Source organism: Pseudooceanicola marinus, assembly GCF_020177265.1.
GTDB classification, from domain to species: domain Bacteria; phylum Pseudomonadota; class Alphaproteobacteria; order Rhodobacterales; family Rhodobacteraceae; genus Pseudooceanicola; species Pseudooceanicola marinus_A.
Map to the genome: position 1 here is coordinate 110764 of NZ_JAIVMC010000007.1, position 56877 is coordinate 167640.

General features: G+C 67.0%; 52 protein-coding genes (2 of these 52 cut by a window edge). 26 read left to right on the plus strand and 26 right to left on the minus strand.

Translation table 11 applies throughout. The features are described from left to right. The 6 genes from LC066_RS13120 to LC066_RS13145 form a co-directional block, all read right to left on the minus strand. Positions 1-761: the 5' portion of an AAA family ATPase gene (locus tag LC066_RS13120; RefSeq protein WP_224899735.1), read on the minus strand. It extends 535 nt beyond the left edge of the window; only the first 761 of its 1296 coding nucleotides appear in the window; its start codon is at positions 759-761; the stop codon falls past the left edge of the window. 339 nt (positions 762-1100) lie between these two features. Further along, complete coding sequence (locus LC066_RS13125; RefSeq protein WP_224899737.1) at positions 1101-1754, minus strand: OmpA family protein; 654 nt, start codon at positions 1752-1754, stop codon at positions 1101-1103. A 37-nt stretch (positions 1755-1791) separates the two neighbouring features. Continuing rightward, positions 1792-3219 carry a type II and III secretion system protein family protein gene (locus LC066_RS13130; protein WP_224899739.1) on the minus strand — a complete coding sequence of 476 codons (1428 nt, stop codon included), beginning with the start codon at positions 3217-3219 and terminating at the stop codon, positions 1792-1794. 240 nt (positions 3220-3459) lie between these two features. Next, positions 3460-4320 carry a Flp pilus assembly protein CpaB gene (cpaB, locus tag LC066_RS13135; protein WP_224899742.1) on the minus strand — a complete coding sequence of 287 codons (861 nt, stop codon included), beginning with the start codon at positions 4318-4320 and terminating at the stop codon, positions 3460-3462. A 141-nt stretch (positions 4321-4461) separates the two neighbouring features. Further along, positions 4462-4659 (minus strand): hypothetical protein, encoded by a 198-nt coding sequence (locus LC066_RS13140; RefSeq protein ID WP_224899745.1) that lies wholly within the window; start codon positions 4657-4659, stop codon positions 4462-4464. A 100-nt stretch (positions 4660-4759) separates the two neighbouring features. Next, a complete protein-coding gene (locus LC066_RS13145; protein WP_224899746.1) occupies positions 4760-4954 on the minus strand; it encodes a hypothetical protein in 195 nt (64 codons plus the stop codon). A 396-nt stretch (positions 4955-5350) separates the two neighbouring features. On the opposite strand from LC066_RS13145, the gene LC066_RS13150 reads away from it, so the two are divergent. Next, positions 5351-6178, plus strand: a complete 828-nt coding sequence (locus tag LC066_RS13150) for a lytic transglycosylase domain-containing protein (RefSeq protein ID WP_224899749.1) — start codon at positions 5351-5353, stop codon at positions 6176-6178. Positions 6179-6264: 86 nt separating this feature from the next. Here LC066_RS13150 and LC066_RS13155 read toward each other — a convergent pair whose 3' ends face one another. The 6 genes from LC066_RS13155 to dprA form a co-directional block, all read right to left on the minus strand. Then, positions 6265-6888, minus strand: coding sequence for a 3-oxoacid CoA-transferase subunit B (locus LC066_RS13155; RefSeq protein WP_085887484.1), 624 nt, complete (start codon positions 6886-6888; stop codon positions 6265-6267). A 24-nt stretch (positions 6889-6912) separates the two neighbouring features. Then, entirely contained in the window at positions 6913-7953 is a 1041-nt protein-coding gene (locus LC066_RS13160) for a PAS domain-containing protein (protein WP_224899751.1), read from the minus strand. Between the two features lie 108 nt (positions 7954-8061). Beyond that, entirely contained in the window at positions 8062-8760 is a 699-nt protein-coding gene (locus LC066_RS13165; protein WP_224899754.1) for a CoA transferase subunit A, read from the minus strand. 157 nt (positions 8761-8917) lie between these two features. Next, positions 8918-9529 carry a L,D-transpeptidase gene (locus tag LC066_RS13170; protein WP_224899758.1) on the minus strand — a complete coding sequence of 204 codons (612 nt, stop codon included), beginning with the start codon at positions 9527-9529 and terminating at the stop codon, positions 8918-8920. A gap of 130 nt (positions 9530-9659) precedes the next feature. Next, positions 9660-12335: a type I DNA topoisomerase gene (topA, locus tag LC066_RS13175; RefSeq protein ID WP_224899761.1), complete on the minus strand. Its 2676-nt coding sequence runs from the start codon at positions 12333-12335 to the stop codon at positions 9660-9662. A gap of 136 nt (positions 12336-12471) precedes the next feature. Beyond that, positions 12472-13635, minus strand: coding sequence for a DNA-processing protein DprA (dprA, locus tag LC066_RS13180; protein WP_224900220.1), 1164 nt, complete (start codon positions 13633-13635; stop codon positions 12472-12474). A gap of 185 nt (positions 13636-13820) precedes the next feature. Here dprA and LC066_RS13185 point away from each other — a divergent pair, with 185 nt between their 5' ends. Next, complete coding sequence (locus LC066_RS13185) at positions 13821-14156, plus strand: cupin domain-containing protein (RefSeq protein ID WP_224899763.1); 336 nt, start codon at positions 13821-13823, stop codon at positions 14154-14156. 71 nt (positions 14157-14227) lie between these two features. Next, a complete protein-coding gene (locus tag LC066_RS13190; protein WP_412103243.1) occupies positions 14228-14521 on the plus strand; it encodes a Dabb family protein in 294 nt (97 codons plus the stop codon). A gap of 119 nt (positions 14522-14640) precedes the next feature. On the opposite strand, the gene tldD is transcribed toward LC066_RS13190, so the two are convergent. Next, positions 14641-16074, minus strand: coding sequence for a metalloprotease TldD (gene tldD, locus LC066_RS13195; RefSeq protein ID WP_224899766.1), 1434 nt, complete (start codon positions 16072-16074; stop codon positions 14641-14643). A 328-nt stretch (positions 16075-16402) separates the two neighbouring features. On the opposite strand from tldD, the gene coxB reads away from it, so the two are divergent. The 9 genes from coxB (at position 16403) to LC066_RS13240 (ending at position 23990) form a co-directional block, all read left to right on the plus strand. Beyond that, positions 16403-17239 (plus strand): cytochrome c oxidase subunit II, encoded by an 837-nt coding sequence (gene coxB, locus LC066_RS13200; RefSeq protein WP_222477889.1) that lies wholly within the window; start codon positions 16403-16405, stop codon positions 17237-17239. 187 nt (positions 17240-17426) lie between these two features. Beyond that, positions 17427-18365, plus strand: coding sequence for a heme o synthase (gene cyoE, locus LC066_RS13205; RefSeq protein ID WP_224899769.1), 939 nt, complete (start codon positions 17427-17429; stop codon positions 18363-18365). A gap of 3 nt (positions 18366-18368) precedes the next feature. After that, entirely contained in the window at positions 18369-18563 is a 195-nt protein-coding gene (locus LC066_RS13210; RefSeq protein ID WP_085887474.1) for a cytochrome C oxidase assembly protein, read from the plus strand. 2 nt (positions 18564-18565) lie between these two features. Next, positions 18566-19153, plus strand: a complete 588-nt coding sequence (locus LC066_RS13215) for a cytochrome c oxidase assembly protein (RefSeq protein WP_224899772.1) — start codon at positions 18566-18568, stop codon at positions 19151-19153. Between the two features lie 25 nt (positions 19154-19178). After that, entirely contained in the window at positions 19179-19979 is an 801-nt protein-coding gene (locus tag LC066_RS13220; RefSeq protein ID WP_222477894.1) for a cytochrome c oxidase subunit 3, read from the plus strand. A gap of 78 nt (positions 19980-20057) precedes the next feature. Then, entirely contained in the window at positions 20058-20762 is a 705-nt protein-coding gene (locus LC066_RS13225) for an SURF1 family protein (RefSeq protein ID WP_224899775.1), read from the plus strand. Then, positions 20759-22147 carry a threonine synthase gene (thrC, locus tag LC066_RS13230; protein WP_224899778.1) on the plus strand — a complete coding sequence of 463 codons (1389 nt, stop codon included), beginning with the start codon at positions 20759-20761 and terminating at the stop codon, positions 22145-22147. Before LC066_RS13225 ends, thrC begins: the two co-directional genes overlap by 4 nt. After that, the gene (locus tag LC066_RS13235) at positions 22144-23406 is read left to right on the plus strand and encodes a M16 family metallopeptidase (RefSeq protein WP_222477901.1); all 1263 of its coding nucleotides are present in this window, start codon (positions 22144-22146) and stop codon (positions 23404-23406) included. Before thrC ends, LC066_RS13235 begins: the two co-directional genes overlap by 4 nt. Then, on the plus strand, positions 23406-23990 hold the full coding sequence (locus tag LC066_RS13240) for a GNAT family N-acetyltransferase (protein WP_224899781.1): 585 nt from the start codon (positions 23406-23408) through the stop codon (positions 23988-23990). The genes LC066_RS13235 and LC066_RS13240 overlap by 1 nt, the downstream gene beginning before the upstream one ends. Before the next feature lie 91 nt (positions 23991-24081). On the opposite strand, the gene LC066_RS13245 is transcribed toward LC066_RS13240, so the two are convergent. After that, positions 24082-24687: a flavin reductase family protein gene (locus tag LC066_RS13245; RefSeq protein ID WP_224899783.1), complete on the minus strand. Its 606-nt coding sequence runs from the start codon at positions 24685-24687 to the stop codon at positions 24082-24084. An 85-nt stretch (positions 24688-24772) separates the two neighbouring features. Here LC066_RS13245 and LC066_RS13250 point away from each other — a divergent pair, with 85 nt between their 5' ends. Beyond that, positions 24773-25258: a GNAT family N-acetyltransferase gene (locus LC066_RS13250; protein WP_224900223.1), complete on the plus strand. Its 486-nt coding sequence runs from the start codon at positions 24773-24775 to the stop codon at positions 25256-25258. Positions 25259-25406: 148 nt separating this feature from the next. After that, positions 25407-26201, plus strand: a complete 795-nt coding sequence (locus LC066_RS13255; protein ID WP_224899786.1) for an EcsC family protein — start codon at positions 25407-25409, stop codon at positions 26199-26201. Here the strand turns inward: LC066_RS13255 and LC066_RS13260 are convergent. Both LC066_RS13260 and LC066_RS13265 read right to left on the minus strand, forming a co-directional pair. Beyond that, complete coding sequence (locus LC066_RS13260) at positions 26198-27037, minus strand: MBL fold metallo-hydrolase (RefSeq protein ID WP_224899789.1); 840 nt, start codon at positions 27035-27037, stop codon at positions 26198-26200. The genes LC066_RS13255 and LC066_RS13260 overlap by 4 nt on opposite strands. A gap of 245 nt (positions 27038-27282) precedes the next feature. Further along, the gene (locus tag LC066_RS13265) at positions 27283-28917 is read right to left on the minus strand and encodes a SulP family inorganic anion transporter (RefSeq protein WP_224899791.1); all 1635 of its coding nucleotides are present in this window, start codon (positions 28915-28917) and stop codon (positions 27283-27285) included. Between the two features lie 169 nt (positions 28918-29086). Between LC066_RS13265 and LC066_RS13270 the strand changes: the two genes are divergently transcribed. After that, on the plus strand, positions 29087-29971 hold the full coding sequence (locus tag LC066_RS13270; protein WP_224899793.1) for an S-methyl-5'-thioadenosine phosphorylase: 885 nt from the start codon (positions 29087-29089) through the stop codon (positions 29969-29971). A 104-nt stretch (positions 29972-30075) separates the two neighbouring features. After that, entirely contained in the window at positions 30076-30597 is a 522-nt protein-coding gene (locus LC066_RS13275; RefSeq protein ID WP_222477917.1) for an adenine phosphoribosyltransferase, read from the plus strand. A 228-nt stretch (positions 30598-30825) separates the two neighbouring features. Here the strand turns inward: LC066_RS13275 and LC066_RS13280 are convergent, their stop codons facing one another. Together LC066_RS13280 and ptsP are read right to left on the minus strand one after the other, a co-directional pair. After that, complete coding sequence (locus tag LC066_RS13280) at positions 30826-32250, minus strand: FAD-binding oxidoreductase (RefSeq protein ID WP_224899795.1); 1425 nt, start codon at positions 32248-32250, stop codon at positions 30826-30828. 12 nt (positions 32251-32262) lie between these two features. Continuing rightward, positions 32263-34506, minus strand: a complete 2244-nt coding sequence (gene ptsP, locus LC066_RS13285) for a phosphoenolpyruvate--protein phosphotransferase (RefSeq protein WP_222477921.1) — start codon at positions 34504-34506, stop codon at positions 32263-32265. A gap of 177 nt (positions 34507-34683) precedes the next feature. Here ptsP and LC066_RS13290 point away from each other — a divergent pair, with 177 nt between their 5' ends. Continuing rightward, complete coding sequence (locus tag LC066_RS13290) at positions 34684-35499, plus strand: DUF429 domain-containing protein (RefSeq protein WP_224899804.1); 816 nt, start codon at positions 34684-34686, stop codon at positions 35497-35499. A 201-nt stretch (positions 35500-35700) separates the two neighbouring features. Here the strand turns inward: LC066_RS13290 and LC066_RS13295 are convergent, their stop codons facing one another. The 8 genes from LC066_RS13295 to betI form a co-directional block, all read right to left on the minus strand. Then, positions 35701-36936 carry an aspartate kinase gene (locus LC066_RS13295; protein WP_222477925.1) on the minus strand — a complete coding sequence of 412 codons (1236 nt, stop codon included), beginning with the start codon at positions 36934-36936 and terminating at the stop codon, positions 35701-35703. Positions 36937-37035: 99 nt separating this feature from the next. Beyond that, positions 37036-37680: an SDR family NAD(P)-dependent oxidoreductase gene (locus LC066_RS13300; protein ID WP_224899806.1), complete on the minus strand. Its 645-nt coding sequence runs from the start codon at positions 37678-37680 to the stop codon at positions 37036-37038. A gap of 111 nt (positions 37681-37791) precedes the next feature. After that, the gene (locus LC066_RS13305) at positions 37792-38271 is read right to left on the minus strand and encodes a DUF1178 family protein (protein WP_224899807.1); all 480 of its coding nucleotides are present in this window, start codon (positions 38269-38271) and stop codon (positions 37792-37794) included. A 106-nt stretch (positions 38272-38377) separates the two neighbouring features. After that, positions 38378-38848, minus strand: coding sequence for an NUDIX hydrolase (locus LC066_RS13310; RefSeq protein WP_222477931.1), 471 nt, complete (start codon positions 38846-38848; stop codon positions 38378-38380). 233 nt (positions 38849-39081) lie between these two features. Beyond that, positions 39082-40743 carry a choline dehydrogenase gene (gene betA, locus LC066_RS13315; RefSeq protein WP_224899815.1) on the minus strand — a complete coding sequence of 554 codons (1662 nt, stop codon included), beginning with the start codon at positions 40741-40743 and terminating at the stop codon, positions 39082-39084. Positions 40744-40753: 10 nt separating this feature from the next. Further along, entirely contained in the window at positions 40754-42208 is a 1455-nt protein-coding gene (gene betB / locus LC066_RS13320) for a betaine-aldehyde dehydrogenase (RefSeq protein ID WP_224899818.1), read from the minus strand. A 2-nt stretch (positions 42209-42210) separates the two neighbouring features. Next, on the minus strand, positions 42211-43698 hold the full coding sequence (gene betC, locus LC066_RS13325) for a choline-sulfatase (RefSeq protein ID WP_412103244.1): 1488 nt from the start codon (positions 43696-43698) through the stop codon (positions 42211-42213). Positions 43699-43744: 46 nt separating this feature from the next. Next, positions 43745-44335 (minus strand): transcriptional regulator BetI, encoded by a 591-nt coding sequence (gene betI / locus LC066_RS13330; protein ID WP_224899824.1) that lies wholly within the window; start codon positions 44333-44335, stop codon positions 43745-43747. Between the two features lie 106 nt (positions 44336-44441). Between betI and choX the strand changes: the two genes are divergently transcribed. The 9 genes from choX to LC066_RS21530 form a co-directional block, all read left to right on the plus strand. Continuing rightward, positions 44442-45365 (plus strand): choline ABC transporter substrate-binding protein, encoded by a 924-nt coding sequence (gene choX, locus LC066_RS13335; protein ID WP_224899827.1) that lies wholly within the window; start codon positions 44442-44444, stop codon positions 45363-45365. Between the two features lie 77 nt (positions 45366-45442). Further along, a complete protein-coding gene (choW, locus tag LC066_RS13340) occupies positions 45443-46279 on the plus strand; it encodes a choline ABC transporter permease subunit (protein ID WP_222477944.1) in 837 nt (278 codons plus the stop codon). After that, the gene (gene choV, locus LC066_RS13345) at positions 46276-47343 is read left to right on the plus strand and encodes a choline ABC transporter ATP-binding protein (protein WP_222477946.1); all 1068 of its coding nucleotides are present in this window, start codon (positions 46276-46278) and stop codon (positions 47341-47343) included. Before choW ends, choV begins: the two co-directional genes overlap by 4 nt. 237 nt (positions 47344-47580) lie before the next feature. Beyond that, positions 47581-48696 (plus strand): sulfotransferase family protein, encoded by a 1116-nt coding sequence (locus LC066_RS13350; protein ID WP_224899830.1) that lies wholly within the window; start codon positions 47581-47583, stop codon positions 48694-48696. Beyond that, positions 48693-50975: an efflux RND transporter permease subunit gene (locus LC066_RS13355; protein WP_224899833.1), complete on the plus strand. Its 2283-nt coding sequence runs from the start codon at positions 48693-48695 to the stop codon at positions 50973-50975. The genes LC066_RS13350 and LC066_RS13355 overlap by 4 nt, the downstream gene beginning before the upstream one ends. Further along, positions 50975-51772, plus strand: a complete 798-nt coding sequence (locus LC066_RS13360; RefSeq protein WP_224899836.1) for an outer membrane lipoprotein-sorting protein — start codon at positions 50975-50977, stop codon at positions 51770-51772. The genes LC066_RS13355 and LC066_RS13360 overlap by 1 nt, the downstream gene beginning before the upstream one ends. A gap of 241 nt (positions 51773-52013) precedes the next feature. Next, a complete protein-coding gene (locus tag LC066_RS13365; RefSeq protein ID WP_224899839.1) occupies positions 52014-53399 on the plus strand; it encodes a hypothetical protein in 1386 nt (461 codons plus the stop codon). Positions 53400-53571: 172 nt separating this feature from the next. Next, positions 53572-54777, plus strand: a complete 1206-nt coding sequence (locus tag LC066_RS13370; protein WP_224899841.1) for an ABC transporter substrate-binding protein — start codon at positions 53572-53574, stop codon at positions 54775-54777. A gap of 96 nt (positions 54778-54873) precedes the next feature. Then, positions 54874-56877: the 5' portion of a methyl-accepting chemotaxis protein gene (locus tag LC066_RS21530; protein ID WP_224899845.1), read on the plus strand. The gene runs 609 nt beyond the window's last position; 2004 of the gene's 2613 nt are visible here — the first part of the coding sequence; it begins with the start codon at positions 54874-54876; its stop codon lies beyond the right edge, outside the window.

The following is a 56877-nucleotide window of genomic DNA, read 5'->3' on the forward strand; positions in this document are numbered from 1 at the left end:
AGCGCCTGGCGGAAGACGTCCGCGTCCATCGCCTCGGTGTCTGACAGAAGTTCATAGACCGCTTCTCGGCGGGGCAGGTCCAGGTAGGTGCCGACAGAGCCGTATTGCAGGTCCAGGTCCAGCAGGCAGACCTTGGGCGGCGGCGCGTCGGGGGCCTTCTTCTTGAGCCCGCGCTTCTTGCCCGACTTGGCGGGGCCTTCGGACAGCTCGTAGGCGATGTTGACGGCCAGCGTGGTGGCGCCGGAGCCGCCCGACAGCCCGTGACATACCAGCACCGCCCCGTTGCGGTCGCCCTTGCCGCCACCGGTGCGGGCCATGATGTGGCCGTCGTGTTCGGTCTCGGGCTCCGGGTCGGGCTGCTGGATGCGGCTGATCGCGGCGGCCAGCTCGTTCTCGGGCAGAGGGTAGGGGACGAACTCATCCGCGCCCTTGCGCAACAGCTGGTGCAGCGCAGCGGGGCTGACGTCCTCGGCGATCAGGATCACCTTGATGCCCTGGGCGCGGGCCTGGGTGATGACCTCCCCCAGCAGGACGAGGTTTTCCTCGTCCTCGGAATCGATCGCCATGGCGATGAATTCGAGCGTCTCGGCCTCGGGCTGGTTGAAGAACATCAGGGCCTCGGCAAAACCGAGATCGCCCCACTTGTCCCCCATGACCGTTTCCATGTCTTCGATCAGCAGTTCGAACCCGTCCGGCTCCCGCCGGATCGTGCATGCAACGATAGGGCTGGGTTCAGCCTGTAATGTCGCAGATGCGCTCATGGTCACTTACTACCTCTCATTACACTGCGGCCCGGTGGCCTGCCTGCCTTGGGGCAGACGTTTGGAACTTTTCAGCCCCGGGACGACTCATGTCCTCCGCAGCGATCCGGGGTCGAAACTGCGGGTCAACTAGGGCGACAATACGGCCAAAAAACCGAATTGTTGCGGATTTGGCGCCAGAGTGGCGATCTCTTTGGAAGCATAAAATAAGGGATCTTCAGGCGTTTTGCACGTCTGCTGCAAATCCGGCAGGTTTGCACCGCATTCGCGCCGCTTTGCCGCCCCGGCAGGGCCGGGGACGGGGCTTCCGGCCTCGGAGTTTCGGGTTGCAGGGCTGGCTTACTCTCCCGAGCCCGAGTCGGAGCCGTTTCCGAGCGACGTGCCTGACAGCGTCGACGGCACCTCCGCGCTCTGGGTAACGTAGCCACGGTAGACGACTGCGGCATACTTGCCGTCGAGGATGTTGGGATGGCGCTGAACGAAACCGGACACCTCGGTTACCGTGCGGCGGTTCTGGCGCTCGGGCGCCTGGGTGTATACCAGCGGCTGCGTCTCTCCGAAGGAGGCGACGGCCTCCAGCCGGTCGCGGCTGATGCCGTGGGACACCAGATAGGCAACGGCGGTCTGGGCGCGGCGCAGGCCAAGGCGACGGTTGTAGCTGTCGGAGCCCACGAGGTCGGTGTGGCCGTAGACGCGGAAGCGCACCTCCGGGAACTGCCGGATCCAGGCCGCCTGGCGGTTGAGAACGGCCATGGCGGCAGCATCGAGTCGGGCGGAGTTGAAGGCGAAGTTGATGGTCGAGGGGACCTCGGCCGCAAAGCGTTCGTTCAGGTTCAGGACGTAGGACCGCTGGCCGGTCTGGACCAGTTGGTTGTTCATCGTCGCATTGCCGAAATCGCCCCGATCGACGATGGCGCCGGCCTCGCGGGTGAAAGGCGAATAGCCGTCGCCGGCGCAGGCGCCCAGGAGGGCGGTCAGGCTGGCCGCGGCCATGAGCGGGGGGAGGCGTCGCGTTATCATGGGCGTCTCGTCATTCCATCACGTAGCCGTAGGAGCCGCTGAAATCCTGCCGCGCCACTTCGCCGGCGCCGCCCGAAAGCCGCGAGCCTTGTTCCCGGGCCACGTTGCCGAAGAGGAACAGATCCTTCTCCGACGGCGGGCGGACCCGGTCCGTGGGCAGGGCCAGGGCCTCGCCCCGGGTGGGGGAGACGAGGTGCGCGGTGATGATGATGACCAGCTCCGATTGCTGGCGCTGGTATTCGGCGCTGCGGAACAGCGCGCCCAGCACCGGCACGTCGCCCAGCCAGGGCAACTGGCTGTTGCTGTCGCTGAAGTCGTCCTGCAGCAGGCCTGCAATGGCAAAGCTTTCGCCGTCGCGCATCTCGACTGTGGTCGAGGCCTCGCGCCGCGAGAAGGCGTCGATGCGGAAGGAGTTGACCTCGTAGCCGTTGGCGCTGTCGATGGCAGAGACGGCCGCCGCCAGTTCCAGGTTGATCACGCCGTCATCGACCACGCGCGGGATGAAGTTCAGCTCGACCCCGAAGGGCTTGAATTCAACGGTGACAGCGTTGTTGTCCTGAGCGACGGGCACCGGGTACTCGCCACCGGCGAGGAACTTCGCCTCCTGGCCCGACAGGGCGGTCAGGTTGGGTTCGGCCAAGGTGCGCACGACGCCCTTGCTTTCCAGCGCCTCCAGCAGCATGCCGACCTCGACCGAGCCGACGTCGAAGCCCAGGAGAAGCGCGCCGTTGTTGGTGTTGGAGGAGGGCAGAGTGCCACCCAGCATTGTGGTCTGGCCACTTGTGCTCGCACCGCGCGCCGTGCCGCCTTCGACGCCCAAGCCGCCTCCGAAGGCGGAGCCGGACAGACCCAGTGACGCAGACAGGGATTTGGTCACCGAGCGTTGCATCTCGGCGAAGCGGACCTTCAGCATGACCTGCTGGGTGCCGCCCACCGACATCAGGTTCGAGACCCGTTCCGGGGCATAGCGTTCGGCCAGGTCAAGCGCCCGCTGCAACTTCTGCGCGGAGGAGACGACGCCCGACAGCACGATGCCATCATTCGCGGTGCGCACCTCGATCGGTTCGCCCGGCAGAATCTGCTTCAGCCGTGCCTTGAACTCAGTCACGTCGGCCGAGACGATCACGTCGACGTTGGTGATCAGCTGTCCGGCGGCATCCAGCAGGGTCAGCGTGGTGATGCCCGGGCTCTTGCCCAGCACGTAGATCGATCGTTCGGAGAGCGAGGAGATGTCGGCGATGGCGGGGTTGGCGATCGACAGTTCGGCAAAGGGCACGTCGCTTTCGACGACCACCGCGCGGTTCATGGCCACGCTGAGCTGCGAATCGGCGTTCTGATTGACCACGCGCAGGTTGTCGGCAAATGCCGATTGCGGCGCATGGGATGCCAGCACCGCGACGCCCAGCAGGGCGGCCTTCAGAAAGCGATCGAATGTCATGTGACCTGCCTCTCGGATCACTGCTCGGGTCCGGATCTTCTGTCCGGTCTTTCGCTTATCCTGCGCCAAAACGCCTTTTTATGCAATAATCAATGATTTCGGTGGCGGACCTGCTGTGGATAAGGGGCAACAACGCCTAGGGGTCATGCGCCGTGGCGACCCTTCACGGCGGGGCGGATACAGGACGGGGCGCCCCGGCGGGACGCCCCTATAACCTTGTTGCGGGTTGCCGTGCGACCGTCAGTCGGTGCAGGGGATCTGGATCTCGACGACCTCCGAGCCACGACGGTTGCGGATCGTGCAGACCTGTTCCTGCGGGGTCGGCGCCTGTTGCACCGGGGCGGCCTCTTCGGCGACGGGAATGCCCAGAAGACTGCGCTGATCCACCTCGATCGCCTCGGCCACAGTATCGTCGTAGAGGCCGACCAGTGACAGCGACAGACGGCCAGTGGACTGGGCTTGCGCCAGCGTGGCCACCTGTTGCGGGTTCACGGCCACGGTGACGGTGCGCGCGATGGTGTTCTCTTCGAAGTCCGTGTTGGCGCTCTGGTCGATGGCGATCAGTTCAACGCCACTTTCGATCAGCTTGGTGAAATCGCCCCGGATGCCGTCGGCGCGGCCGGTCCAGTAGACATCGACCCGGTCCCCGGGACGCAGGAAGCCCGAGACGCCGGTCGCCACGTCGACGGAAATCGCGAAGGCGCGCATCCCGCGACCCAGGCGCGAGGTCAGGCCAGCCTCGGTGCCAGGATCTGTCACCTTCACGGCCAGGATCGCCTCGTCCTTCTCCATGGCGCGGCGTACGTAGCGGGGGGCGTCGTTCTCATCAGGGAACAGTGCCTCTTCCTCGCTGAAAATCCCTTCAGGCAGCGCGCTGCGGGGCCATTCGACCTGGCGCACATCCTCGGGCATCAAGGCCTCACCATAGGCCAGGGCGCGGGTTGCGACATAGACGGGGGTGGTGGCGATGGCAGGGGCCTTCTTGGCCTGCTCCTGCTGCAGCGCCTGCTGCATGCTGTCCTGATAATCCTTGAACATGTAGACCGCAGCCCCCGCCAGGGCGAGGCCGACGATCAGAACCAAACCGAAGACGATCCGCATGTTATCTTCCTCATTACAGGTCCGCCCCGGCCCACGTTCCGCCACGAAGGGGGCAGGTCGGCGGCGGCAATCATGACAGTCCCTGATGTCATGACGACAGAATGTGACGAAATCAGGGTTCGACTTGGGAGTTGCGAAGGCCTATCGGGTGACAGGCTTTTCGCGCATGGTCGTAGCCGTCGATTCCGTTGCGAGGTCGGTGGCATCCGAGATGGCCGCAAACAGCAGCATGCACAGCGCAATGACCATCGCGCAAAGGGCCACCCAATCGACGGTGATGGCTCCGGCTTCCGCTTTCGCGAAACGCCGCGTGGCGGGGAGGATCTTTGTCCCGAACACTTTATCGCCCTCTCGTGAAGACTTGGCCGTTGTCGCGATTGGCTACGAAAAAGGCCGCGTCGCGGTGACGCGGCCTTCTGCCAAGAAACTGGCGCGATACTTACTGGCCGGTGTCCACGTTGATCGTGCCTTCGTCCATGGCCTCGGAGACGTTCTCGCCCATGTCGGTCACGCCGGTCGAGATGGCGGAGTAGGCTGCGCCACCCAGGGCAACGACGGCTGCGGTCAGCACGACCCAGTCAACGGTCACGGCGCCGGATTCGTTCTTGCGGAAGTTCTTGATGAAGTTGATCATGGTCTTGTCCCTCCAAAGGATCACTAGGTTTCATATGCTCCGCTTCGATGTTTGGCGTGGCCCGTTGCTCTCTCTCTTGGGTCACCATCTCTGCGGCACGGGTTATTTATAGCTCTTGGATTCGGGCAGGAATTGGGCACCTTTGTAGCGAAAAAGCAGTTTGTTTAAGTTCCCAAGTGACATGGGGTTATGTCTTTGAAACTGAACAATTTAAAAAGATGCTGGCAGGGCGTTTTTCCTCTTGGAGGCCTGTTTTTCGTAGGGGCAGTCGGTGCAAATGGGCCGCGAAATCTGGAAGATGGCTCCCGATTCCCGGCTTTCGCAGCCTTCAGCCGTCCCTTTGATCGGCCGCCCAGACGGGCGCTGCGCGGCCAATGCCTGGTTTGGGCGCTGACGATGGGCCTGCTTGGGGCTCCGGGGCAGGGCGTCGCACAGGCGCAGACCGAGGGCGCGAGCCGGACGCCGCCCCCCTTCAAGGATTTCACCCATCGGACGGTGCGCCCGCCGGAGCCGGGCGCGAAGAAGCGGATCACGGTGCAGATCACCCCCACGGCGCCGCCAGCGGCCGTCGCACGGCCACAGGCGGCGCCCACGGGAGGCGCCACCAGCGGGGCGGGGACTACCCCGGGCAAGGGGCGGTTCGGCTGGTTCTGGCAGGCCATGTCGCCGGCGATGGAAGCCAGCGGGCCGGGGCGGCTGGAACCGGCGCTGACCGCATTGGCCACCGCACCCGAGGCGCAGGCGGTGCCCGCGCCGCGCCTCGGCCCGTTGATGGAGATCGCCCGCGCTCATACGGCGCCGATCCTGCTGCATTCGGCCGGAACTCGGGTGTCGCCCGCGCTGGTGCTGGCGGTTATCGCGGTGGAATCGTCGGGCGATGCGGGGGCGCAAAGCCGCGCCGGTGCCCAGGGGCTGATGCAGCTGATGCCCGACACCGCGATGCGCTATGGCGTGTCCGATCCTTTCGATGCGGATCAGAACATCGCGGGGGGCATCGCCTTCCTGGATGACCTGATGGACCGCTTCGCGGGGGACCCGATCATGGTGCTGGCGGGCTACAACGCGGGCGAGACGCAGCTGGCCGACCATGGCGGCGTGCCCGATTTCGCCGAGACCCGGGACTATGTGCCCAAGGTGCTGGCCGCCTTCGCCGTCGCCCGGGGCCTGTGCCTGACCCCGCCGGAGCTGATCTCGGACGGCTGCGTCTTCCGCCTGCCGGACTAGTCCCGCTTCGGCGATCCTGCACGCAGCGCAACGAAAAAGGCCCGGGCGTATCGCCCGGGCCTTGGTGTTCCTGCGGGACGCTGCCCTCAGACGATGGTCGCCTCGGTGGCGTCGCGCATCTCCTGCTCGGTGACGCCATCGGCCAGTTCGACGATCTTCAGCCCGCCCTCGACCACGTCGAGGACCCCGAGGTTGGTGATGATGCGGTTGACCACGCCCGCGCCGGTCAGCGGCAGGGTGCAGGTCTTCAGCACCTTGCTTTCGCCGTGCTTGTTCTGATGGTCCATCACCACGATGACACGGCCGACGCCGGCCACCAGATCCATGGCGCCGCCCATGCCCTTCACCAGCTTGCCGGGGATCATCCAGTTGGCCAGGTCGCCCTTCTCGTCCACTTCCATGGCGCCCAGCACGGCCGCAGCGATCTTGCCGCCCCGGATCATCCCGAACGACATGGCGCTGTCGAAATAGGCCGTCTTGGGCAGCTCGGTGATGGTCTGCTTGCCGGCATTGATCAGGTCGGGGTCTTCCTCGCCCTCGTAGGGGAAGGGGCCCATGCCCAGCATCCCGTTCTCGGACTGAAGCGTGATGTCCTTGTCGCCCACGTAGTTCGCCACCAGCGTCGGGATCCCGATGCCGAGGTTCACGTACATGCCGTCTTCAAGTTCCTCCGCCGCACGGGCGGCCATCTGGTTACGGTCCCAGGGCATCACTGTCCTCCTCTTTGAACCTGTCTATGCGGTCAGGGTCACGCCGGACAGGTCCAGCGTCACCACGGTGCCTGTCGCACCTGTTTTTACATCCAGCGTCCCGTTCAGCTGGCGGATCAGCCCGGCGATGACCGAGCTGCCGACCGAGCTGGCCTCGGGCCAGCTCACACCCTCGGGCATGCCGACCCCGTCATCGGCGACGGTCACCCGCAGGCTCTGCCCCGGCAGGGCCTGCACCCGCAGGTCCACGCGCCCGGTCTCCCGCCCAATGAAGGCATGCTGCAGCGCGTTGGTCAGGATCTCGGAGACGATCATGCCCATGTGGATTGCGGCCTCGGATTCGGCCTCTGCGTCTTCCACGTCGACGTTCACCGTCAGGCCGGGGCGGCCATCCAGCGCCTGGGTCGCCGCCGCCAGGCGCGAGAAGTAGGCGCCGAGAGACACGGTATCCATGTTGCGCCGCCGTTCGGGGTTCGACAACTCCTGGTACAGCACCTGAAGGCTCTCGATGCGGCGCGACAACTGCTGGAACTGGTCTTGCGCGGCGCCAGCCCCACGCCCGTACATCCGGGTCAGCGAGACGATCATCGACAGGTGGTTCTTCACCCGGTGCTGCACCTCGCGCATGGCGTGGCGCACGGCATTGGGCGACAGCACGTCCTCGACCTCGGCCAGGGGTTTCTGGATGCCCAGGAAATAGCGCAAGGAGCCGTCCTCGAAGAAGATCGGGGCCAGCATCAACCGGTTGGTGAAAACTTCGCCATCGGCGCGGTAATTCACCAGGTCGACGGTACAGTCGGTCTGGGTCGCGATCGCGTCGCGCAGACGTTTCACGTCGTCCGGGTCGGTGCCCTCCCCCTGTAGGAAGCGGCAGTTGCGCCCGATGGCCATCTGGGCGTTGTAGCCGGTCACCCGTTCGAACGCGCGGTTCACGTAAACGATGGGGTTGTCGGGCAGGGAGGGGTCGGTCAGCACCATGGAGATCCTCGATCCGGCAAGCGTCTCGAAGGCTTCCATGTGGGTCAGGGGCTGAATCTCAACCCGGTTTTCGGCGTCCATCGTCATGTAGCGTCTGTGTCGTCTCTCTCGTGGGCCGGCGCGACTTTTGCCGCGCCCGGGCCCTATGTGGTGGCCGTGGGTGCTTCTGCAACCCGGGGGCCTGTGCGTGTCCGCTCAGGCAGCGGGTCGCGTCGTGACCTTCTCGATCCGCTTTTCGTGCTCGCCCTGGATCAGGCGGTGCACGTAGATGCCGGGCAGGTGGATGTGATCGGGGTCCAGCTCGCCAGGTTCGACGATCTCCTCGACCTCCATCACGCAGACCTTGCCGCACATCGCAGCCGGCGGATTGAAGTTGCGGGCGGTCTTGCGGAAGATGGCGTTGCCGGTGGTGTCCGCCTTCCAGGCCTTCACGATCGACAGATCGGCAAAGATGCCTTCCTCCATGATGTAGGTCTCGCCCTTGAACTCCTTGTGTTCCTTGCCCTCGGCGATCAGGGTGCCGACGCCGGTCTTGGTGTAGAAACCGGGGATGCCCGCGCCACCGGCGCGCATGCGCTCGGCCAGGGTGCCCTGGGGATTGAATTCCAGCTCCAGCTCGCCCGAAAGGTACTGGCGCATGAATTCCGCGTTCTCGCCCACGTAGGAGGAGATCATCTTCTTCACCTGCTTGGTCTGCAGCAGGATGCCGATGCCGAAGTCATCGACGCCGGCGTTGTTGGAGGCGAAGGTCAGATCCTTGGTGCCTGCCTCCTTGATCGCATCCAGCAGAAGTTCGGGAATACCGCACAGGCCGAAGCCGCCGGCGGCGATCTGCATGCCGTCAAAGAGCAGCCCGTCGAGCGCTTCCGCGGCGGAGCCGTACACTTTCTTCATGGAATTCCTCCTCAGAACTTGTTGCCTCTGTCTTGCCGACGAGGGGGCTCGAAGTCAAATGCTAGGCGCCATATACGGGTTTCCACGGTAAGACCCGCCGCCCTTCAGGGCGACGGGTCATCCGGGAGATGAGGCCTTGCGCGTCCGACGCGCGGGATCAGATGATCCGCACCTGCGTCCCGATCGGGGTGGCCGCGAACAGCTCCTCGATGGAGGGGTTGTAGAGGCCGATGCAGCCGTCCGAGCTTTGCCGGCCGATCTTGCGCGTGTCATGGGTGCCGTGGATCAGGTAGGCGGGCCAGCTGAGGTACATGGCATGGGTGCCCAGCGGGTTGTCGGGGCCGGGGGGCATGTACTGCAGTTCGGGGTTGCGCTCCTTCATGGAGGCCGTGGGGGTCCAGTCGGGGCCCACCTTCTTGCGCACCACCTCGGTGTAGCCACGCTTGGTCAGCTCTTCCGAGGCGGGGACGGAGGTGGGGTAGATGCGATAATCGCTTTCATCGCCGGACCAGTAGTGCAGCGCGCGCGAGGCGGTGTCGCAGACGATGGCGGCCACGCCCAGCGTGTCGAAGTGATCGCGCCAGTCCTGCCGCACGAAGCTGGAGGTGTTGCGCCGCACCGGCGCCTGTTCCGGCGCGGGGATCAGCGGCGGCGGGCCATCCGTGGCGGCCTGCGCGCGGGCGGTGGCAGGGACCAGGGTGGCGGCTGCGCCGGTCAGCAGGAGCTTGCGGCGGGACAGCCGGCTGGCGGACAGGGGGGAAGGGGACATGATCTCTCCGGTCTGGCTTGCAGGGTCTGCGACACAAGATCGGGATCAAGGGGCCGAGTGGCCAATCACAACTCCGGGACGGGGCGTGAGTGCGCCTCCCGGGCCACAGGGGACCGGGAAGCGGCGGGCGTCATTCCGCGCCGGAGGCCTTGGGCGCGGCCTTCTTCGCCGGAGCCTTCTTGGCTGCCGGTTTCTTGGCGGTGGTCGATTTCGCCGCCGGCTTCTTGGCCGCAGACTTCGCCGGTGCCTTCTTGGCGGTGGTTTTCTTCGCGGCAGCCTTCTTCGGCGCGACCTTCTTGCCGGTCTTGGCGGCGCGTTCGGCGATCAGCTCCACCGCCTTGTCCAGGGTCACCGTGTCCGGCTCGACCCCTTCGGGCAGGGTGGCGTTGATCTTTTCCCACTTCACGTAGGGGCCGTACTTGCCTTCCAGCAGCTGCACCGGCGCGCCCGCCTCGGGGTGCTCGCCCAGCTCCTTCAGCACCTTGGCCTGGCCGCGGCCCTTGCGGGAGGCGACCTTCTCCGCCAACAGCTGCACCGCGCGGTTCATGCCCACGGTCCAGACCTCGTCCAGCCCTTCGAGGTTGGCGTTGGTGCCGCCCCGGTCGGAGGTGCTCTCCGCGTGCTTGATGTAGGGGCCATAGCGGCCGATGTTGGCCCAGACGTTCACCCCGTCCTCCGGGTGCTGGCCGATCAGCCGCGGCAGGGCCAGCAGGCGCACGGCCTCTTCCAGGGTCAGATCCTCCGGCGCCCACTCCTTCGGCACCGACTGGCGCGGGGGCTTCTTGTTGTCTTCCGTCACCTCGCCGCGCTGGCAGTAGGGACCGAAGCGGCCCTTCATGACGTAGATCTTGTCGCCATTGTCCTCGCCCAGGAACTTGCCCTCGGGCGGGATCGCGCTGGCCTCGGCCTCGGGGTTCGGGGGGCCGAAGGGACGGGTGTAGCGGCATTCGGGGTATTGCGAGCAGCCGATGAAGGCGCCGCCCGAGCGCGCGGTGCGCATCGACAGCCGGCCCTTGCCGCAGTTCGGGCACAGGCGCGGATCGCTGCCATCCTCGGTCGGCGGGAAGAGATGCGGCTCCAGCACCTCGTTGATCTTGTCCAGCACCTCGGTGATGCGCAACTCGGACGTCTCGGCAATGGCGGCGGAGAAATCGCGCCAGAAGCGGTTCAGCACGTCCTTGTAGTCGCGGTCACCGGCCGACACGTCGTCCAGTTCTTCCTCAAGATCCGCGGTGAAGTCATATTCCACGTATTTCTTGAAGTAGTTGGACAGGAAGGCGATCACCAGCCGGCCCTTGTCCTCGGGGATCAGGCGGTTCTTGTCCTTGATGACATAGCCGCGATCCTGGATCGTGGTCACGATCGAGGCGTAGGTGGAGGGGCGCCCGATGCCCAGCTCTTCCATCCGCTTGACCAGCGTCGCCTCGGTGTAGCGCGGCGGCGGCTGCGTGAAATGCTGTTCCGGGTTGATCTCGGACTTGGCGGTCTTCTCGCCCTCGTGGATCTGCGGCAGGCGCTTGTCGTCGTCATCGACAACATCGTCGCGGCCTTCTTCGTAGACCCGCAGGAAGCCGTCGAACAACACGACCTGGCCGGTGGCGCGCAGGCCGACCTGGCGGTCCTGGCTGCCGATCTCGACCGTGGTGCGTTCCATCCGGGCGCCTTCCATCTGGCAGGCCAGGGTGCGTTTCCAGATCAGGTCGTAAAGCTTGCGCTGATCCTCCGACAGACCCAGGGCGGCGGCGTCCTTGGTCATGTCGGTGGGGCGGATGCACTCGTGCGCTTCCTGGGCGTTCTTCGCCTTGTTCTTGTAGACCCGCGGGCTGTCCGGCACGTATTCCTTGCCGAAGCGGTCGGCGATGGCGTCGCGGCAGGCGCTGATGGCCTCGGGCGCCATGTCGATGCCGTCGGTCCGCATGTAGGTGATGTGCCCGGCCTCGTAGAGGCGCTGCGCGGTGTTCATCGCGGCCCGGGCGCCCATGCCGAACTTGCGGCTCGCCTCCTGCTGCAGGGTGGAGGTCATGAAGGGCGGGCTGGGATTGCGCGAGGCGGGCTTGGCCTCGACCGAGGTCACGGTCAGGTCGCGGCTGTTGATCGCCTGCACGGCCATCTCGGCCTGGGTCTCGTTCTCGATGGAGAACTTGTCGAGCTTGTCACCGGCCAGCGTGGTCAGCCGGGCCTCGAACTCCTGACCGCGGGGCGTGGTCAGGATGGCTTTCACCGTCCAGTATTCACGGGGCTTGAAGGCCTCGATCTCCATCTCGCGTTCGACGATCAGGCGCAGACAGACAGATTGCACCCGGCCGGCGGATTTCGCGCCGGGCAGCTTGCGCCACAGCACGGGCGACAGGTTGAAGCCCACCAGGTAGTCCAGCGCGCGGCGGGCGAGATAGGCATGCACCAGGTCCTCGTCCACCTGCCGGGGGTTCTTCATCGCCTCGGTCACCGCCGTCTTGGTGATCGCGTTGAAGACCACGCGGCTGACCGGCGTGTCCTTCTTCAGCGCCTTGCGGTTGCGCAGGGCCTCTTCCAGGTGCCACGAAATCGCCTCCCCTTCGCGATCGGGGTCAGTGGCGAGGATCAGGGCGTTGTCGTCCTTCAGGGCGTCGGCGATGGCCTTCACATGCTTCTTGCTGTCGCTGGCCACCTCCCATTTCATGTCGAATTCATGCTCGGGATCGACCGAGCCGTCTTTCGGAGGCAGGTCGCGCACATGGCCGTAGGACGCGAGAACGGTGTAGTCGGATCCCAGATATTTGTTGATTGTCTTGGCCTTGGCCGGGGATTCGACAACGACGACGGGCATGCGTGTTCCTTTCGCTGGACGGCTCGACTCGAAAGACGCGCCTTGGCGGCGGAACATGTGGGCTGGCAGGGCTGATTGTCAATGGAGGCAATCCTGCCTATGGCCCCGGGCCCTGCTGCGGCGCGGCAAAGGGCGATCAACTGCCCGTGTTTTCGCCGCGGGCGATCAAACCGCCCGGCTGGCGGCGGATCCGGCCCTCCAGTTCCAGGTCGGTCAGGGCCGGGGCGACCTGGCGGGCAGGGGCGTCCAGCGTGGCCAGAAGCACCTCTTCCTCCACCGGGGCGGCGTCGATCCGGTCGAGGATCTGGGCATGCAGCCGCGCGATGTCGCGCAGGCCGTGGGAGGGGGGTGGCGGGGCCTCGGGATGGGCATCCGGCTGCGGGACCGGGGCCCTGGGCCGCGGGGCGGGGTCACCCAGGACCTCCAGCACGTCGCGGGCCCCGCGCACCAGGCCGGCGCCGTCCCGCAACAGCAGGTTGCAGCCCGAGGCCCGGGCCTCGAAGGGGTGGCCGGGCACCGCCAAAACTTCCCGACCCTGGTCCAAGGCGTGGCGGGCGGTGTTCAGCGTGCCGGATTTCGTCGCCGCCTCCACCACCACCACGGCGCGGGCCAGGCCGGAGACCAGGCGATTGCGCAGGGGGAAATGCCGTTGCGCCGGCGCCAGCCCCGGGGGCTGTTCCGTCAGGCACAGGCCCTCGACGGCGATGCGGTCCGCCAGGCGGCGGTTTTCCAGGGGATAGATCTGGTCCAGCCCGCCGGGAAAGACGGCGATGGTGCCGGTCTCGATCGCGGCCTCATGCGCCACGGCGTCGATGCCGCGTGCCAGGCCGGAAATCACCACCTGTCCCGCCTGGCCCAGGTCGGTGGCCAGGGCGCGGGCCATGCGCAGCCCCAGGGAGGAAGCCTGCCGCGCGCCGACCACGGCCACGCCGGGCCGCATCAACAGCTCGGCCCGGCCGCGTAGCCACAGCAGGGGGGGGGCGTCGGGCAGGTCATCCAGGGCGGAGGGGTAGGCGGCCTCGCCTCGCGCGACCAGCTGTGCCCCAAGGGCCTGGCCGCGGGCCAGTTCCTGTTCGGCGATGGAAAGAGGGCAGGGGGCGTAGTCGGACAGGCCCGCTGCGCGCGCCACCTCCGGCAGGGCCTCCAAGGCCACCGCGGCGTTGCCGTGCTCGGCCAGCATGCGGTAGAAGGTGACCGGTCCGATCCGGCGAGAGCGCAAGAGACGAAGCCACGACAGACGCTCATCTTCCGTGGTGGGTGGGAGTGGGGGGTGAGTGGAAGGATGATTATCCACGACCATCGTGACTCCGCCTGCTTGCAGAATCATGTGTAGCGTTCGGGTGGTTAATTATGCGTGAAGGGTCGCGCAGCCGCCGGAGGCTTGGCCACTGGCGGCGCGGCCCCTGCGGCAGCCCGCCGGCTTGCCCTCGTCGCGCGCGGCCGCCATGGTCCGCCGGACTGAACTGGCCGACGGAGGATCCTGTCATGACCTTTCCCGACTTCATCATGGGCCTTCCCGCCCTCGACGTACCCTTCCCTGAGGATGTCGTGCAGACCCGCGCGGTCCAGTCGGACGCGGGGCTGGTGATCTTCTTCACCTTCCTGCAGGACATGGTCCTGCCGCCCCATGCCCACGGGCCGCAATGGGGCACGGTGGTGGATGGGGAGATCACCCTGACCATCGACGGCGAGACCCGGACCTATGCCCCGGGCGAAAGCTACGACATTCCCGATGGCGCCCTGCATGGCGCGACGATCAGGGCCGGCACCAAGGTCATCGACGTCTTTGCAGAGGCGGATCGTTACGCGTTGAAGGGCTGATGCCCTCCAGCTGTTGCGCTTCCGTCGGCGGGGTGACAGGAGGGATCGCATCCATGAAGGAGGAGACCCCCATGTCCGACCGCGGCTTCATCCGTCACGTCGTCTTTTTCAGCGCCAAGGACCCGGCCGACCGGGCCCGGGTTTACGAGGGCCTGTCGATCCTGAAGCAGAACCCCCATGCCCGCGTCCTGGAGGTGGTCGAGAACAGCCGCGTCGACAGCTGGTCGGGGGAGGTGGACGTGGTCGTCTACGGCGAATTCGACGATGAGGCGGCGCTGGCTGCCTACAAGGCGCATCCGCTGTACCAGCAGTCCATCGACCTGGTGAAACCCCTGCGCGAGCTGCGCATCGCCGCCGATTTCTGAGCGCGCTGCGCGCCGCAGGCCGAAACGACGAAAGGCGCGTGCCACCAGCACGCGCCTTTGTCCTGTCGGATCCTCTGCGTCGGCCCGAAGTCCATGTGGGGAAGATCAGTTGGCCGGGATCAGGTGGCCGAGCCCCCCACGGTCAGACCGCCGATCAGCACGGTGGGCTGGCCCACGCCCACGGGCACCCACTGGCCCGACTTGCCGCAGTTGCCCATGCCGGGATCCAGCGCCAGGTCGTTGCCGAGCGCCTTGATCTGCTTCATCGCCGCAGGACCCGACCCGATCAGCGTGGCGCCCTTCACCGGGGCGACGCGGCGGCCGTTCTTCACCAGGTAGGCCTCGGTGCAGTTGAAGACGAACTGGCCGTTGGTGATGTCCACCTGACCGCCGGAGAAGCCGACGGCGTGGATGCCGTCCTTCATCTCGCCCACCACCTCCTCGGGGGTGGCGTCACCGCCCAGCATGTAGGTGTTGGTCATGCGCGGCATCGGCGCATGGGCATAGCTTTCGCGTCGGCCGTTGCCGGTGGGATTCACGCCCATCAGGCGGGCGTTCTGACGGTCCTGCATGTAGCCCACCAGGATGCCGTCCTCGATCAGCACGTTCTTGCCGGAGGGCGTGCCCTCGTCATCCACGGTGATGGAGCCGCGGCGGTCGGGGATTGTGCCGTCGTCCAGCACCGTCACGCCCTTCGCGGCCACCTGTTCCCCGATGCGCCCCGAGAAGGCGGAGGCGTTCTTACGGTTGAAATCGCCTTCCAGCCCGTGGCCCACGGCCTCGTGCAGCATGACACCGCACCAGCCGGAGCCGAGGACCACGTCCATCTGACCAGCGGGAGCGGGGATCGCCTCCAGGTTGACCAGCGCGATGCGCAGCGCCTCACGCGCCTTGGCCTGCCAGTCGGCCGGATCGATCAGGCCGTCCAGCGCAATGCGCCCGCCGCCGCCGGCGGTGCCGGTCTGGCGCTGGCCCTTGTCCTCGACGATGACCGAGACATTCACACGGGTCATCGGGCGGATGTCGCTGACCACGTGGCCTTCGGGGCGCAGGATAACCACCTCCTGGCACGACGCGGCGATGGTGGCCGACACCTGCACCACGCGCGGGTCCAGGTCGCGGCAGAAGGCGTCGATCTCCCGCAGGGTGTCCACCTTCACCGGGAAGCTGTGGCCGGCGATCGGATCGAGGTCCGCATAAAGATGTCGGTTGGTGCCGGCGGGTGGGGGCGCCATGGTGCCGCCCCCGTCGCCCACGGCCAGGCGCGCGGTGGACACGGCGCGTTTCAGAGCGCTTTCCGAGATGTCGGTGGCATGGGCGTAACCCGCCACCTCGCCGCGCACGGCGCGCAGGCCGAAGCCCTCGGCGGCATCATAGCTGGCGTTACGGATGCGCCCGTCGTCGAAGTGCAGCATTTCCGACCGGCGGCGTTCCAGGAACAGCTCGCCGTCATCGGCGCCGGCCACCGCGTCACGCAGCAGGCGCAGCGCGGCGGCCTCGTCCAGCATCGTCTCGAAGGGGCGGAACGGGGTTTCCGGGGCGGTTGCGGTCATCGCTGGGGGCCTTTCAGGAGCGTGCGTGGCGCGAACGGGCGCGCAGCCAGACGGGGGAGAGGACAGAATCGATACATTCCGCACCTATGTTCCGGGATGTGCAAGGGAAGGGCGCGGGGGCCTGCCTGCGACATATTTTCTTGATCTGGATCAAAAAACTGACTTCTGACGCGCGCGTGATTATTGTCGTAAGCGCAAGAATATGATTTTAAGCTGCAACAAACAATGGGAGCGCCATGGCCATCGGGCGCTCTCCCCCGGTAGGAGGCCGGGCGGGGAGGAGGCCGAGACTGTGCAGGCGATCTGCCGCAACCGATCAGGGTGACCGATGCGACTGAAGACACATTTTCTTGGCCTGATGGCCGCCCTTGCCGCCACGCCCGCGATGGCGCAGGAGCTGGAGACGATCGGCAAGCCGACCCTCGGCGGGACCGGCTTCCAGACCGCCGCGACCGAGCTGGCGCGCGATCTGCAATGGCTTGAACACATGCTGATGTGGATCATCGTGCCGATCGTGATCCTCGTCGTCGCGCTGCTGCTGGTGGTGATCCTGAGGTTCAACCGCAAGTCCAACCCCAAGCCCGCGACCTTCACCCACAATTCGCCGCTGGAAATCGCCTGGACGATCGTGCCGATCCTGATCCTGCTGTTCATCGGTGCCTTCTCGCTGCCGACCCTGTTCAAGCAGCAGGTGATCCCCGAGGGCGACATCCACATCCAGGTGACCGGCTACCAGTGGTACTGGGGCTATGAGTACACCGACAGCGAGGACCTGGCCTACGAGGGCTTCATGCTGCCGCGCGAAGACCTGGCGTCCTACGGCTACAACGATGACGAATACCTGCTGGCCACCGACAGCGCGATCATCCTGCCCGTGGGCAAGACCGTCGTGATGTCCGTGACCGGTGCCGACGTGATCCACTCCTGGACCGTGCCCGCCTTCGGCGTGAAGCAGGACGCCGTGCCTGGCCGCTTCGCCCAGCTGTGGTTCACGCCTGAGCAGGAAGGCATATACTTCGGCCAGTGTTCGGAGCTCTGCGGCAAGGACCACGCCTACATGCCGATCACCGTCAAGGTGGTCAGCCAGGAAGTCTACGACGCCTGGCTTGCCGCCTCGGAAGAGGCCGGTGGCTTCGTGCCGCTGAGCGAGCTTCCGGCGGTCTGATTGACCCCGGCCGGGCGCCGCCACGGTGGCGCCCCCGACACCACGCCAGGACGACGGGCCGCAGGTCCGCCCCCCGTGGGAGGAGAGGGAGGAGGCGCCCGAAGCTGATCCGGGCCCCAGATGAAACCCGACCCGCCCCGGCCCCCGCGCCGGCCCACGGATCCCCCGCAAGATCGAGACCCAAGACATGACCGACGCAAGCATCCACACGCAGGCCAACCAGGGCGACGCCGAGTTCGGCGACTACATCGCTCTGCTCAAGCCGCGGGTCATGTCGCTGGTGGTCTTCACCGCGCTGGTCGGCCTGGTGGCCGCCCCCGTGCCGGTGCACCCCTTCATCGCCTTCTGCGCGATCCTGTTCATCGCCGTGGGCGGCGGTGCCTCGGGCGCGCTGAACATGTGGTACGACAGTGACATCGACGCGGTGATGAAACGCACCAAGGGCCGGCCGATCCCCGCGGGCCGCGTCGGCCGCGACGAGGCGCTTGCCCTGGGCCTGGCGCTGTCGGGCTTCAGCTGCGTGATGCTGGCGCTGGCCGCCAATGTCTTCTCGGGCCTCTTCCTGGCCTTCACGATCTTCTTCTACGCCGTGGTCTACACCATGTGGCTGAAGCGTTCGACGCCGCAGAACATCGTGATCGGCGGGGCCGCGGGCGCCTTCCCCCCGATGATCGGCTGGGCCGTCGCCACCGGCGGCGTCAGCGTGGAATCGGTGCTGATGTTCCTGCTGGTCTTCATGTGGACGCCGCCCCACTTCTGGGCGCTGGCGCTGTTCATGCGGTCCGACTACGACGACGCGGGCGTGCCGATGCTGACCGTGACCCACGGTCGCCCGTCCACCCGCCGCCACATCCTGGCCTACACCGTGCTGCTGGCGCTGATCGCCCTGGGCACCGGCTTCACCTCCATTGGCGGGCCGGTCTACCTGGCCGTGGCCCTGGTGCTGAACGCCATGTTCCTGGCCGGTGCTGTCCGCATCTGGCGCCGGGACGAGGCGATGGCCGAGGCCGATGACTACCGGGTCGAGAAACGTTTCTTCAAGCTGTCGCTGATCTACACCTTCCTGCATTTCGCCGCGATCCTGGTCGAGGCGGTGCTGAAACCCTATGGCCTTGGAGGCTGGTAAGCGATGCCGCTGACCCATGAACACGAATTGCACCAACGCCGCCGGGGCCTGAACATGGGCCTGGGGCTGGTGCTGGCCGGCTTCGTGGTGCTGGTCTTCGTGCTGACCTTCGTGAAGGTCACCGGCCAGAACCTTCAGATGCCCGACAATGTGCCGGGCGCAAGCGCCGCGGGCCAGTCCGCGGCGACGGAGGGGTAGCGATGGACCCGAAGAAGAAGACCGTCTTCCAGGCCCTCGGCGTGATCGTCACCATGGGCGCGCTCGCCTGGGCGGCGGTGCCTGCCTACAACTACTTCTGCGCCGTCACCGGCTTCGGCGGCGTCACGCAGGAGGCCGATGCGGGCTCCGACCATATCCTCAACCGGACCATCAAGGTCCGTTTCGACGCCTCGACCGAGCGTGACATGGCCTGGGATTTCAAGCCGGTGCAGCGCCAGGTGGAGCTGAAGATCGGCGAAACCGGCCTGGCCTTCTACGAAGCGCATAATCCGACGGACCGGCCGATCGCCGGCCAGGCCAGCTACAACGTCACGCCCTACGAGGCGGGCGGCTTCTTCACCAAGATCGACTGTTTCTGTTTCACCGAGCAGGTCCTGATGCCCGGTGAAACGGTGGAGATGCCGGTGACCTTCTACGTCGATCCCGAAATGGTCGAGGATCGCGACGCAAAGTATATCCACACGATCACGCTGGGGTATACGTTCTACGAGATCGACATGCCCGAAGGCTACGCGGCGGACCATGCCGCGCTGCTGGACGGGCAAGCACCGCAAACCGATGTGAACTGAGGGGCCGAGCCCGGGGAAGAGAACAATGGCGCACGCAAAGAACCACGATTACCACATTCTGCCACCGTCGGTGTATCCGTTCATCGGGGCGGTCGGCACCTTCGTCATGCTGTTCGGCGCCGTCATGTGGCTGAACGACAGCGGCCCCTGGCTGTTCCTCGCCGGGCTGATCGCGATCATCTACACCATGTTCGGCTGGTGGCGCGACACGGTGATGGAAAACATCGCCGGCGACCACACCGCCGTGGTCCGCATCGGCCTGCGCTACGGCGTGATCCTGTTCATCATGTCCGAGGTGATGTTCTTCGCCGCCTGGTTCTGGAGCTTCTTCAAGCACGCCATGTACCCCATGGGCCCGGAAAGCCCGGCGGTGGACGGCGTCTGGCCGCCCGCGGGGATCGAAACCTTCGACCCCTGGCACCTGCCGCTGATCAACACGCTGATCCTACTGTGTTCCGGCGCCGCCGCGACCTGGGCGCACCACGCCCTGGTGCATGAAAACAACCGCCGCGACCTGAAGGCCGGGTTGCTGCTGGCGGTCCTGCTGGGTCTGCTGTTCACCGCCTTCCAGGCCTATGAGTACAGCCACGCCGCCTTCGGCTTCGGCGGCAACATCTACGGCGCCAACTTCTTCATGGCGACGGGCTTCCACGGGGCGCATGTGATCATCGGCACGATCTTCCTGCTGGTCTGCCTGTTCCGCGCCAACGCGGGCCACTTCACGCCGACCAATCACGTCGGTTTCGAGGCTGCCGCCTGGTACTGGCACTTCGTCGACGTGGTCTGGCTGTTCCTCTTCGCCTCGATCTACATCTGGGGCCAGTAAGGCCTGCGGCGGGCGGGGTTTACCCCGCCGCCCGAAGAGCAGAGGATCCGAGGGCGCGGGCTTTCCGCGCCCTTCTTCATGAACGGGGACAATATGCGGGGAAAACTGATCGGCGCGCTGGTGCTGGGGATCGGCGGTGTGGCCATTCTGCTGTCGCTGGCCAACTGGCAGCTTCAACGGCTGGAGTGGAAAACCGGCGTGCTGGACCGGATCGAGGCGCGCATAGCCGCCGATCCCGTGGCCCTGCCGGACGCGCCCGACCCGGAGGAGGACCGTTACCTGGCCGTGGCCCTGACCGGACGGTTCACCGGCGCGCCGCTGCGCGTGCAATCGGCGCGGGAGGGGCTGGGCGCGGGTTACCTGATCGAACAGGCCTTCGAGATGCCGGAGGGTCGCCGGGTCATCGTCGAACGGGGCTTCGTGCCCCAGGCCGAGCCCATCCCGCAGGCGCCCGAAGGAACCGTGACGGTCTCCGGCAACCTGGTCTGGCCGGATGAGGTTGACGGTTTCACCCCTGCGCCGGATCTGGACAGCGGGCTGTTCTACGGGCGCGACCTGGCCGAACTGGCCCGCGCGCTGGACAGCGAACCGCTGCTGCTGGTACGCCGCGAAGGCCCGGCAGGGGGCGGGGCCTTGGTGGCGGCGCCCGTCGGGACGGTGGGAATTCCCAACGATCACCTGGAATATGCGATCACCTGGCTGTCTCTGGCCGCCGTATGGCTGGTCATGTCGCTTTATCTGATTTATCGCATGCGCAAACAGTCGAGAGGCGAGACGACGTGATTTACGTATCGACCCGGGGGCAGGCCCCGGAACTGAGTTTCGAAGAGGCGATGCTGACCGGGCTGGCGCGCGATGGCGGCCTCTACGTGCCCGCCGAGATCCCGACCCTCTCGGAGGACGAGATCCGCGCCCTGCACGGCCTCAGCTACGAGGAAACCGCCTTCCGCATCATGTGGCCCTTCCTGGGCGGCACCTTCACCGAAGACGAGTTCCGCGGCTGCATCTCCCGCGCCTACGAGGGCTTCGGCCATGCCGCCCGCGCGCCGCTGGTGCAGCTGGAGCCGGGGCATTTCCTGCTGGAGCTGTTCCACGGTCCCACGCTGGCCTTCAAGGATTTCGCGATGCAGCTGATCGGTCAGCTGTTCCAGGCCGCGCTTGCCAAGAACGGCCGCCGCATCACCATCGTCGGCGCCACCTCCGGCGACACCGGTTCTGCCGCGATCGAGGCCTTCCGCGGGCTCGACAACGTCGATGTCTTCATCCTCTACCCGCACGGCCGGGTGTCCGAGGTGCAGCGCCGCCAGATGACCACGCCCGCCGACAGCAACGTGCACGCCCTGGCCGTCGATGGCGATTTCGACACCTGCCAGGCGCGGGTGAAGGACATGTTCAACGATTTCGAGTTCCGCGACGAGGTCGGCCTCGCCGGCGTCAACTCGATCAACTGGGCGCGGGTGCTGGCGCAGGTCGTCTACTACTTCACCTCCGCCGTCAGCCTGGGCGCGCCCGAGCGCCGCGTCAGTTTCACCGTGCCCACGGGTAACTTCGGTGACATCTTCGCGGGCTACATCGCGCGCAAGATGGGTCTGCCCATCGACACGTTGGTCGTGGCGACCAACCAGAACGACATCCTGCACCGCTGTCTCAGCACGGGCGAGTACAAGCCCGACGGCGTGACCCCCTCGATCAGCCCGTCGATGGACATCCAGGTCAGCTCCAACTTCGAGCGGGTTCTGTTCGACGCGCTTGGCCGTGACGGGAGCGCCGTCGGCCAGCTGATGGATGAGCTGAAGGCGGGCGGCTTCACCGTGCCCCAGGGCGCGCTGCAGGCCCTGCAGGAAGCCTTCACCTCGGGCCGCTGCTCGGAGGAGGAGACGCTGTCGACCATCACCGAGATGCGCGACCTGACCGGCGAGCTGCTGTGCCCGCATAGCGCCGTGGCGGTGAAGGTCGCGCGCGAGATGCGCGATCCGGCGACCCCCATGGTGTCGCTTGCCACCGCGCATCCGGCCAAGTTCCCCGACGCGGTGGAACAGGCCAGCCATATCCGCCCCGGCCTGCCAGAGCGCATGGCCGACCTCTTCGACCGGGAGGAGCGGGTCACACGCATTACCGACGATCTGGGCGCCATCGAGGCCCTGATCCGTGAAAGGAGGGCGCATTGAGCGTCGAACTGACGACCCTGAAAAACGGGTTTCGCGTTGTCACTGAAACCATGCCTGGCCTGCAATCGGCCTCCATCGGGATCTGGGTCAGCGCCGGGGGGCGGCATGAGCGGCCCGAACAGAACGGCATCGCCCATTTCCTGGAACACATGGCCTTCAAGGGCACGAAGACGCGCAGCGCGCTCGACATCGCCGAGGTGATCGAGGACGTGGGGGGCTTCATCAACGCCTATACCTCGCGCGAGGTGACGGCCTATTACGCCCGCGTGCTGGAGGCCGACGTGCCGCTGGCGCTGGACGTGATCGCCGACATCCTGCGCGCCTCGGTCTACGATCCGCATGAGATCGAGATGGAGCGCGGCGTGATCCTCAGCGAGATCGGTCAGGCGCTGGATACGCCCGATGACGTGATCTTCGACTGGCTGCAGGAGCAGGCCTACCCGGAACAGCCCCTGGGCCGCACAATCCTGGGCCCCGAAGAGCGCGTGCGCGCCTTCAGCCGGGACGACCTGCAGGCCTTCGTGGCCGAACACTACGGGCCGGGCCAGATGATCCTGGCCGCCGCCGGTTCGGTGGATCACGCGGCGCTGGTGAAACAGGCCGAGGCGCTCTTCGGCGACATGCCGGCCCACGGACAGCCTGACATTGTGCCCGCCCGTTTCGTCGGCGGTGACCTGCGCCGGGTGAAGACGCTGGAACAGGCCCATGTGACCTTCGGATTCGAGGGGCCGGATTACCGGTCCGAGCAGGCCTATGCGGCACAGATCTACGCCGCGGCGCTTGGCGGCGGCATGTCCTCGCGGCTGTTCCAGGAACTGCGCGAGAAGCGGGGCCTGTGCTACACCGTCTTCAGCCAGGCCGGGGCCTATGCCGACAGCGGGATGATGACCGTCTATGCGGGCACCTCCGCCGACAAGGTGGGCGAGCTTTCGGAGCTGATCCTGGACGAGATGAAGCGCGCCGCCGACGGGCTGAGCGTGGCCGAGACCGACCGCGCCCGTGCCCAGATGAAGGCCGGGCTGCTGATGGGGCTGGAAGGCGCCAGCAACCGCGCCGAACGCCTGGCGCGGATGGTCGAGATCTGGGGCCGGGTGCCCGCGCTGGAGGAAGTCGTGGCGCGCATCGACGCGGTGACGGCCGAGGACCTGCGGGCCCATGCCGAGGTCATGGCCGCGCGCGCCCCCATGGCGCTGGCGCTTTACGGTCCCGTGGAGGGGGTGCCCGCCTTCGAGCGGCTGCAGGCCCGCCGCGCTGCCTGATGTTGCGGTCCCGGCGGAAAGTACGGATCGAGACGGGGCGCATGGTGCTGCGCCTTCCGGTTCATGCCGATTTCCATGCCTGGACCGATCTGCGCGCCGAAAGCCGCGACTTCCTGACCCCCTGGGAGCCGGGCTGGTCCCGTGATCACCTGACCCGGCGCAGTTTCACCAACCGTGTCTACTGGGCGCAACGCTCGGTCACCGGGGGCACGGCCCTGCCGCTGTTCCTGGAACGGAGCGGCGACGGGGCCCTGCTGGGGGCGATCACGCTCGACAACATCCGCCGCGGCCCCAGCATGTCGGGCGTCCTGGGCTACTGGATCGGCGAGCGGTTCAAGCGCCAGGGCTACATGCGCGAGGCGATCGAGGGGGTGGTGCAGCACGCCTTCCACCGCATGGACCTCAGCCGGATCGAGGCTGCCTGCCTGCCCGAGAACACCCCTTCGCGCCGTCTGCTGGAAAGCTGCGGCTTCAAGTACGAGGGCGTCGCGCAGAGCTACCTGCAGATCAACGGACGCTGGCGCACCCATGTCCTCTATGCCTCGCTTCGGCTGGACCGGCGCGGGCGGACGGAGGCGGGGTAGACGCGGCTCGCTCGGGCAGGGGCGTTGCCCCGCCGCCGGAGGGCGGCAGAGAGGACGGAAGGGGGCAGAGCCCCCTTGCCCAAGGGTCCCCTCAGCTCTGACCGGGGCGGTTCAGGGGGAAGAGATCGGTGATGGCGGAATAGTCGCGGTAGCCCAGACGTGACAGGGTTTGCACCTTGGCCACGTCGAACATCCCCTCCGTCAGGGCGGCCTCGTCGATATGCACGCCCACGACCTCGCCGATGACCATGACGTTGGGGGCCCCGGCCAGGTCGACGATCTGCGTCATCCGGCATTCCAGCGCCGCGGGCGCCGCGGCAACCCGCGGACAGTCGATCATCTGGCACTGTGCCTTCTCCAGACCGGCCACCGCGAACTCGTCCTCGCCGGCGGCCAGCGCGGCGGAACTGGCGTTCATCGCGTCGCGCAGGGCGTAGGACACGATATTGCAGCAGAAGACCCCGGTCTCCCGGATCTGCGCCACGCTGTCCTTGGTGCCGTCACGGTCGGGCTTGGCGCTGCTGGAGGCGAACATGACCTGCGGCGGGCTGTCCGCCACGGCGTTAAAGAAGGAATAGGGCGCCAGGTTGTCCCCCAGGTGCCCCCGGGTCGAGATCCACCCGATGGGGCGCGGCGCGATCAGCGCCTTGAACGGGTTGTGCGGCAGACCGTGGCCGTCTTTCGGTTCGTAGAACATGCGTCTCTCCCATGGGTTTGCCGAGCAGGTAATCCCGTGCTAGGGGCGTTTCCAACCCAAAAGACTGATCATGAGCGCAGAGACGATGTTCACTCTCACCCCCGAAACCGCGGATGACTGGTGGGAGGTCGAAGCGCTGTATGACCTCTGCTTCGCCCCGGGGCGGACCGCGCTCAGCTCCTACCGGCTGCGCGAGGACGTGGCGCCCGTGGCGGGCCTGTGCCAGGTGGCGCGGGACCGGGACGGCAGCGTCGGCGGGGCGATCCGCTATTGGCCGGTGCAGGCGGCGGGCCTGCCCGCCCTCCTGCTGGGCCCCGTGGCCGTTCACCCGACCCACCAGGGCGAGGGGCTGGGTGGCCTGCTGATCAACGCCTCGCTGCATGCCGCCCGCGACAACGGCTGGGACCGGGTTCTGCTGGTCGGTGACGCCCCCTACTACAGCCGGTTCGGATTTTCGAAACTGCCGGACATCCGCATGCCCCCGCCCACCAACCCCGACCGGGTGCTGGGGCTGGCGCTGACGTCCGGTGCCTGGGACGGGCTGACGGGCGAGGTGACACGCGCCGCGTGAGCGCCCTGCGGGCCCCATCACGGCTGCGCCGCTTGCCCGCGGGATTTTTCCGACAAGGAGAAGATGGGGCGGGGCACACCGGGACGACCGTCCGCCCTTTCCTTTCAGCGCTGTCGCCCCCATCTTCAGGAGGCAGACGGAGGATCCCATGACCACAGCCGCCCCGACCCCCCTTGTCTTGCCCCGTGACGTGGCAGAGGACATCACGGAACTGGCCCGCATCCACCGCCGCGCGGGCGGGCCGGGCTTGCAGGTGCTGACCCTTCTGGGCACCCGCGCCGAAGGGCTGCTGGAACGGCTGCCTCTGGGCGTGCGCACCCGCCTCGACAGCGCCACGGAAAGCGCGCTGGAGGTGGCGATGACCGCCGCGCAGCGCTCTCGCGGGCTGGTGAAGGATCAGCCGGGCTGGCTCGACCGGGTGGTGACCACGGGCCTCGGTGCCGCCGGGGGGCTGGGCGGGCTGCCCTCGGCCCTGGCGGAGCTGCCGGTGACCACGACGGTGCTGCTGCGGTCGATCCAGGGGGTCGCGGCTGAAGAGGGGTTCGATCCCTCCGAACCCAATGTGCAATTCGATTCCATGCGCGTCTTCGCCTCCGCCGGGCCGCTGGCCGAGGATGACGGGGCCGAGACGGCCTTCCTGGCCACCCGCCTGACCCTGACGGGGGCGACCATGCACGGGATGATCTCTGCGGTGGCGCCGCGCCTGGCCGCAGCCCTGGGGCAGAAGCTGGCCGCGCAGACCGTGCCGGTGCTGGGTGCCGCTGCGGGGGCTGCCGTCAACTATGCCTATACCAGCTACTACCAGGACATGGCGCGCGTGCACTTCCGCCTGCGCCGCCTGTCCATCGACTCCGATCAGACCCCGGAGACGCTGACCGAGGCCCTGCGCGCCGAGCTGACGAAGCGCCCCGTGCGCCAATCGGAAAGCCGCTCTGGCCGCTAGTCGGGATCGCGCAGCGCCTCCGGGCGCAGCACCATGATCGTGGGCCGGTCCGGCAGATCGCGCAACGACACCTCAAGCGCGTTCTCCTCGCGCAGCTCGATGGCGAACGCGCCCGACAGCCGGTCGAGAAAATAGCCCAGGCTCGCCCCCGAGAACCAGTGCATCGGCAGCACGATCGAGGCCTTCATCCGTTCCACCACCCGCGCCATGGTGGGCGTGTCCAGCGTCAGCCCGCCGTCCACCGGCACCATCACCACGTCCAGCCGCCCGATGGCCGCGTATTGCTGGTCGTTGGGTTCATGGTGCAGATGGCCCAGGTGGCCGATGCACAGGCCGCCGACCTCGAAGATGAAGATCGAGTTGCCGTTCTCCTCCACCCCGCCCATGCGGGAACGGATATCGGTCGACACGTTGCGGATCAGCATGTCGCCCACCTCCAGCATGTGGTTGACGGGCTGGCCGAAATCCTCGGACCAGCCGGGCAACACATGGGGGATGGCTGGATCAGGGAAGGCGGTGAAATGGCTGGAATGGGCGTGGTTCATGGTCACCACGTCGGGCAGGTAGTCGGCGGTGCCGATATAGCCCGGATAGTCGGTGACCGCCCCCACGCCGCCGGGCGACTGGATCAGGAAGGCGGAATGGGTCAGGTAGCTGATCCGCACGGTATACTCCGGCACCGGATCGCGGAACGAGGCCAGCTGGACGTACTCCGCCCCCGGCGTCGATTGCGCAATGGCGATGCAATGGCTGACCGGCACCTGCGCGTTAACAGGCAGCGGCGCCAGGATCGGCAGGAGCGGGACGGCCCCCAGGGCCAGCAGGCGTCGAAACATCGGCGGATCCTCCTCTGCAGCAGCCTAGCACGCGCTGCGCCCCCGACCGCCCTCAAGCCCGCGTGAGACCCCGATCACGTCCCCGTGCTGCCCGCCTTTTCACCAGGGACGCCACCCGTGCAGCGGACCGGCCCCTTCCGATGGCCCAAATTGTCCCGGGGGAGGCGCCGAGCCCGTCCGTCCGCCAAACGAAAACGGCCGGCGCGGGGGGACGCGCCGGCCGTTCAGATGTCATGCCTCGGGGGTCAGTGTCCGCCTAAGATGCCCGTGCGGACGTGATAATCCACCGCCAGCTCGTATTCGGGGTCATCGTCGCTGTCGACCATCAGATGACCGGCTTTCTTCAGCAGGTCATGGCAGTCGCGGCTGAGGTGACGCAGCTGGATCGTCTTGCCCTGGGCCTCGTACTTCGCGGCCACGGCCTCGATCGCCTGCAGGGCCGACTGGTCGACCACTCGACTGTCGTCGAAGTCGATAATCACCTGCGCCGGGTCTTCCTCGGGCTTGAACAACTCGATGAAACCGTCGGTGGAGCCGAAGAACAGCGGGCCGGTGATGCGGTAGACCTTGGCGCCCGCCTCGTTGATATCGGTCGAGGCCGAGATCCGGCGCGCGGCGTTCCACGAATAGGTCAGCGCCGAGACGATGACACCGGCGACCACGGCGGTCGCGAGGTCGGTCATCACGGTCACGACGGTCACCAGGATGATGACCACGGCGTCTGTCAGTGGCACGCGCGTCAGGATCTTGAAGCTGTTCCAGGCGAAGGTGCCGATGACGACCATGAACATCACGCCCACGAGCGCGGCCAGCGGGATCTGCTCGATCAGCGGCGCGGCAAAGAGGATGAAGCCCAGCAGGCAGAGCGCGGCGAAGATCCCCGCGATCCGCGTGCGGCCGCCCGATTTCACGTTGATCATCGACTGGCCGATCATGGCGCAGCCGCCCATGCCACCGAAGAAGCCGGTGATCACGTTCGCCGTGCCCTGGGCCACGCATTCCTGCGACGCGCCGCCCTTCTGGCCGGTCATCTCACCCACCAGGTTGAGGGTCAGCAGGCTTTCGATCAGGCCGACGGCGGCCATGATGATGGCGTAGGGCAGGATGATCTGGAAGGTTTCCCAGGTCAGCGGCACCATGGGGATGTGGAAGGGAGGCAGAGTGCCCTCGATGCCCGCCATGTCACCGACGCGCGGCACGTCCAGGCCGAAGACGATCACGATGACGGCGGTGATCAGGATGCCCGCCAGCGGCGCCGGAATCAGCTTCGTCACCCGCGGGATGAAGTGGATGACCGCCATGGTCAGCGCCACCAGCCCCAGCATCAGGATCATCTGCGGCCCGGCCAGCCATTCGCCGCCCGAGGCGCCATGGCCCCCGGCTTCGGTCGTGCCGGGCACCTTGAACTGCGACAGCTGCGCCAGGAAGATCACGATGGCCAGACCGTTGACGAAGCCCAGCATCACCGGGTGCGGCACCAGGCGGATGAATTTTCCCCACCTCATGAAGCCGACGAAGATCTGGATCAGCCCCATCAAGACCACGGCGGCGAAGAGGTATTCGATGCCATGGGTCGCCACCAGCGACACGATGACCACGGCGATGGCGCCGGTGGCGCCCGAAATCATGCCGGGGCGCCCGCCCAGCACGGCGGTGACCAGCCCGATGATGAAGGCGGCGTAAAGGCCGACCAGCGGGTGCACATTGGCCACGAAGGCAAAGGCCACGGCCTCGGGCACCAGGGCCAGGGCCACGGTGAGGCCCGACAGCAGTTCGATCCGCAGCCGGTCCGGGGAGAAGCTGTCGTTCGTGGTCGGCGCGAGGCGCAGGTCGGGCAGGGTGATGCGATCGGCGAATCTCGCCAGAATGGCTTTGCGCATGTCTCGTCCTGTCTGGGATGTCTGTTCACGGTTCCGATAGCGGTTTTGCCCTCATGCAGCAACCTTGCAGCCCGTGAAACAGGAGGTTTCGAGGCGTTTCGGCCCCATGCCTTGCAGCTCGCGCAGCCGGACGGCAAGCTGACGGCGACTGACGAGGAAAGGGCAGAGCATGACGGGCGTCAAACTGGCGGTGATCGGCGGATCGGGCATCTATGACATCGAGGGGCTGGAAGGGGCCAGCTGGCAGACGGTGGAGACCCCCTGGGGGGCGCCCTCGGATGCGATCCTGACGGGGCGGCTGGCCGGCCTCGATGTCTGCTTCCTGCCGCGCCATGGGCGGGGCCACCCGCTGCCGCCGACCGAGGTACCCTATCGTGCCAATATCGCCGCGCTGAAACAGCTGGGGGTGACCCATGTGCTGTCGGTCTCCGCTGTGGGGTCCTTCCGAGAGGAGATGGCGCCGGGGGATTTCGTCGTCGTCGACCAGTTCATCGACCGCACCGTGAACCGCGCCAAGACCTTCTTCGAGGCGGGGCTGGTGGCCCATGTCTCGGTCGCCCACCCGGTCTGCGCCGACCTAGCGGCACGGGCGGGCGCGGCGGCCCGCAGCGCCGGGGTGACCGTGCATGACGGCGGCACCTACCTGGCGATGGAGGGACCGCAGTTCTCGACCCTGGCCGAAAGCCGCATGTACCGTGAAAGCTGGGGCGCCGACGTGATCGGCATGACCAACATGCCCGAGGCGAAACTGGCCCGCGAGGCGGAGCTGCATTACGCCTCTGTCGCCATGGTCACCGATTACGACAGCTGGCACCCCGACCATGGCGAGGTTGACGTGAACGACATCCGCCGGGTGCTGGCCGCCAATGGCGCTCACGCGCGGGCCACGGTGGCGGCGCTGGCGGCCGATCTGGCGGGCACGGCGCCGGGCGCCTGTGCCACCGGCTGCGCGACGGCGCTGGATCACGCTCTGCTGACCCGGCCCGAGGCGCGCGACCCGGCACTGGTGACCAAACTGTCGGGCATCGCCGGGCGCGTCCTGGGCAACGGCTAGCCGATGCGTCACGGGTCGGTCCCCACGCGGGGCCGCGCCCTTGCGCTCCGCCCGGGGCTGGGGCATGACCCTGGCGTTTGAGCCGCAGACCCAGGAGCCGCCCCATGAAGACCCTCGAGGATTACATCCGCGTCACCCCGGATTTCCCCAAGCCTGGGATCGTCTTCCGTGACATCTCGACCCTGGTGGCGGATCCCGAGGGCATGCGTCTTTGCGTCTCGCAGCTGGCCGAACCCTATCGCGCCGCCGGCATCGACCGGGTCGCGGGGCTGGAGGCACGCGGTTTCATCCTGGGCGCGGCCCTGGCACTGGAGCTGGGCAAGGGGTTCCTGCCGATCCGCAAGAAGGGCAAGCTGTCGGGGCCTGTGATCGGCGAAAGCTATGCCTTGGAATACGGCGAGGCCGAGATCGAGATGAACGACGACGTGCTGCGCCCCGGCGAACGGGTGCTGATGGTCGACGACCTGCTGGCCACCGGCGGCACCGCCGAGGCGGGGATCAACCTGGTGGAGCGCGTGGGGGCCGAGGTGGTGTCCTGCGCCTTCGTGGTCGACCTGCTGGACGTCGGCGGTCGTGCCCGGCTGGAGGGCCGCGGCATGGAGGTCTTCAGCCTGCTGCGCTACTGAGCCGGACCCCGGAACCCACCGTGCCCGACCGACCTGCGCTTTCGTAAACTTTTTGGAAAGATCTGCCGCTTAGCCATGTCCTGCCGGTCATGGGAGCCGGTCCTGCTTGCACCAGGTCCCGAAGGGAGCCGCGCGTCCTGCCATTCCCCCGGCAGGACGCGTTTTCCATTCCGGCTCCGAGGATCGGCGTGGCGCTGGCGGCAATCGGGCAGGGGGCGCTGCCCCCGCTCAACCTGCGGCGCGCAGCACGGCGCCGGGGTTGAGGATGCCGTTGGGGTCGAACAGCTGCTTGATGCCGCGCATCATCTCCAGCTTCACCGGATCGCCGTAGCGTTCCAGGTCTTCGACCTTCAGCCGGCCGACGCCATGTTCGGCGGAGAAAGAACCCTCGTAGCTCGCCACCAGGTCGTGCACCAGGTCCATGATCGCGCGCTTGGCGCCCATGTGATCGGCCTTCGCCTCTCCCGCCGGGGGGAAGACGTTGTAATGCAGGTTGCCGTCGCCCAGGTGGCCAAAGCAGTTCAGGCGGTAGGGGCCCAGATCGGCCAGTTTGGCGGTGCCTTCCTCGATGAATTCGGGCAGGGCCGACAGGGGCAGGGCAATGTCGTGGGAGGAGATCGCCCCGATGGCGCGGTTGGCCTCGGGGATCGCCTCGCGCAGGTGCCACAGCTCATCCGCCTGGGCCTCGGACTGGGCGATGACGCCATCGGTGACCAGCTCCGCCTCGAAGGCCGCCTCCAGGATGCCCGCCATCATGCCCTCAGCGTCGCCCGTGCCTGACAGGCCGACCTCGGTCAGCACCATCCAGTCGGGCGCCGGGTGGAAGGGACGGCGGATGTCGGGCAGGGTCTCTTCCAGGAAGCGGAAGCTCTCGCCGGAGATCAGCTCGAAGCCGGAGATCTGTTCGCCCGCATGATCGCGCGCCAGGGCCAGCAGCTTCAGCGCCGCGGCGGGCGAGGGGACCACCAGCATCGCCGTGGCGCGGCGCGTGGGGCGGGAAAACAGCTTCAGCGCCGCGCCGGTGATGACGCCCAGCGTCCCTTCGGAACCGACCATGAGGTTGCGCAGGTCGTAGCCTGTGTTGTCCTTCCTCAGCCGCGTCAGCGTGTGCATCACCCGCCCGTCGGCCAGCACCGCCTCGATGCCCAGACAGAGCTCTCGCGTGTTGCCGTAGCGCAGCACGTTCAGCCCGCCCGCGTTGGAGGCCAGCGCGCCGCCGATCCGGGCCGAACCCTGGGCGCCGAACGACAGCGGGAAGAGGCGGTTCACCCCTTCGGCGGCGCGGTGCAATTCCTCGACCACGACACCGGCGTCGGCGGTGATGACGTTTTCGTCGGCATCCACGCGGCGGATGCGGGTCATGCGTTCCAGCGACAGGATCAGCGGCGCGGGGCCCTCGGGCATGACCTGGCCCGCCACAAGCCCGGTGCCGCCGCCATAGGGCACCACGGCCACGCGCGCGTCGTTGGCCGCGGCCAGCACCGCCGAGACTTCTTCGGTGCTGCCCGGGGCCACCACCATGCCGGCCTGGCCGCGGTAGGCACCGCGCAGCTCCTGCACGTAGGGATCCTTATCCTCGCGCATGGCCTTTTCGGGCAGCAGCGCGCGCAGGCGGGCGCGGAAGGTGTCATCGACGGGGGAAAGCTGGGACATGGGGACGGGTCTTCAGGCGGAGGTGTTGCGGAGATGGTCAAGGACGGCGCGGCGCACGCTCTGCTCGCCCCGGGCGGCGGCCTCTTCGATGACCTCCCGCAGGGCAACCAGATCGACACGCAGCAGCAGGGATTTCACCGGGCCGATGGAGGCCGGGCGCATCGACAGGGCGCGCAGGCCCATGGCGGCCAGACAGACGGCCTCCAGCGGGCGGCCCGCATCCTCGCCGCAGAACGACAGCGGCGTGTTGGTCTCCTCACAGCGTTCGACGATGCGTTGCAGGAAGGTCAGGAAACTGACGTTCAGCGTGTCGTAACGGCGCCGGACCCGTTCGTTTTCCCGGTCGGCGGCGAAGAAGAACTGTTTCAGGTCGTTGCCGCCGATCGACAGGAACTCGACCTCCTCGAAGAAGGCCTTCGGGGCAAAGGCCAGAGAGGGGGTTTCCAGCATGGCACCCAGCTCGACCTTCTCGGGCAGGACGTGACCCAGGATGCGTTCGCGTTCCAGGGTACGAGCCAGTTCGGCCTTGGCGGCGCGGTATTCGTCGTATTGCGCGACGAAGGGGAACATCACGGTCAGCGGGCGCCCGTTGGCGGCGCGGATCAGGGCCTGCAGCTGCATCCGCATGACGCCCGGCTTGTCGAGGCCGACGCGGATCGCCCGCCAGCCAAGGGCCGGGTTCGGTTCCTCCGCCGGTTTCATGTAGCTCAGCACCTTGTCAGAGCCGATGTCGAGGGTGCGGAACACGACGCGCTTGCCGCCGGCATTGTCCAGCACGTGGGAATAGATCGACGACAGTTCGGACCGGGTGGGCATCTTGTTGCGGATCAGGAACTGCAGCTCGGTGCGGAACAGGCCCACGCCCTCGGCGCCCGAGCTTTCCAGGCTGGGCAGGTCGGCCATCAGCCCGGCGTTCATGGTCAGCGAGATCTGGGTACCGCATTTCGTCACTGCCGGTGTGTCACGGATCGAGGCGTAGCGTTCCTGCGCCTTGGCCTGCATGGCGATCTTGTCGCGGAAGGCAGTGGTGACGGTATCCTCGGGGCGCAGGTGGGCGATGCCCTGATCGCCGTCGACCATGATGTGATCGCCGTTCAGCGCCTCGTTGGTGATATCCTTGGCGTGGATCACCAGCGGAATGGCCAGGGCGCGCGCCACCACGGCGGCATGGCTGCCGACGCTGCCCTGTTCCAGGACGATGCCACGCAGGCTGCGTCCGTAATCCAGCAGCTCGGCAGGGCCGATGTTGCGGGCCACGAGGATCGGATCGGCGGGCATTTCCGCGCCCGTTTCCGTACCCTGGCCGGTCAGGATGCGCAGCAGGCGGTTGGAAAGGTCATCCAGGTCATGCAGCCGCTCGCGCAGATAGGGGTCCGAGGCCGTCGACAGTCGCAACCGCGCCTGGGTCTGTTCCTTTTCCACCGCCGCCTCGGCCGACAGGCCGGAGGTAATGTCGGCCTGCATGCGCCGCATCCAGCCCTTGGAATTGGCGAACATCCGGTAGGCTTCCAGCACCTGCAGGTGCTCGGCATCGGCGCTGGCCCCTTCCAGCATCTGGTCGACCGATACGCGTAGGCGGTCGACGGCCTCGGTCAGACGCTCGGCCTCCTTGGCCGGGTCCTCGGCGATGGGATTGGTGATGACCACGCGCGGTTCGTGCAGCCAGACATGCCCCTCGGCGGAGCCTTCCTGGGCACAGCTGCCACGGAACAGCACCGGTTTCGTGTGCCGCGCCGAAAGCGCCGCGCTGTCGCCGATGAAGGCGCCCAGCTCGGCCATCTCGGCCAGCACCATGGCCACGACTTCCAGCGCGTAAAGTTCTTCTTCGGTGTACTTGCGCGCCTCCTTCGACTGCACGACCAGCACGCCCAGGGTCTCGCCCAGTCGCTGGATCGGCACCCCGGCGAAGGAGCTGTAGATCTCCTCGCCCGTCTCCGGCATGTAGCGGAAGCCCGCCTCGGCAGGGGCATCGGCGGTGTTGACGATCTTGGCGGTGCGCGCGACGCGGCCGACCAGGCCCTCGCCCAGGCGCATGCGGGTCTGATGCACCGCCTCGGGCTTCAGGCCCTCGGTGGCGCAAAGCTCTAGCGTTTCGGCATCGCGGAAGAGATAGACCGAGCAGACCTCGGTGTGCATCGACGAGGCGATCAGCGCCGTGATCCGGTCAAGCCGCGCCTGGCCATGGGCATCTTCGGCCATGACCTCTCGCAGACGGCCGAGCATTTGCCGGCTGTCGGTCTTGTGCTCCACGCTCATGTCCCCGGCTTCGCCTCCGTTCACTGCGGTCTGACTAGACCACAAAGTCCTGCGAAGTGAAACGCATAAGAGCGACCCGGCGGGTGCATGCTTTGCGACCTTTTGCCGAAGCGCCCGGACTTGCCCGATCTTCGGGCCTGTGCTGGGGTGCGCTCTGGAACGGGAGATGTGGGGCATATGACCGACAGCAGCGTGATCTTCGGCTTCGACAGCGCCTGGACGGACAACCCCCGCGCGCCGGGGGCGATCTGCGCGCTGATCCGCGACCCTGGCGCGCCGCCGCGCTTTGTCGCGCCGCAGCTGACGGGGTTCGACGCGGCGCTGTCCTTCATCGACAGTCACCGCGCCGGGCGCCGCAGCCTGGTGGCGCTGGACCAGCCGACCGTGGTGCCCAACCTGACCGGCAGCCGCCCCGCGGACAGGGTGGCGGCCTCGGTCGTGTCCTACATCGGTGGCGGGGTGCAGCCCGCAAATCGTGGCAAGCGCGGCATGTTCGACGATGCTGCCCCGGTCTGGCGGTTCCTCGACGGGCTGGGGGCGGTGCAGGACCCGCAGGGCAGGCCCCACCACGGGGTGATGGAGGTTTTCCCGGCGCTGGCGCTTCCCGCCTTCGACCCGGCCTTCGGCGCCCGTCTGGGCGCGCCCAAGTACAACCCCGCCAACCGGCGCAAGTACCGTCCCGAAGACTGGGTCGCCGTCTGCCGGGCGCTGGCCGTGCAGGCGCAGGCGGCGGGGCAGGCCGACCTGGCCGCCTGGGCCGAGGCGATGGCCGCGCTGTCGCGCCCGGTGAAGGCGGATCAGGATCGGCTGGATGCGGCGCTGTGCGCGCTGATCGGGTTGATCTGGGACACGGGCATGCGGCCGGCGGTGATGTTCGGGGACCTGGCGCAGGGCTATATCGTCACCCCGGTCTCGGCGGCGTCCCTGGCCAGGCTGGAGGCCGCCGCCGCCCGGCGCGAGGTGCCGATCCGGCAGCGGGGTGAGGGCGTCTGACCGCCAATCTCGCGCAGGCTGCGGTGGAGATCCTCATCCTGTGAGGCGGATTACGCCCGCCCCGACGAGGCGGCGAGGCATCCCGACAAGACCCCAGGCGGCGCTGGTCCCGGCGTCGGGCGCGCCGCCCAAAACAGAACGGGGCGGACCCGTCGGATCCGCCCCGTCTGATGTGTCGACGACCGCCCGAAGGCGCCGCGCTCAGGCCTTTTCCAGCTCGAACGCGTCGTGCAGGGCCTGCACGGCCAGTTCCATGTACTTGCGGTCGATCAGCACCGAGATCTTGATCTCGGAGGTGGCGATGACCTTGATGTTGATGCCCTCGTCCGAAAGCGTCTTGAACATCTTGGCGGCCACGCCGGACTGGCTGCGCATGCCGATACCCACGGCGGAGACCTTGCAGACCTCGGTGTCCGCTTCCAGCGACTCGAAGGCCAGGCTGCCCGCGGCCTGGGCGTCGTTCAGCGCCTTTTCGGCGCGTTTCACCTGGTCGATCGGGCAGGAGAAGGTCATGTCGGTCAGACCTTCCTCGCTGATGTTCTGGATGATCATGTCGACGTTGACGCCGGCCTCGGACAGCGGGCCGAAGATCGCGGCGGCGATGCCGGGGGTGTCGGCGACCGAGACGAGGGTCATCTTCGCTTCCTCGCGGGAGAAGGCGATGCCGTTGACGACGTTGGATTCCATGATGTCCTCCTCGGCACAGACAAGGGTGCCGGCTGTGTCGGATTGTTCCTCGAAACTCGACAGAACGCGCAGTTTTACGTTGTACCGCATGGCCAGCTCGACCGAGCGGGTCTGCAGCACCTTGGCGCCCAGCGAGGCCAGCTCCAGCATCTCCTCGAAGGCGATGCGGTCGAGCTTGCGCGCCTTGGGCGCGACGCGGGGGTCGGTGGTGTAGACGCCGTCGACATCGGTGTAGATGTCGCAGCGTTCGGCGTCGAAGGCGGCGGCGAAGGCCACGGCGGTGGTGTCGGACCCGCCCCGGCCCAGCGTGGTGATCCGGCCCTCGGGCGAAATGCCCTGGAAGCCCGCGACCACGGCCACGCGCATGCCCTCGCCGAACTTGGCGGTGATGTTGTCGGTCGGGATCTCCTCGATCCGCGCCGCACCATGGGCCGAGTTCGTCTTCAGCGGCACCTGCCAGCCCTGCCAGGACCGTGCGGGCACGTCCATTTCCTGCAGGGTCAGCGCCATCAGCCCGGCGGTGACGTTTTCGCCCGAGCTGACCACGGCGTCATATTCGCGCGCGTCGTACATCGGACTTGTCTCGCCGACCCAGCCGACAAGTTCATTGGTCTTGCCGGACATGGCCGAGACGATGACGATCACGTCATAGCCCTTGGCCACTTCCACGCCCACGCGCTTGGCCGCGCGGCGGATCCGGTCGAGGTTGGCGACGGAAGTGCCGCCGAATTTCATCACGAGAACAGGCATGCCGGTCTCAAACCCCGTCGTTGGGAGAAACTGCGCGCCGGTTTACGCATCGTCGGGCACCGGCGCAAGCGTGATTGCGTCTGGCAGGCACTTGCGGCCTCAGAAGGGGACGGGGCTGCCGTCGTAACTCTCGAAACAGCCGGTGCTGGCCGGGGTCAGCGCGTCGAAGCGCGCGATCAGGCCGGCGGCGGAGGTCGGGGCGTCGATGTCTGCCGCCGCCCCGCCCATGTCGGTCTGCACCCAGCCGGGGTGATAGGCGCCCACGGCGATGCCTTCGGGGGCCAGGTCGGCGGCCAGGTTGCGGGCCACGTTCACCGCCGCCGCCTTGGAGGCGCGGTAGATGTAGGACCCGCCCGGCGCCCGCTGCTGGCTGCCCATGGCCGAGGCGATGACGGCAATCTTTGCGCCTGTCGCGGCCCGCAGGCGCGGCAGCAGGGCCTGCACCGTCAGGAAGGGGCCGGCAACGTTCACCTGCAGCTGTCGCGCCCAGGTCGTCGCATCGAAGCCCGTTTCCAGCGCCTGGCCCTTGTCCAGGTAGACGCCGGCGTTGCAGATCAGCAGATCGACGGGCGCGGTGACCTGCCCGGTCAGGGCGGCCAGCTGCGTTGGGTCGGTCACGTCGAGGGACAGCAGCCCGCCGCCGCCTGTGGTCGAGGTGCCGGACACGGTCGCGCCGCGCGCCTCGTACTGGCGTTTCAGTTCCGCGCCGATGCCACGGCTGGCGCCGGTGATGACGATATGCATGGGGATCCTCCTGTCTTGCCAAAGGCCTAGCGCGCGGGGCGGGGCAGGGCAAGCGCAGGGGCGCGGTCCAGCCTCATCCTCGGGCTAACGACGCCGGAGCTGGCCCCGGGGTCAGTTGGTCTTGCGTCCCGTGGCGAAGGGCAGGGGCAGCACCGGCACGCCTTCCTCGATCAGGGCACGGGCCTCCTCGGGCTTCGCCTCGCCATAGATCGGGCGGTCGGGCTTTGTGCCATCGTGGATCGCGCGGGCCTCCGTCGCGAAGGTGTCGCCGACATAGGTGGCGTTCTCTTCCACCCGGCGGCGCAGCTCCGATAGGGCGGCCTCGGCCTCGGAGGAGGGGCGCGACAGGGGGCGCTCCGCCGGTCTGGACGGGACTGTGCTTGTCGAGGCGTCTTCGGATGCGGCCTGCGGGGCGGCGGCGCTGCGCGAAGGGCGCACGCGCGGCGCCATCAGCGCCTTTTCCACCACGGTGGAGCCACAGGCGGGGCAGGAGACGTGGCCCGCCGACGACAGGCTGTCGAAGGCGGCGGAGGATTGGAACCAGCTGTTGAAGCCGTGTCCCTGGTCACATTTCAGGTCGAAGTTGATCATCCTGTCAGATCCGCGAAGTGATCCTATTGAGATAGAGAGATTTCTCGCGGATGCAAGATTCCAACCCGCGTCTGCGGCGTCCCTGTCAGGCGGGTGAAACGCTGGATCAGTTGCGCAGCTTCGACGGATCGAAGGTTTTCAGGATGCGAGCCAGTTCCGGCTCGGCCACCTGTTTGGCTGCCTTCTTGCGCGAGAACCACTTGCGCTTGCGCTCTCCTGCCTCCGGGTACTCGGCCTTCAGCAGGCGCACGTGCACCGGGTAGACGATGCCGACACAGGGGATGTCGCTGCTCCTCTCCACGGTCTTCGTGTAGGGAAACAGACCGAGCGCGGTTTCCGAGACGCGGCCGATGACGCCGGCCTCTTCATAGGCTTCGCGCAGCGCCGCCTGGCCCGGGGTGCGGGATTTCATCGGCCAGCCCTTGGGCAGGATCCAGCGCTTCGTCCCGCGGGAGGTGATCAGCAGGATCTGCGGCTTGTCCTTCACGATCCGGTAGCACAGCGCGCAGTACTGCGTCTGCACCTCCTTGCCGGTGGTGCCGGGGATCTGGAACGAGGTCTGAAAGAGCGCGCTCACCCTTGCCTGCCTTCCTGTCGCAATCTGCCCTCACTACCTGGCCCCCACCCGATCGGATCGGGGGCGGGACCGGCGGTCGGCCTTCTGACCGTACCGTGGAGTGAGAATATGAAGGTCCGGTTAAGGTTGAAAAGAACTGTATACAGCCGGGGCGTCCGGCTGGCGCCATTTGGCGCCATATGTTGTGGATAAGTCGCGCCCTGCCACCTCATCAGGCGGCAGGGCGCCAGTTTTCAACGGTCGCTGACCTGCCAGCGGGGGTTGATCCAGGGTTCCGCATTCTCGCGCGGCAGGGGGGGGCGGCCCAGGATGTGGTCGCTGGCCTTCTCCCCCACCAGAATCGAGGGACCGTTCAGGTTGCCGTTGGTGATCCGCGGGAAGATCGAGCTGTCGGCGAGGCGCAGCCCGTCCACCCCGATCACCCGGCATTCGGGATCGACCACCGCCATCGGGTCATCGGCGCGGCCCATGCGGGCGGTGCCGCAGGGGTGATAGGCACTTTCGGCGTGTTCGCGGATGTGCGCGTCCAACTCCTCGTCCGTCTGCTTGTCGGCGCCGGGGCTGATCTCCTTGCCGCGGAACGGATCAAAGGCCTGCTGGCCGAAGATCTCGCGGGTGACGCGGATGCAATGGCGGAAATCGCGCCAGTCATCGGGATGGCTCATGTAGTTGAACAGGATCTTCGGCGCCGTGCGCGGGTCGGCCGAGGCCAGGGTGACCGCGCCGCGCGACTTGGCGCGCATCGGCCCCACATGGGCCTGGAACCCGTGCCCCTCCGCTGCCGCCTGGCCGTCGTAGCGCACCGCGATCGGCAGGAAGTGGAACTGGATGTCGGGATAATCCACCCCGGCGGCCGAACGGATGAACCCCGCGCTTTCGAACTGGTTCGAGGCGCCCAGGCCCTGTTTCGTCAGCAGCCATTGCGCCCCCGCGATGGCCTTCCCCCAAAGGTTCCAGTGCTTATACAGGGTGATCGGCTGGGTGCTGGCCTGCTGGATATACAGTTCCAGGTGATCTTGCAGGTTCTGACCGACGCCGGGGCGGTCGGCCACCACCTCGATCCCATGGGCGCGCAGATGCGCGGCGGGGCCGATGCCCGACAGCATCAGGATCTTGGGCGAGTTGATCGAGGAGGCGGCGATGACCACCTCGCGCCGGGCGCGGACCACTTCGATCTTGCCGCCGCGTTCGATCTCTACCCCGGTGGCGCGGCCATTTTCGATCACCACGCGGCGGGCGAAACAGCGGATCATCTGAAGGTTCTCGCGTTTCAGCGCCGGTTTCAGATAGGCATTGGCGGTGGACCAGCGGCGGCCCCTCCAGACCGTCTGCTCCATCGGGCCGAAGCCCTCTTGTTTCTCGCCGTTGTAATCCGGGGTGGTCTCGAACCCGGCCTGGCGCCCGGCCTCGACGAAGGCGTGAAACAGCGGGTTCTCGCGCGGGCCCCGGGTGACATGCAGCGGCCCGTCACTGCCGCGCCAGCTGGGATCGCCGCCATGGCCGCCGTCATGCCAGGTTTCGGCGCGTTTGAAATAGGGCAGCACATCGGCGTAGGCCCAGCCCTGCGCGCCCTGATCCGCCCAATGGTCGAAGTCGCGGGCATGGCCGCGCACATAGACCATGCCGTTGATCGAGGACGAGCCCCCCACGACCTTGCCGCGCGGGGTGACCAGGCGGCGCCCGCCCAGACCCGGTTCCGGTTCCGACATGAAGCCCCAGTCGTAGCGCTTCATGTTCATCGGATAGGACAGGGCGGCGGGCATCTGGATGAAGGGCCCGGCGTCGGTGCCGCCGTATTCCAGCACCAGCACCTTGTGCTGGCCGTCTTCCGACAGCCGCGCGGCCATGACGGAGCCGGCAGAGCCCGAGCCGATGATGACGTAATCCGCTTCCATCAATGGATCCTCAGAAGGCCGCTTCGACATCGCCCATGGCGACGTAGACGGATTTCACCTGGCTGTAGTGTTCGATCGCGGCCTTGGAATTCTCGCGGCCCACGCCCGACATCTTCACCCCGCCGAAGGGGGCCTCGACCGGCGTCAGGTTGTATTCATTGATCCAGCAGGTGCCCGCCTGAAGCTGGGCCACCACACGGTGCGCGCGGGTGAAGTCCTTGGTGAACAGGCCGGCGGCCAGGCCGAATTGGGTGTCATTGGCGCGGGCCACCACCTCGTCTTCGTCCTTGAAGGTCAGGATCGACAGCACAGGTCCGAAGATCTCTTCGCGGGCGATGGTCATCTCGTCGGTGACATTGCGGAAGATCGTCGGTTCGATGAAGAAACCGGGGCCCTCGGGCGCATGGCCGCCCAGGATCAGCTCGGCGCCTTCCTCCTGGCCGATGCGGATGTAGTTCAGAACCTTCTGGCGCTGTGCATCGTTGATCATCGGGCCGATCTGGGTGTCCGGGTCCAGCGGGTCGCCGGTGATGGCCTGGCGGGTGCGTTCCACCAGCCGCTCGATGAAGTCCTCGACGATGTTCTCATGCACGAAGACCCGGGTACCGTTGGAACAGATCTGGCCGGTGGAGTAGAAGTTGGCATTGATCGCCGCCGAGATGGCGTTTTCCAGGTCGGCGTCCTCGAAGACGATAAGGGGGGACTTGCCGCCCAGTTCCATCGTCACGTGGCGCAGGCCTTCGGCTGCGGCGGCATAGACCTTCTGCCCCGTGGGCACGGAGCCGGTCAGCGAGACCTTGTCGACGCGCGGGTCGGTGACCATCGAGGCGGCGGCGTCGCCATAGCCGTTGACCACGTTGAAGAGGCCCGCAGGTGCCCCCGCCTCGATGAACAGCTCGGCCAGTTTCAGGGCGCAGAGAGGGGTGACCTCTGAGGGTTTGAACACCATGGCGTTGCCGCAGGCCAGCGCCGGGGCGGCCTTCCAGGCGGCGATCTGCGTCGGGTAGTTCCAGGCGCCGATGCCCAGGCAGACGCCCAGGGGTTCGCGGATGGTGTAGACGAAATCGCCACCCAGGGGCACGGTTTCGCCGGTCAGCGTGGCGGACAGGCCCGCGTAGTATTCCAGCGCCTCGGCGCCGGAGGTGGCATCGGCCACCAGGGTTTCCTGGATCGGCTTGCCGGTGTCGATGCTTTCCAGCTCCGACAGTTCGGCGTTCCGCTCGACCAGCAGGTCGGCCACCCGGCGCAGCACGCGACCGCGCGCCACGGGGGGCAGGGTCGCCCATTCCTTCTGCGCCCGCTCGGCCGAGGCGATGGCGGCCTCGACGATGGCCGGGGTGGCGGCGTGCAGGGTGGCGACGGTTTCGCCCGTGGCGGCGTAGACGCAAGCGATCTCGCGGCCCGCGGTGTCGTCCACGTAGGCGCCGTCGATGAAGTGGGAGCCCTTGGGCTGAACGGATTTCATGGTCATTCTCCGCGGGGATAGCGCTGGTTTTCCTCCAGCACGTTGAGGTCCATGTGATTGCGCATGTAGCGTTCCGAGGCCTGTTGCAGCGGCTCGAAGTCCCAGGGGAAATACTCGCCGTTGCGTAGCGCCTCGTAGACGATCAGGCGGCGGGCCTGGCTTTCGCGCACCTCGGCGTCGAAGCGGTCCAGCTCCCAGTAGTCATCTGCCATCTTTGCAAACTGCTCCTCCACGCTTTGCAAGACGGGGTCGCCGGCGCGGTTCACCAGCTCGTTCGGGTCTTCGGCCAGGTTGTAAAGCTGCGGCGGATCCAGCTCGCAGCGGATGTATTTCCAGTCGCCCATGCGCAGGCCGACCAGCGGCGCGTAGGAGCCTTCGGCGGCATATTCCATGCGGACGGGGGAGGTGCGTTCGACGCCATTGGCTAGGCCCACCAGGCTTTCACCATCGGTCCAGGGGGCAATCTCGGAAATGTCGATGCCCGCCAGTTCCGCCAGGGTCGGGTTCACGTCGATGGTGGAGACGGGCGTTTCCACCAGCCCCGGGGCCATCTGCGGTGCGGCGACCATCAGGGGCACGCGGGCCGAGCCTTCGAAGAAGGTCATCTTGAACCACAAGCCCTTGTTGCCCAGCATGTCACCGTGATCCGAGACCAGCATGACGATGGTCTCTTCGGTCTGGCGGGTGTTGTCGAGCGCCTCCAGAATCTCGCCGATCTTGTCGTCGAGGTAGGAGATGTTGGCGAAATAGGCCCGGCGGGAGCGTTTCACGTCCTCTTCGGTGATGTCGAAGTTGCGCCAGTCGTTGGCGTCGAAGATGCGCTGCGAATGCGGGTCCATCTCCTCGTAGGGCTTGGCGGGCACCTCGGGCAGCAGGTGCTCGCAGTCCTCGTAGAGATCCCAGTACTTCTTGCGGGCCACGTAGGGGTCGTGAGGGTGGGTGAAGCTGACGGTCATCATCCACGGCCGGTCATCCAGGCGGCGGCCCAGGTGGCGCACCTTGGCGGTGGCCTGGAAGGCGACCTCGTCGTCATATTCCATCTGGTTGGAAATCTCGGCGACGCCCGCGCCGGTGACCGAACCCATGTTGTGATACCACCAGTCGATCCGTTCCCCGGGCTTGCGATAGTCCGGGGTCCAGCCGAAATCGGCGGGATAGATGTCGGTGGTCAGGCGTTTCTCGAATCCGTGCAGCTGGTCGGGGCCGACGAAGTGCATCTTGCCGCTGAGGAAAGTCTGGTAACCCGCCCGACGCAGGTGGTGCGCATAGGTAGGGATGTCCGAGGCGAACTCGGCCGCGTTGTCATAGACCTTGGTGCGGCGCGGCAGCTGGCCGGACATGTAGCTGGCCCGGCCCGGCGCGCAGAGGGGGCTACCGGTATAGGTATTGGCGAAACGGGTCGAGCGTTCGGCCAGCTTCCGCAGGTTGGGCGTGTGCAGCCAGTCTGCGGGGCCGTCGGGGAACAGTGTCCCGTTCAGCTGGTCGACCATGAGAATCAGGATATTGGGGCGTTTGCCGCCGGTCTGTGCCGCGGGGTCAGTCACGGGTCGTCCTTTCGAGCCAGAGGGTCAGGTAGTCGGCGATGGTCGCCTTGATCTTCGCGCGTTCGGGAACCGAATCCTGCAACGCGGAGCGGATATAGAAGCCGTCGATCAGCGCGGCGATGCCCTGCGCTATCTCCACGGCAATGTCGGTGGGGAAGATTTTCCTTAGGTCATACAAAAGATTCGACTGCAGCCGGTGCGCATAGATGTTCAGCAGCCGTCGGGTGTCGGCAGAATGCAGGGCGCGCACGTAGAAGTTCAGCCAGGCCGCCACGACCTCGCGTTCGAACTGGTTGGAGTCGAAGGAGGAATCGCTGATCGCCAGCACACGCTCCGCCGGGGTGGAGGCCTGTGCCAGGTTCCGGCGCACGGTTTCGCCCCACAGGCGCAGCACGTAGCGCATGGTCGCCAGGAAGATCTGTTCCTTTGATCCGAAGTAATGATGTGCGAGGGCTGAGGACATGCCGGCCCGCTTCGCGATCTGGCTGACCGTCACGTCGAGGGTGCCAGCCTGGCCGATCTCGGTGATGCAGGCTTCGATCAATGCCTGTTTTCGCACCGGTTCCATTCCGACCTTCGGCATCTCGGTTGTCCTCGCATCTGAATGCTTTACATTTCGAACCACTTGTATTTTGATTAACTCATCAATCAAGAAAAACGCAACCCCAAGTCCAACGGAAGGAAACGACATGACCCGTTTGAACCTGATGATGACCAGTGCGGCGGCACTGACCCTCTCGGCCGGCCTGGCATCGGCCCAGTGCACCGAGGTCAGCTTCTCGGACGTCGGCTGGACCGACATCACCACCACCACCTCGGCCACCAAGCAGGTGCTGCAGGCGCTGGGCTACGACGTGGACGTGAAGGTGCTGTCGGTGCCGGTGACCTTCGCCTCGCTGGAAAGCGACGACGTGGACATCTTCCTGGGCAACTGGCTGCCGGCACAGCAGGGCGCCATCGGCCCCTACCTGGACTCCGGCGAGATCGAGACGGTCGCCACCAACCTCGAAGGCACCAAGTACACCCTGGCCGTGCCCGCCTACACCTATGAGAAGGGTCTGCAGTCCTACGCCGACATCGCGGACTTCGCCGATGAGCTGGACGAGACGATCTACGGCATCGAGCCGGGCAACGAAGGCAACGCCTACCTGATCGGCCTGACCGAGGATGACGCTCATGGCCTGGGCGACTTCACCGTCCGCGAAAGCTCCGAACAGGGCATGCTGTCCATGGTGCAGCGCGCCTACGAGGACCAGGAAGACATCGTATTCCTCGGCTGGGAACCCCACCCGATGAACGCCAACTTCGACCTGGAATACCTGCCGGGCGGCGAGGACTTCTTCGGCGGCGAGGGCATCGTGAACACCGTGACCCGCAAGGGCTACGTCGAGGAGTGCCCGAACGTCGGCACCCTGTTGAACAACCTGAAGTTCACCCTGCCGATGGAGAACGAGATCATGGGCGCCATCCTCAACGATGGGGAAGATGCCGATGACGCCTCGATGGCCTGGATGAAGGCCAACCCGGACCTGGTGATGTCCTGGCTGGACGGCGTGACCACCGTGGACGGCGAAGACGGTGCCGCGGCGGTGAAGGACGCCTTCGGTCTCTGATCAACATGGTGGAAAGGCCCGGACGCACAGGACCGGGCCTTTTCGCTTCCAGGCATTAGCCCAAAAGGAGGTCCGCCTTGGATTGGCTGACAGAAAACAAGATCCCCGTAGGGGACTGGGCCAGTGATTTCTTCGACTGGCTGAGGGACAATTTCGAGGGTGTCGTCGACATCCTGGCCAGCGGCGCCGAAAGCATGATCGACGGTCTGCTGTGGCTGCTGCAGGAGCCGCCCGAACTGCTGGTGATCGCCGCCTTCGTGGCGCTGACCTGGGTGCTGCAACGCAACTGGAAGACCTGCCTCTTCGTGGCCGTGGGCTTCCTCTTCATCCTCAACCAGGACTACTGGGAAGAGACGACCGAAAGCCTGACGCTGGTCATGTCCTCCTGTATTGTCTGCATGGCCATCGGGGTGCCCATAGGCATCTGGGCGGCGCACCGCCAGAAGGTCTATACCTTCCTGCAGCCGGTGCTGGACCTGATGCAGACCCTGCCGACCTTCGTCTACCTGATCCCGGCGATCGTCTTCTTCGGCATCGGCATGGTGCCGGGCCTGATCGCCACGGTGATCTTCGTCGTGCCCGCGCCGATCCGCCTGACCTATCTCGGGGTCAGCTCCACCCCGACGCCGCTGCTGGAAGCGTCGGAGGCCTTCGGCGGCACCAAGTGGCAGACCCTGACCAAGGTGGAGCTGCCCTATGCCCTGCCGCAGATCATGGCGGGGCTGAACCAGACCATCATGCTGTCGCTGTCGATGGTCGTCGTCGCCGCCCTGGTGGGCGCGGATGGCCTGGGCGTGCCGGTGGTACGCGCGCTGAACTCGGTCAACACCTCGCTGGGCTTTGAATCGGGCTTCGTCATCGTGGTGGTGGCCATCATCCTGGATCGCATGCTTCGCATCGGAGGTCGCAAATGACTGAGGGCAAAGAGACCACCAAGAAGAAGCCCGCTGTCGAGTTCGACAATGTCTCCATCGTCTTCGGGGATCACCCGGACCGCGCCCTGCCGCTGATGGACAAGGACATGACCCGCTCCGACATCCAGAAGGAGACGGGGCAGGTCCTGGGCGTCCACGATTGCTCGATCAACGTGGAAGAGGGCGAGATCCTGGTGCTGATGGGCCTGTCCGGCTCGGGCAAGTCGACGCTGCTGCGCGCGGTGAACGGGCTGAACCCCGTGGTGCGCGGCGCCGTGCGGGTGCGGGCGAACGGATGGGAATGCAAACCCACCGACTGTTCCAAGGACGATCTGCTGCGGCTGCGGCGCGAAAGCGTCGCCATGGTCTTCCAGCAGTTCGGCCTGCTGCCCTGGCGCAACGTGCTGGACAACGTGGCCCTGGGGCTGGAACTGTCGGGGCTGTCGAAGAAGGAGCGCGAGGAAAAGGCGCGCGAGCAGCTGGATCTGGTCGGGCTGACCGACTGGGCCGAGAACAAGGTGGGCGAGCTGTCGGGCGGCATGCAGCAGCGCGTGGGCCTGGCCCGCGCCTTTGCCACCGAGGCGCCGATCCTGCTGATGGACGAACCCTTCTCGGCGCTCGACCCGCTGATCCGCTCGCGCCTTCAGGACGAGCTGCTTGAGCTGCAGGCGAAGCTGAAGCGGACCATCATCTTCGTCAGCCACGACCTCGACGAGGCCTTCAAGCTGGGCAACCGGATCGCCATCATGGAAGGTGGGCGGATCGTCCAGAGCGGCAGCCCGCAACAGATCATCGCCAACCCGGCGAATGACTACGTGGACGATTTCGTCACCCACATGAACCCGCTGAACGTGCTTCTGGCCTCCGACGTGATGACGCCGGCCGGGTCTGAAACCGTGGCGGGCCAGGTGGCGCCCGAGACGCCGGTGGCCGAGGTGATCGGCCTGTTGACCGACGTGTCGCGCCCGGTGGCGGTCTGCGATGCGCAGGGTAAGACGCTGGGCACGATTTCCCACCAGGACATCATCGCCGCGCTGCACGCCAAGGCCCCGGCGCAGGGCTGAACCGCGCCTCAGGCGAACCGCAACGGACCCCGGCAGGCCACCTGCCGGGGTTCTTTTTCTTGGTTAGGTCTTCGTTACCCCCGCCTCCTATAGTCCTGCGGGAGAGGGAGGACCTGCGTGAAGCACGAAAGGACAGGGCGCCCGGCAGGGCACCAGGGGCCGCCTGCGGAAGCGGGGCAGGGGGCCGCGCGGCCACGTCAGCCGGCGCGGCCGCGGGATTTCGGCTATTCCCCCCTGATGCCACGGCTCTGGCACGGGATGACCTGGGGCGACTGGCGGGCCCTGTCGCGTGGGCAATGGGCGCGCTGCCGCGGCGATCTGCGGCTTGGTCTCTATGCCTCGATCACGGCGCTCAGCCTGGGCAACTCGCTGATGCAGGGGCTGGGTCAGATGATCCACGGGCGCGCTCTGGCCCGGACCGAGATCCGCCCCGATCCGGTCTTCATCCTGGGCTACTGGCGGTCCGGCACAACCTGGCTGCACCAGTTGCTGAGCTGTGATCCGCGCTTCTGTTCCCCGACCTCGTTGCAGGTCTTCATGCCCAAGAGCTTCCTGATGCTGCGCCACGTGATGCGCCCGCTGGCGCCCCTGTGGCTGCCCGGGCGCCGCCCGATGGACAACGTGGCTCTGGAGGCCGACAGTTCGGAGGAGGACGAGGTGGCATTGCTGGTCGCAGGCGCGCCGTCGGTTATGCGGGGCATGGCCTTCGACGATCCGGAGGCCCCCGCGATGACCGATGACATCGCCGATCTGCCCGAGGCCCTGCGCGCCGACTGGCATCGCCGCTGGCGCGCCTTCCTGACGGCGGTGCAGTACCTGGCGCCGGATCGGCAGCTGCTGCTGAAATCTCCGGGTCACACGATGCGCCTGGCGGAGGTGCTGCGCGCCTTTCCGCAGGCGCGTTTCATTCATATTCTCCGCGATCCCTACGAGATTGCCCAGTCCAACATCCTGACCGCCGAGAGCATGACTGCCACCCAGACCCTGCGCCGCACCATGCCCGCCCGCGCCGACCTCGAAGACGGCGTATTCCGCGCCTTCAGGGCCTTTCATGAGGCCTTCGAGCGCGACCGTGCCCTGATCCCCGAGGGGCACTACACCTGCCTCCGCTACGAGGATCTGCGCCGCGATCCGAAAGCTGTCATCAAGGGCGTTTACGACGCAATCGGGCTGGGCGAGGCCGATGCACTGGAGCCGGCCCTTGACCGAATGCTCTCGGCACGTAAGGGCTATAGGGTAAATGAATTTTCCATGGACCCGGCGCTGGCACGGCGGGTCGAACGGGAATGGGCGGCCTATTTTCGGCGCTACGGCTACTCCCGGCGATCAGGGTGGATAACCGAAGACGAATGAGCACCTCGGACCGGATTGCAGAGTTTATCCTGCGCCATCTCATCAAGCTGACCCTGCTGGTCCTGGCCCTCGTGCTGGGGCTGGGGGTCGGGGTGTCGCGGCTTTCCTTTTCGGCCGACAACACGTCGTTCTTCGGCAAGGACAACCAGGAAAGCCGCGACCTGGCCGAACTGTCGCAGCACTATGCCAGCGCCAGTGGCTTTCTCATCATGATCGTCCCGCCGGAGGGCGAGATGTTCGCCCGCCCGACGCTGGAGGCGCTGCGCGACATGACGGCGGATGCCTGGATGGCGCCCTATGCGCTGCGGGTGGATTCGGCGGCGAACTTCCCCCACAGCCGGGCCGAGGGCGACGACATCCTGGTCGAGCCGCTGCTGGACGAATGGGCCGAAATCACGCCGGAGGTCGCCACGCGCTTCCGCGAGGTGGCCAGCACCAGCCCCGAGCTGCGCAACCGGCTGGTGGCCGAGGACCTGACCGCCTACGGCATCATGCTGAACGTGGTGCTGGGCGGGGACTTCGAGGCCCGGCGGGCCGAGCTTCTGGCCTACCTGGATGAGATGCGCGCCGAATGGGCCGAGCGCTATCCCGGTTTCGAGGTGCATGTGACCGGCGACGTCATCGGCGGGCTGACCCTGGCGAAGGCGGCGCGTGACGACATCATGACCCTGGTGCCCGTCGCCTTCGTGCTGGTTCTGGGTCTCTTCCTCTACTTCCTGCGCTCGCCCGTGGCGGTCATGGCCTCGGCGGTGGTGGTGCTGTCGGGCACCCTGGCCACCTTCGGCTTCGCCGGCTTCCTCGGGATCGAGCTGACGGCGGGGACGGCGATCAGCCCGATGGCGGTGATGGTGCTGACGGCCGCCTCCTGCATCCACATCATCCTCAGCTGGATCCGCGAACTGGACCACTTGGACGGCCCCGGCGCCGTGCGTCACGCGCTGGCGGGGAACCTGGCGCCGGTGCTGGTGACCACGGTGACCACCGCCATCGGCTTCCTCGGCCTGAACTTCGCCGAGGCGCCGCCGCTTCAGGACATGGGCAACATCGTGGGCTTCGGCCTGCTGATCGGCATGCTGGCCACCTTCACCGTCCTGCCCCTGGGCCTGCGGATGAGCCGGGCCGCGGGCGGCGACAGCCTGCCGCTGACCGTCGGCATGATGCGGCGTCTGGCGGAGCTGGCAATCCGCTATCGCCGCGGCTGGCTGGCGGGCTTCGCGGCGCTGGTGGTCCTGTCGGTCTTCGGTATCTTCCGCATCGGCTATGACGACAGCCTGGTGCGCTATTTCGATCAGCGCTACGAGTTCCGCCGCGAATCCGACGAGATCCGGGCGCATCTGACCGGGCTGTCGAACCTGCAGTTCTCCTTCACCGCGCCGGAAGGTGGCTCGGTCTTCGAGCCCGCCTTCCTGCGCGACATCGACCGATTTACCGCCTGGATCGAGGCCCAGGACAACGTCGTCGGCGTCACCAGCATGACCCAGATCGTCAAGCGCATGAACATGAGCATGAACGGCGACGATCCCGCCTTCGCGCAGATCGCCGACAGCCGCGAGGCCAATGCCCAGCTGATGATGTTCTACGAGCTGTCCCTGCCCGTGGGGCTGGACCTGAACACGATGATCGACGTCGACCGGCTGCACACGCGGGTGGTGGTGCTGCTGCGTTCGGACCATTCGCACCAGATCCGTGACCTCGGCGACCGCGCCCAGGCCTGGATGGCCGCAAACACGCCCGCCACGACGGCCCGGCCGGCCGGGATCTCCTACGGCTTTTCGACCGTGTCGGAACGCAACAACTCGCAAATGCTGGCGGGGCTGCTGGTGGTCCTGGTGCTGGTGTCGATGATCATGATGGCGACGCTGCGCAGCCTGAAGATGGGGCTGATCAGCCTGGCGCCCAACCTGATGCCGGCAATCATCGCCTTCGGGATCTGGGGCATGACGTTCCGCGACGTGAACCTCGGCTCCACCGTGGTCACGACCATGACATTCGGCATCGTCGTGGATGACACGGTGCATTTCCTGATGCACTATCTTGACGGGCGGCGCCGGGGTCTGGCGCCGCGTCCGGCGTTGCACGACACCTTCCGCGTCGTCGGCTCCGCCATCATCGTCACCTCGATCTGCCTGGCGGTCGGTTTCCTGACCATGGCCACGTCGGGCTTTGCCATCAACCAGCACCTGGGGGCGCTGACGGCCATCGTGATCGTGTTCGCGCTGCTGGCCGACCTGCTGTTCCTGCCCGCGCTGCTGCTGACCCTCGACAGGACCAAGGACTGATGCCCAGACATTTCCTCTCCCACATTCTCGCGGCGCTGGTGCTGCTGACCCTGCTTCCGGGACCGGCGCTGGCGGAAACCGCGCAGGAGAAGGGGCGCCGCCTGGCCGCCCAGGTGGGGGTGGAGCCGGGGTTTCGCGACCAGTCGGTCTCGGGCGAGATGATCCTGACCACCGCCAGCGGCCAGACCAGCACCCGCCGCTTCGAGGCCCGCTCGGTGGAGACCGGCCCTGAGGAAGCGCGTTCGGTGCTGATCTTCGACTGGCCGGGCGACATTCGCGGCACCGCCCTGCTGACCCATTCCCACGGCGGCGGGCGTGACGACGACCAGTGGCTCTACCTGCCGGCGGTGTCAAAGGTGCGCCGCATCTCGTCGTCGGGGCGGTCCGGTGCCTTCGTCGGCAGCGAGTTCGCCTATGAGGACATGGTCGATCAGGACGTGGAGAAATATACCTATGCCTTCGTCTCGACCGGGGCCTGCCCCGGGGGCGGGCGCTGTGACATCGTCGACCGCTTTCCGACCGGCCGCTCCGCCTACAGCGCACAGCGACTGTGGATCGACGCCGGGCGCCACCTGATCCGTCAGGTCCAGTACTTCGACCGCCGCAAGGCCCACGTGAAGACCATGGTCGTCTCGGGCTATCGCCAGTACCAGGGCCGCTACTGGCGCGCCTCGCAGATGGTGATGACCAACCATCTGACGGGCAAGGGCACGACGCTGACCTGGAGGGACTTCCGGTTCAACCAGGGCCTGAACCCTGCCGATCTGACCGTCAACGCCCTGCGCCGGGGGCTCTAGGTCCCCTCCGGACGGCTCCTGCGGCGGGACGGGCGACCTTCGCTTCGCACCGTTGCGCCCATGAACCGCTCTGAAAGGCGGCCCTTGCGCAGGCTGGGCCCTGCTTTGTGTGGCTTTGCTGCATCTGAGCCCCTGTCACGACGCCCCCGCGCGTCGCTGTACCGGCCGGGCCGGCCGTCCCTGTGCCTATGATCGGTGAACATAGTGATTCTTTTCATTTCCCGATTTTACGGAGTGTCAGATGACGGTCTCTCTCCCTCTCCGCATGGCAGCCCCCGGCGCTGCGGCGCTTTTGACCTTTGCCGCCGGTTCGGCCCTGGCACAGGAGGCCTCCTTCAACGGTAGCCTCAGCGCCGGGCTGCGCTACTACACTGAAGACGGGCTGTATGCCGGCCAGTCCTCCTCCGGGGTGGAGGCCTTCGGTGAGATGACCCTGGGCGGAGAGATCGCCCTGGGCGCCGGTCGCCTGACCTTCGACCTGGACGGGATCCTAGACAGCACCGGCACGCTGGACCGGGGCAATATCGCCGAGCTGCATTATTCGCAAAGCTTCGGGGACTGGAGCCTGCTGGCCGGTTTCCACACCGAGAACTGGGGCGTGGCCGAAAGCCGGTCGGTGATGAACGTGATGAACCCGGTCGATGGCACCGACCCGCTGGTCCAGGACACGCTGCTCGGCACGCCGATGGTGAACCTGAACTACCACAGCGGTATCGGCACCTTCAGCGCCTACGCGCTTCTGGGCTTCATCGAGCCGACCTTCCCCAAGGGCGATGAGGGCCGTTTCCGCTCGCTGCTGCAATGGGACCCGGACCGGGCCTACTACGAGGAGGACCGGGACGCGCGGAACGTCGACCTGGCGCTGCGGTACGCGGGCTACTTCGCGCTCGGCAATGGCTCTCTCGACGTGCAGGCGACCTATTTCAACGGCACCAGCCGTGAGGCGCTGGCCATGCCCGGCTGCATCAATGCCCTGGGTCCGGTCAACGAGGCCATGTGCGATGCGATCAACGATGCCATCGCCGATGGGATCGCCCAGGGCGACATGCCGGTCGACGCGGATGACTTCTGGGACACGATGGACGACATCATGACCGATGACCTGGCCAGCGCCCTGTCCGGGCTGCCGCCGGTCGCGGGGCTGATCCCTTACTACCGCAAGGTCGAACAGGTCGGGCTGTCGGCCGTCTATGCCCTCAACGACCTGCAACTGCGGGCCGAGGCCTCCTGGCACGACGTCGGGACGGAAGAGTATCTTTCGGCCGTGGTCGGCGGCGACTACACCTTCAACGGCCTGGGCGGCGGAGACGGTGACCTGACCGTGGTGATGGAATACCTCTATGATGATCGCGGCGCGCTTCAGCCGGTGACGGTCTTCGAAGATGATCTATTCCTCGGCATGAACTACCGCCTGAACAACGCCAGGGACACCGAGGTGAAGCTGGGCGTCTTCCACGACATCAGCAGCGAGGCGCGTCTCTACACGCTGCGCCTGTCCTCGCGCCTGACCGATTCCAGCAGTTTCGAGGTCAATGCCAGCCATGCGACGACCACGGGCTGGAACGATCCGCTGGCCTTCATCAAGGACGACAGCTTCGTCGAGGTGAAGCTGACCACCTACTTCTGATCCTCCTCGGCTGGCTTGGTCTCGGCCCCCGGGCGCGGGGGGCGGTCCTGCGCCGGTCCGCTCCGGCGACTAGATCGACTTTTCCGGGTTTATACCTGCTGCCTTCAGCGCAATTGAGGTTCCGTTAAACGTCTCTTCCTAGGCTCTGCTCGTTTCAGCGAGGGAGAGACAGATGCCTTTCAGCCGGATCTTGCGCGCCTGCCTGATGGCGGCGCTGCCCGTGCTCATGCCCGCGGGCGTGGTACGGGCCGAAGAGGGCGTGACCGCCGACAGTGTCACCTTCGCCCAGGTCGCCGTGCTGGAAGGGCCGGCGGCCGCGCTCGGTCAGGGGATGAAGGCGGGGATCGAGGCCGCCTTTGGCGAGGCCAATGCCGCGGGAGGCGTGCATGGGCGGCGGATCCTGCTGGAAAGCGAGGATGACGGCTATGAGCCCGACCGTTCGGTCCAGGCGGTGAAGGCCGTGCTGGAGCGCAACGATGCGATCGCCCTGATCGGGGCCGTTGGCACGGCGACCTCCACCGCGGCCCAGCCGGTCGCGGGCCAGGCGCAGGTGCCCTTCATCGGGCCGCTGACCGGCGCCGGGGCCCTGCGGGAGCCCGGGCGCGACAATGTGTTCAACCTGCGGGCCAGCTACGCCGCCGAGACGGAGGCTTGGGTGGCTTACCTGGTGGATGACCTTGGCCTGTCGGAGATCGGCGTGCTCTATCAGGATGACGGCTTTGGCCGCAGCGGCCTGGACGGTGTGACCCGCGCCCTGGCTGAGCGCGGCAAGGCGCCCGTGGCCCAGGGCAGCTACATCCGCAATACCACGGCGGTGAAGACCGCGCTGCTGACCCTCCGCAAGGCCCGGCCCCAGGCGGTGGTGATGGTGGGCGCATCGAAACCCGTGGCCGAGTTCGTACGCCTGTGTCGGATGCTGGAGTTCACCCCGACCTTCGTCGCGATTTCCTTCGGCGGAGACGGGCTGGTGGCCGATCTCGGCCCGGAGGGAGAGGGGCTTATCGTCAGCCAGGTCGTGCCCTATCCCGGCGATCCTTCGCTGCCGCTCGTCGCCCGCTACCAGGCGGCGCTGGCCGCCCATGCGCCCGGGGCTGAGCCCGGATTTGTCTCCCTCGAAGGTTACATGGTCGGGCGCCTGGCCCTGGCTGCGCTTCAGGCGGCGGGCCGCGACCTCAGCCGGTCCGCGCTGCAATCCGCGCTGGAGGGACAGCGGGTCGTTGATCTGGACGGGCTGACCCTGACCTTTGGGCCGGATGACAACCAGGGCATGGACCAGGTGTTCCTGACCCGCGCCGGTCCGGACGGGCAGCTGCTCCCGCTGGCAACCGGCGCGGCGGCGGAGTCCGCAGAGAGCGAGACCGGGGACGACAATGGCTGATCGGCGTCAGGCAACCCCGTCGATTGGCGGCGCCCGCCACCGGAGCGCGGTTTGCGTCATGGTGGTGCAGGGATGGTGATGTCGTTTGTCAGGCGCGTGACGGGGTCAATCGGCACCAAGGTCACGCTGATCCTCCTTGCCATGGCGGCCACCACGGCCGTGGGCGGCGCCACCGCCCTGATGGTGTTCGACCGGATCGCGCGGGACATGGATCGGCTGACCGGGGAGATGCTGGTGCAGGTCGAGCAAAGCGCGGAGCTGATCGGCGCGGCCGACCTGGCCCGGGACACGGTCACCCGGACCCTTCTGGCGGCCACGCCCGAGGCGTTGGAGGAGGCGCGTGCCGACACGGCATCGGTCCTGTCGCAGTTGGAAAGACGCATCTCCGTCCTGCCGCCTGACGCGGCGCGCGACCTTGGCACGGCCTTCAACGAGGTTTCGGCCGGGCTGCGACGCCTTGCCGACAGCCGCGCGGCAGCCTTTGCCAGCGAGGCCCGCATAGACGGGCTGATCCTGGATCTGCAGACCCAGATGGGCGCGATGCAGCGCGGGTTGGTCGAACTGGCCGACGATGCCTATTTCGATGTGGTTCTCCGGGGCGAGGAAACCATGGCCTCGGTTGCCGGAACGCTGCAGAAGCTTTCGGAAGAAGAGTTCGCTGCCGTCAGTGCCGTCCTGGAAACACGGGCGGACGTCAACCTGCTGACCGGCCTGGCGCTGGCCGCTGGTGCCAGCGCGAGGCCGGGCGACGCGGCGATCCTGCGCGACCTGGCGCAGGCAGCGACCGGGCGCCTCGATCAGAGGCTGGAAGAATTGGCGGGCAACCCTGCCGTCTCCATGCCCGCGGCGCCGGTCCGCGAGGCGATGGACGTCTTTTCCGCCGCCATCGACAGCGGCAGGATCGTTGCCGACAGTCTGCGCGGCGAGGTGCTGGCGGCGCGCCAGTCCAGCGATGTCGTGCTGGCGACAGCCATCGACGACCTGCTGTTCGACCTGACCTTGGGCGCCGAGGCCGCCAGTGCCGAGAACAGCGCCACGATCCAGGGCTTGCTGGATGAGGAATTCGGCTTCCTGATGGACCTGGTGGTGCTGAACGGTGCCCTGGGGGACTTCGCCGCCGCCGCTCTGCAGATTGTCAGCGGCGCCGATGCGGACGCGGTTGGCGTGGCGGCCGATGCCCTGCGTAGCGCGGCGGGGCACTTGTCGGATCGGCGCGATCTTCAGGACGGGCGCATCGCCGGAGAGATTGACCGTCTGGTCGCGCTGGCCGCGCCCGACACCGGACTGGTGGCGGCGCGCATCGCCACCCTCTCGGCGACCGCGGACGCCGAGACCGCCTCCATCGGGGCGGTGGATCGCGTGATCGCCATTGCCGAGCGGGCCGCCGAACTTGGCGCCGACAGTCGCGACCAGATCGATAGGATGGCCGAGACGATCACCGAAGACGTGGCCGGCGCGGGCCGTCGCATGCGGGAAATGGCCGTGGCCTCCGCCGGGGTGTTGATGCTGGCGCTGCTGCTGACCTGGGCGCTGATCCTGCGTCCCCTGGGCGCGATCAGCCGCACGACGGAACGTCTGGCCGGGGGTGACCTTGGCCCGGTGACCGGCTTCGACCGGCAGCATGGCGAAGTGGGGCGCATCGCGCGGGCGCTGAAGATCTTCCGCGACGGACTGGTGGAACGGGCCGAGGTCTCCCGCGCGGCGGAGGCCGAACGCGAGGCCCGCCGACAGGAGCAGGAGGCCATGGTGGCCCTGCTGGCCCGCGCTCTGGAACGTCTGTCTGCAGGGGATCTGACCGTGCGCATCGGGCCGGAGATGCAGGGCGGTTACGCCAAGCTGCGGGATGATTTCAATGCCGCCGTGGAAACCCTGGAGGCCTCGGTGCGCACGCTGGCGAGCAGCGGCCAGTCCATCGCCGGGGCCAGCTCCGAGATCACCAATGTCTCGCGCGAGCTGGCGGCGCGGTCGGAACAGACCGCGGGCACCCTGGCCTCGACCGCCCTGTCGATCGACAAGCTCTCGGCCTCGATCTCCGAAACCGCCCAGGCCTCGGGCGAGGCACGCGACGCGGCCACACGGGCGCGCCTTCGGGCCGACGAA

Bases quoted from the DNA above. Each gene is read 5' to 3' on its own strand.
- LC066_RS13125 (WP_224899737.1), bottom strand. From the start codon at position 1,754: ATGGCCGCGGCCAGCCTGACCGCCCTCCTGGGCGCCTGCGCCGGCGAC.
- LC066_RS13130 (WP_224899739.1), bottom strand. From the start codon at position 3,219: ATGACATTCGATCGCTTTCTGAAGGCCGCCCTGCTGGGCGTCGCGGTG.
- cpaB (WP_224899742.1), bottom strand. From the start codon at position 4,320: ATGCGGATCGTCTTCGGTTTGGTTCTGATCGTCGGCCTCGCCCTGGCG.
- LC066_RS13145 (WP_224899746.1), bottom strand. From the start codon at position 4,954: ATGATCAACTTCATCAAGAACTTCCGCAAGAACGAATCCGGCGCCGTG.
- LC066_RS13150 (WP_224899749.1), top strand. From the start codon at position 5,351: ATGGGCCTGCTTGGGGCTCCGGGGCAGGGCGTCGCACAGGCGCAGACC.
- LC066_RS13155 (WP_085887484.1), bottom strand. From the start codon at position 6,888: ATGCCCTGGGACCGTAACCAGATGGCCGCCCGTGCGGCGGAGGAACTT.
- LC066_RS13160 (WP_224899751.1), bottom strand. From the start codon at position 7,953: ATGACGATGGACGCCGAAAACCGGGTTGAGATTCAGCCCCTGACCCAC.
- LC066_RS13165 (WP_224899754.1), bottom strand. From the start codon at position 8,760: ATGAAGAAAGTGTACGGCTCCGCCGCGGAAGCGCTCGACGGGCTGCTC.
- LC066_RS13170 (WP_224899758.1), bottom strand. From the start codon at position 9,529: ATGTCCCCTTCCCCCCTGTCCGCCAGCCGGCTGTCCCGCCGCAAGCTC.
- topA (WP_224899761.1), bottom strand. From the start codon at position 12,335: ATGCCCGTCGTCGTTGTCGAATCCCCGGCCAAGGCCAAGACAATCAAC.
- dprA (WP_224900220.1), bottom strand. From the start codon at position 13,635: ATGGTCGTGGATAATCATCCTTCCACTCACCCCCCACTCCCACCCACC.
- LC066_RS13185 (WP_224899763.1), top strand. From the start codon at position 13,821: ATGACCTTTCCCGACTTCATCATGGGCCTTCCCGCCCTCGACGTACCC.
- LC066_RS13190 (WP_412103243.1), top strand. From the start codon at position 14,228: ATGTCCGACCGCGGCTTCATCCGTCACGTCGTCTTTTTCAGCGCCAAG.
- tldD (WP_224899766.1), bottom strand. From the start codon at position 16,074: ATGACCGCAACCGCCCCGGAAACCCCGTTCCGCCCCTTCGAGACGATG.
- coxB (WP_222477889.1), top strand. From the start codon at position 16,403: ATGCGACTGAAGACACATTTTCTTGGCCTGATGGCCGCCCTTGCCGCC.
- cyoE (WP_224899769.1), top strand. From the start codon at position 17,427: ATGACCGACGCAAGCATCCACACGCAGGCCAACCAGGGCGACGCCGAG.
- LC066_RS13210 (WP_085887474.1), top strand. From the start codon at position 18,369: ATGCCGCTGACCCATGAACACGAATTGCACCAACGCCGCCGGGGCCTG.
- LC066_RS13215 (WP_224899772.1), top strand. From the start codon at position 18,566: ATGGACCCGAAGAAGAAGACCGTCTTCCAGGCCCTCGGCGTGATCGTC.
- LC066_RS13220 (WP_222477894.1), top strand. From the start codon at position 19,179: ATGGCGCACGCAAAGAACCACGATTACCACATTCTGCCACCGTCGGTG.
- LC066_RS13225 (WP_224899775.1), top strand. From the start codon at position 20,058: ATGAACGGGGACAATATGCGGGGAAAACTGATCGGCGCGCTGGTGCTG.
- LC066_RS13240 (WP_224899781.1), top strand. From the start codon at position 23,406: ATGTTGCGGTCCCGGCGGAAAGTACGGATCGAGACGGGGCGCATGGTG.
- LC066_RS13245 (WP_224899783.1), bottom strand. From the start codon at position 24,687: ATGTTCTACGAACCGAAAGACGGCCACGGTCTGCCGCACAACCCGTTC.
- LC066_RS13250 (WP_224900223.1), top strand. From the start codon at position 24,773: ATGTTCACTCTCACCCCCGAAACCGCGGATGACTGGTGGGAGGTCGAA.
- LC066_RS13255 (WP_224899786.1), top strand. From the start codon at position 25,407: ATGACCACAGCCGCCCCGACCCCCCTTGTCTTGCCCCGTGACGTGGCA.
- LC066_RS13260 (WP_224899789.1), bottom strand. From the start codon at position 27,037: ATGTTTCGACGCCTGCTGGCCCTGGGGGCCGTCCCGCTCCTGCCGATC.
- LC066_RS13265 (WP_224899791.1), bottom strand. From the start codon at position 28,917: ATGCGCAAAGCCATTCTGGCGAGATTCGCCGATCGCATCACCCTGCCC.
- LC066_RS13270 (WP_224899793.1), top strand. From the start codon at position 29,087: ATGACGGGCGTCAAACTGGCGGTGATCGGCGGATCGGGCATCTATGAC.
- LC066_RS13275 (WP_222477917.1), top strand. From the start codon at position 30,076: ATGAAGACCCTCGAGGATTACATCCGCGTCACCCCGGATTTCCCCAAG.
- LC066_RS13280 (WP_224899795.1), bottom strand. From the start codon at position 32,250: ATGTCCCAGCTTTCCCCCGTCGATGACACCTTCCGCGCCCGCCTGCGC.
- ptsP (WP_222477921.1), bottom strand. From the start codon at position 34,506: ATGAGCGTGGAGCACAAGACCGACAGCCGGCAAATGCTCGGCCGTCTG.
- LC066_RS13290 (WP_224899804.1), top strand. From the start codon at position 34,684: ATGACCGACAGCAGCGTGATCTTCGGCTTCGACAGCGCCTGGACGGAC.
- LC066_RS13295 (WP_222477925.1), bottom strand. From the start codon at position 36,936: ATGCCTGTTCTCGTGATGAAATTCGGCGGCACTTCCGTCGCCAACCTC.
- LC066_RS13300 (WP_224899806.1), bottom strand. From the start codon at position 37,680: ATGCATATCGTCATCACCGGCGCCAGCCGTGGCATCGGCGCGGAACTG.
- LC066_RS13305 (WP_224899807.1), bottom strand. From the start codon at position 38,271: ATGATCAACTTCGACCTGAAATGTGACCAGGGACACGGCTTCAACAGC.
- betA (WP_224899815.1), bottom strand. From the start codon at position 40,743: ATGGAAGCGGATTACGTCATCATCGGCTCGGGCTCTGCCGGCTCCGTC.
- betB (WP_224899818.1), bottom strand. From the start codon at position 42,208: ATGAAATCCGTTCAGCCCAAGGGCTCCCACTTCATCGACGGCGCCTAC.
- betC (WP_412103244.1), bottom strand. From the start codon at position 43,698: ATGGTCGACCAGCTGAACGGGACACTGTTCCCCGACGGCCCCGCAGAC.
- betI (WP_224899824.1), bottom strand. From the start codon at position 44,335: ATGCCGAAGGTCGGAATGGAACCGGTGCGAAAACAGGCATTGATCGAA.
- choX (WP_224899827.1), top strand. From the start codon at position 44,442: ATGACCCGTTTGAACCTGATGATGACCAGTGCGGCGGCACTGACCCTC.
- choV (WP_222477946.1), top strand. From the start codon at position 46,276: ATGACTGAGGGCAAAGAGACCACCAAGAAGAAGCCCGCTGTCGAGTTC.
- LC066_RS13350 (WP_224899830.1), top strand. From the start codon at position 47,581: ATGCCACGGCTCTGGCACGGGATGACCTGGGGCGACTGGCGGGCCCTG.
- LC066_RS13355 (WP_224899833.1), top strand. From the start codon at position 48,693: ATGAGCACCTCGGACCGGATTGCAGAGTTTATCCTGCGCCATCTCATC.
- LC066_RS13360 (WP_224899836.1), top strand. From the start codon at position 50,975: ATGCCCAGACATTTCCTCTCCCACATTCTCGCGGCGCTGGTGCTGCTG.
- LC066_RS13365 (WP_224899839.1), top strand. From the start codon at position 52,014: ATGACGGTCTCTCTCCCTCTCCGCATGGCAGCCCCCGGCGCTGCGGCG.
- LC066_RS13370 (WP_224899841.1), top strand. From the start codon at position 53,572: ATGCCTTTCAGCCGGATCTTGCGCGCCTGCCTGATGGCGGCGCTGCCC.